General features: G+C 65.3%; 55 protein-coding genes (2 of these 55 only partly in view). 27 read left to right on the top strand and 28 right to left on the bottom strand.

The window, feature by feature from the left end; translation table 11 throughout:
- On the bottom strand, nucleotides 1-1541 hold the 5' portion of the coding sequence (locus tag BES08_RS18505) for a TonB-dependent receptor (RefSeq protein WP_051586790.1). 826 nt of this gene lie to the left of the window's left edge; 1541 of the gene's 2367 nt are visible here — the first part of the coding sequence; it begins with the start codon at nucleotides 1539-1541; its stop codon lies off the left edge, out of view.
- 69 nt (nucleotides 1542-1610) lie between these two features.
- Nucleotides 1611-2726, bottom strand: a complete 1116-nt coding sequence (locus BES08_RS18500; RefSeq protein WP_036525232.1) for an alkane 1-monooxygenase — start codon at nucleotides 2724-2726, stop codon at nucleotides 1611-1613.
- 282 nt (nucleotides 2727-3008) lie between these two features.
- Here BES08_RS18500 and BES08_RS18495 point away from each other — a divergent pair, with 282 nt between their 5' ends.
- Nucleotides 3009-3764, top strand: a complete 756-nt coding sequence (locus tag BES08_RS18495; protein ID WP_036525234.1) for an SDR family NAD(P)-dependent oxidoreductase — start codon at nucleotides 3009-3011, stop codon at nucleotides 3762-3764.
- Between the two features lie 74 nt (nucleotides 3765-3838).
- Here the strand turns inward: BES08_RS18495 and BES08_RS18490 are convergent, their stop codons facing one another.
- The 12 genes from BES08_RS18490 to BES08_RS18435 all read right to left on the bottom strand — a co-directional run bounded on the left by BES08_RS18490 (nucleotide 3839) and on the right by BES08_RS18435 (nucleotide 15011).
- Nucleotides 3839-4807 (bottom strand): DUF7064 domain-containing protein, encoded by a 969-nt coding sequence (locus BES08_RS18490; RefSeq protein ID WP_051586791.1) that lies wholly within the window; start codon nucleotides 4805-4807, stop codon nucleotides 3839-3841.
- Between the two features lie 15 nt (nucleotides 4808-4822).
- Nucleotides 4823-5335 (bottom strand): hypothetical protein, encoded by a 513-nt coding sequence (locus tag BES08_RS18485; protein ID WP_069709349.1) that lies wholly within the window; start codon nucleotides 5333-5335, stop codon nucleotides 4823-4825.
- A complete protein-coding gene (locus tag BES08_RS18480; protein WP_051586793.1) occupies nucleotides 5332-6513 on the bottom strand; it encodes a phosphotransferase family protein in 1182 nt (393 codons plus the stop codon). Before BES08_RS18480 ends, BES08_RS18485 begins: the two co-directional genes overlap by 4 nt.
- Before the next feature lie 16 nt (nucleotides 6514-6529).
- Nucleotides 6530-7321, bottom strand: a complete 792-nt coding sequence (locus BES08_RS18475; RefSeq protein ID WP_036525237.1) for an enoyl-CoA hydratase/isomerase family protein — start codon at nucleotides 7319-7321, stop codon at nucleotides 6530-6532.
- Complete coding sequence (locus tag BES08_RS18470) at nucleotides 7318-8034, bottom strand: NAD(P)H-dependent oxidoreductase (protein WP_036525239.1); 717 nt, start codon at nucleotides 8032-8034, stop codon at nucleotides 7318-7320. Before BES08_RS18470 ends, BES08_RS18475 begins: the two co-directional genes overlap by 4 nt.
- Nucleotides 8031-8570: a hypothetical protein gene (locus BES08_RS18465; protein ID WP_155986217.1), complete on the bottom strand. Its 540-nt coding sequence runs from the start codon at nucleotides 8568-8570 to the stop codon at nucleotides 8031-8033. Before BES08_RS18465 ends, BES08_RS18470 begins: the two co-directional genes overlap by 4 nt.
- Complete coding sequence (locus tag BES08_RS18460) at nucleotides 8560-9744, bottom strand: phosphotransferase family protein (protein ID WP_036525242.1); 1185 nt, start codon at nucleotides 9742-9744, stop codon at nucleotides 8560-8562. The genes BES08_RS18465 and BES08_RS18460 overlap by 11 nt, the downstream gene beginning before the upstream one ends.
- The gene (locus BES08_RS18455) at nucleotides 9737-10246 is read right to left on the bottom strand and encodes a hypothetical protein (protein WP_036525243.1); all 510 of its coding nucleotides are present in this window, start codon (nucleotides 10244-10246) and stop codon (nucleotides 9737-9739) included. The genes BES08_RS18460 and BES08_RS18455 overlap by 8 nt, the downstream gene beginning before the upstream one ends.
- On the bottom strand, nucleotides 10243-11451 hold the full coding sequence (locus tag BES08_RS18450; RefSeq protein WP_051586794.1) for a phosphotransferase family protein: 1209 nt from the start codon (nucleotides 11449-11451) through the stop codon (nucleotides 10243-10245). The genes BES08_RS18455 and BES08_RS18450 overlap by 4 nt, the downstream gene beginning before the upstream one ends.
- Before the next feature lie 59 nt (nucleotides 11452-11510).
- Nucleotides 11511-12188 (bottom strand): TetR/AcrR family transcriptional regulator, encoded by a 678-nt coding sequence (locus BES08_RS18445; RefSeq protein ID WP_036525245.1) that lies wholly within the window; start codon nucleotides 12186-12188, stop codon nucleotides 11511-11513.
- A 298-nt stretch (nucleotides 12189-12486) separates the two neighbouring features.
- A complete protein-coding gene (locus tag BES08_RS18440; RefSeq protein WP_069709348.1) occupies nucleotides 12487-13926 on the bottom strand; it encodes an aldehyde dehydrogenase in 1440 nt (479 codons plus the stop codon).
- A 29-nt stretch (nucleotides 13927-13955) separates the two neighbouring features.
- A complete protein-coding gene (locus tag BES08_RS18435; protein ID WP_036525248.1) occupies nucleotides 13956-15011 on the bottom strand; it encodes a 2Fe-2S iron-sulfur cluster-binding protein in 1056 nt (351 codons plus the stop codon).
- Between the two features lie 170 nt (nucleotides 15012-15181).
- On the opposite strand from BES08_RS18435, the gene BES08_RS18430 reads away from it, so the two are divergent.
- The 7 genes from BES08_RS18430 to BES08_RS18400 all read left to right on the top strand — a co-directional run bounded on the left by BES08_RS18430 (nucleotide 15182) and on the right by BES08_RS18400 (nucleotide 23102).
- Nucleotides 15182-17782, top strand: a complete 2601-nt coding sequence (locus BES08_RS18430) for a TonB-dependent receptor (protein WP_155986218.1) — start codon at nucleotides 15182-15184, stop codon at nucleotides 17780-17782.
- A 75-nt stretch (nucleotides 17783-17857) separates the two neighbouring features.
- Nucleotides 17858-18565: a hypothetical protein gene (locus BES08_RS33690; RefSeq protein ID WP_036525251.1), complete on the top strand. Its 708-nt coding sequence runs from the start codon at nucleotides 17858-17860 to the stop codon at nucleotides 18563-18565.
- Nucleotides 18566-18567: 2 nt separating this feature from the next.
- Nucleotides 18568-19167: a cytochrome c oxidase subunit 3 gene (locus BES08_RS33685; protein WP_051586795.1), complete on the top strand. Its 600-nt coding sequence runs from the start codon at nucleotides 18568-18570 to the stop codon at nucleotides 19165-19167.
- A complete protein-coding gene (locus BES08_RS18415; RefSeq protein ID WP_036525253.1) occupies nucleotides 19164-19490 on the top strand; it encodes a cytochrome C oxidase subunit IV family protein in 327 nt (108 codons plus the stop codon). The genes BES08_RS33685 and BES08_RS18415 overlap by 4 nt, the downstream gene beginning before the upstream one ends.
- A gap of 147 nt (nucleotides 19491-19637) precedes the next feature.
- Nucleotides 19638-20426, top strand: a complete 789-nt coding sequence (locus BES08_RS18410) for an enoyl-CoA hydratase/isomerase family protein (RefSeq protein WP_036525255.1) — start codon at nucleotides 19638-19640, stop codon at nucleotides 20424-20426.
- A 4-nt stretch (nucleotides 20427-20430) separates the two neighbouring features.
- Nucleotides 20431-21990: a class I adenylate-forming enzyme family protein gene (locus BES08_RS18405; RefSeq protein ID WP_036525257.1), complete on the top strand. Its 1560-nt coding sequence runs from the start codon at nucleotides 20431-20433 to the stop codon at nucleotides 21988-21990.
- Nucleotides 21987-23102 carry an alkene reductase gene (locus tag BES08_RS18400; RefSeq protein ID WP_051586797.1) on the top strand — a complete coding sequence of 372 codons (1116 nt, stop codon included), beginning with the start codon at nucleotides 21987-21989 and terminating at the stop codon, nucleotides 23100-23102. The genes BES08_RS18405 and BES08_RS18400 overlap by 4 nt, the downstream gene beginning before the upstream one ends.
- A 20-nt stretch (nucleotides 23103-23122) precedes the next feature.
- Here the strand turns inward: BES08_RS18400 and BES08_RS18395 are convergent, their stop codons facing one another.
- Both BES08_RS18395 and BES08_RS33010 read right to left on the bottom strand, forming a co-directional pair.
- The gene (locus tag BES08_RS18395; protein WP_069709347.1) at nucleotides 23123-24394 is read right to left on the bottom strand and encodes a TetR family transcriptional regulator; all 1272 of its coding nucleotides are present in this window, start codon (nucleotides 24392-24394) and stop codon (nucleotides 23123-23125) included.
- Between the two features lie 108 nt (nucleotides 24395-24502).
- Entirely contained in the window at nucleotides 24503-24709 is a 207-nt protein-coding gene (locus BES08_RS33010; protein ID WP_156799935.1) for a hypothetical protein, read from the bottom strand.
- 59 nt (nucleotides 24710-24768) lie between these two features.
- Between BES08_RS33010 and BES08_RS18390 the strand changes: the two genes are divergently transcribed.
- The 4 genes from BES08_RS18390 (at nucleotide 24769) to BES08_RS18375 (ending at nucleotide 27927) form a co-directional block, all read left to right on the top strand.
- Nucleotides 24769-25692 (top strand): DUF7064 domain-containing protein, encoded by a 924-nt coding sequence (locus BES08_RS18390; protein WP_069709346.1) that lies wholly within the window; start codon nucleotides 24769-24771, stop codon nucleotides 25690-25692.
- A gap of 44 nt (nucleotides 25693-25736) precedes the next feature.
- Complete coding sequence (locus BES08_RS18385) at nucleotides 25737-26918, top strand: phosphotransferase family protein (protein ID WP_051586799.1); 1182 nt, start codon at nucleotides 25737-25739, stop codon at nucleotides 26916-26918.
- A complete protein-coding gene (locus BES08_RS18380; protein ID WP_036525261.1) occupies nucleotides 26915-27424 on the top strand; it encodes a hypothetical protein in 510 nt (169 codons plus the stop codon). The genes BES08_RS18385 and BES08_RS18380 overlap by 4 nt, the downstream gene beginning before the upstream one ends.
- A gap of 185 nt (nucleotides 27425-27609) precedes the next feature.
- Nucleotides 27610-27927 (top strand): putative quinol monooxygenase, encoded by a 318-nt coding sequence (locus BES08_RS18375; protein WP_036525263.1) that lies wholly within the window; start codon nucleotides 27610-27612, stop codon nucleotides 27925-27927.
- Between the two features lie 43 nt (nucleotides 27928-27970).
- On the opposite strand, the gene BES08_RS18370 is transcribed toward BES08_RS18375, so the two are convergent.
- From BES08_RS18370 to BES08_RS18330, 9 genes are read right to left on the bottom strand one after another with little or no spacing between them, the layout of a single operon-like run.
- Complete coding sequence (locus BES08_RS18370) at nucleotides 27971-28912, bottom strand: NAD(P)H-dependent flavin oxidoreductase (protein WP_036525264.1); 942 nt, start codon at nucleotides 28910-28912, stop codon at nucleotides 27971-27973.
- A gap of 4 nt (nucleotides 28913-28916) precedes the next feature.
- Nucleotides 28917-29765 carry a MaoC/PaaZ C-terminal domain-containing protein gene (locus tag BES08_RS18365; RefSeq protein ID WP_036525266.1) on the bottom strand — a complete coding sequence of 283 codons (849 nt, stop codon included), beginning with the start codon at nucleotides 29763-29765 and terminating at the stop codon, nucleotides 28917-28919.
- 2 nt (nucleotides 29766-29767) lie between these two features.
- Entirely contained in the window at nucleotides 29768-30682 is a 915-nt protein-coding gene (locus BES08_RS18360; RefSeq protein ID WP_036525268.1) for an SDR family NAD(P)-dependent oxidoreductase, read from the bottom strand.
- A 10-nt stretch (nucleotides 30683-30692) separates the two neighbouring features.
- Nucleotides 30693-31871: an acyl-CoA dehydrogenase family protein gene (locus BES08_RS18355; RefSeq protein WP_036525270.1), complete on the bottom strand. Its 1179-nt coding sequence runs from the start codon at nucleotides 31869-31871 to the stop codon at nucleotides 30693-30695.
- Nucleotides 31868-32197: a hypothetical protein gene (locus tag BES08_RS18350; protein ID WP_036525272.1), complete on the bottom strand. Its 330-nt coding sequence runs from the start codon at nucleotides 32195-32197 to the stop codon at nucleotides 31868-31870. The genes BES08_RS18355 and BES08_RS18350 overlap by 4 nt, the downstream gene beginning before the upstream one ends.
- A complete protein-coding gene (locus BES08_RS18345) occupies nucleotides 32194-33069 on the bottom strand; it encodes an HpcH/HpaI aldolase/citrate lyase family protein (RefSeq protein ID WP_036525273.1) in 876 nt (291 codons plus the stop codon). Before BES08_RS18345 ends, BES08_RS18350 begins: the two co-directional genes overlap by 4 nt.
- Entirely contained in the window at nucleotides 33066-33518 is a 453-nt protein-coding gene (locus tag BES08_RS18340) for a MaoC family dehydratase (RefSeq protein ID WP_036525275.1), read from the bottom strand. The genes BES08_RS18345 and BES08_RS18340 overlap by 4 nt, the downstream gene beginning before the upstream one ends.
- Nucleotides 33519-33541: 23 nt before the next feature.
- Entirely contained in the window at nucleotides 33542-34741 is a 1200-nt protein-coding gene (locus tag BES08_RS18335) for an acetyl-CoA acetyltransferase (protein ID WP_036525277.1), read from the bottom strand.
- Nucleotides 34741-36165, bottom strand: coding sequence for an OB-fold domain-containing protein (locus BES08_RS18330; protein WP_036525279.1), 1425 nt, complete (start codon nucleotides 36163-36165; stop codon nucleotides 34741-34743). Before BES08_RS18330 ends, BES08_RS18335 begins: the two co-directional genes overlap by 1 nt.
- Nucleotides 36166-36334: 169 nt before the next feature.
- Here BES08_RS18330 and BES08_RS18325 point away from each other — a divergent pair, with 169 nt between their 5' ends.
- The 9 genes from BES08_RS18325 to BES08_RS18285 all read left to right on the top strand — a co-directional run bounded on the left by BES08_RS18325 (nucleotide 36335) and on the right by BES08_RS18285 (nucleotide 44497).
- Complete coding sequence (locus BES08_RS18325) at nucleotides 36335-37219, top strand: SDR family oxidoreductase (RefSeq protein ID WP_420873469.1); 885 nt, start codon at nucleotides 36335-36337, stop codon at nucleotides 37217-37219.
- A gap of 3 nt (nucleotides 37220-37222) precedes the next feature.
- Nucleotides 37223-38386, top strand: a complete 1164-nt coding sequence (locus tag BES08_RS18320; RefSeq protein ID WP_036525283.1) for an acyl-CoA dehydrogenase family protein — start codon at nucleotides 37223-37225, stop codon at nucleotides 38384-38386.
- Nucleotides 38387-38460: 74 nt separating this feature from the next.
- Entirely contained in the window at nucleotides 38461-38937 is a 477-nt protein-coding gene (locus BES08_RS18315) for a MarR family winged helix-turn-helix transcriptional regulator (RefSeq protein ID WP_162177375.1), read from the top strand.
- Between the two features lie 26 nt (nucleotides 38938-38963).
- Nucleotides 38964-39722 (top strand): SDR family NAD(P)-dependent oxidoreductase, encoded by a 759-nt coding sequence (locus BES08_RS18310; protein ID WP_036525287.1) that lies wholly within the window; start codon nucleotides 38964-38966, stop codon nucleotides 39720-39722.
- Nucleotides 39723-39729: 7 nt separating this feature from the next.
- Entirely contained in the window at nucleotides 39730-40161 is a 432-nt protein-coding gene (locus tag BES08_RS18305) for a PaaI family thioesterase (RefSeq protein WP_036525289.1), read from the top strand.
- The gene (locus tag BES08_RS18300; RefSeq protein WP_036525291.1) at nucleotides 40158-40952 is read left to right on the top strand and encodes an enoyl-CoA hydratase-related protein; all 795 of its coding nucleotides are present in this window, start codon (nucleotides 40158-40160) and stop codon (nucleotides 40950-40952) included. The genes BES08_RS18305 and BES08_RS18300 overlap by 4 nt, the downstream gene beginning before the upstream one ends.
- A 35-nt stretch (nucleotides 40953-40987) precedes the next feature.
- Entirely contained in the window at nucleotides 40988-42232 is a 1245-nt protein-coding gene (locus BES08_RS18295; protein ID WP_051586802.1) for an acetyl-CoA hydrolase/transferase family protein, read from the top strand.
- Between the two features lie 19 nt (nucleotides 42233-42251).
- Entirely contained in the window at nucleotides 42252-43175 is a 924-nt protein-coding gene (gene kce / locus BES08_RS18290) for a 3,5-dioxohexanoate:acetyl-CoA acetone transferase (RefSeq protein ID WP_036525292.1), read from the top strand.
- A gap of 41 nt (nucleotides 43176-43216) precedes the next feature.
- Complete coding sequence (locus BES08_RS18285; RefSeq protein ID WP_162177376.1) at nucleotides 43217-44497, top strand: enoyl-CoA hydratase-related protein; 1281 nt, start codon at nucleotides 43217-43219, stop codon at nucleotides 44495-44497.
- Nucleotides 44498-44543: 46 nt separating this feature from the next.
- Here BES08_RS18285 and BES08_RS18280 read toward each other — a convergent pair whose 3' ends face one another.
- Together BES08_RS18280 and kce (BES08_RS18275) are read right to left on the bottom strand one after the other, a co-directional pair.
- Nucleotides 44544-45728, bottom strand: a complete 1185-nt coding sequence (locus BES08_RS18280; RefSeq protein WP_036525293.1) for a dihydrolipoamide acetyltransferase family protein — start codon at nucleotides 45726-45728, stop codon at nucleotides 44544-44546.
- Between the two features lie 160 nt (nucleotides 45729-45888).
- On the bottom strand, nucleotides 45889-46818 hold the full coding sequence (gene kce / locus BES08_RS18275; RefSeq protein WP_069709345.1) for a 3,5-dioxohexanoate:acetyl-CoA acetone transferase: 930 nt from the start codon (nucleotides 46816-46818) through the stop codon (nucleotides 45889-45891).
- Nucleotides 46819-47295: 477 nt separating this feature from the next.
- On the opposite strand from kce (BES08_RS18275), the gene BES08_RS18270 reads away from it, so the two are divergent.
- Entirely contained in the window at nucleotides 47296-49824 is a 2529-nt protein-coding gene (locus BES08_RS18270; RefSeq protein WP_081799202.1) for a TonB-dependent receptor, read from the top strand.
- Between the two features lie 81 nt (nucleotides 49825-49905).
- On the opposite strand, the gene BES08_RS18265 is transcribed toward BES08_RS18270, so the two are convergent.
- Nucleotides 49906-50661: an SDR family NAD(P)-dependent oxidoreductase gene (locus tag BES08_RS18265; RefSeq protein WP_036529617.1), complete on the bottom strand. Its 756-nt coding sequence runs from the start codon at nucleotides 50659-50661 to the stop codon at nucleotides 49906-49908.
- 117 nt (nucleotides 50662-50778) lie between these two features.
- Between BES08_RS18265 and BES08_RS18260 the strand changes: the two genes are divergently transcribed.
- From BES08_RS18260 to BES08_RS18240, 5 genes are all read left to right on the top strand, one after another.
- Nucleotides 50779-53139, top strand: a complete 2361-nt coding sequence (locus tag BES08_RS18260; RefSeq protein ID WP_231958270.1) for a membrane-bound PQQ-dependent dehydrogenase, glucose/quinate/shikimate family — start codon at nucleotides 50779-50781, stop codon at nucleotides 53137-53139.
- The gene (locus BES08_RS18255) at nucleotides 53136-53900 is read left to right on the top strand and encodes an SDR family NAD(P)-dependent oxidoreductase (protein WP_036529619.1); all 765 of its coding nucleotides are present in this window, start codon (nucleotides 53136-53138) and stop codon (nucleotides 53898-53900) included. Before BES08_RS18260 ends, BES08_RS18255 begins: the two co-directional genes overlap by 4 nt.
- Nucleotides 53901-53905: 5 nt before the next feature.
- Entirely contained in the window at nucleotides 53906-54313 is a 408-nt protein-coding gene (locus tag BES08_RS18250) for a nuclear transport factor 2 family protein (RefSeq protein WP_036529620.1), read from the top strand.
- Between the two features lie 14 nt (nucleotides 54314-54327).
- A complete protein-coding gene (locus BES08_RS18245; RefSeq protein ID WP_036529623.1) occupies nucleotides 54328-54738 on the top strand; it encodes a nuclear transport factor 2 family protein in 411 nt (136 codons plus the stop codon).
- A 96-nt stretch (nucleotides 54739-54834) separates the two neighbouring features.
- Nucleotides 54835-56389: the 5' portion of an FAD-dependent monooxygenase gene (locus BES08_RS18240; protein WP_036529625.1), read on the top strand. The gene runs 251 nt beyond the window's last position; the window shows 1555 of its 1806 coding nt (coding positions 1-1555); its start codon is at nucleotides 54835-54837; the stop codon falls past the right edge of the window.

Genomic DNA, 56389 nt, shown 5'->3' with positions numbered 1-56389 from the left:
AGCGGAAAGCCCTCGGCGGTCAGCGAATAGCACTGCCCCTCGGCGATCGGCACCACCGGCTGGCCCGGGCGGATCAGCGTCTGCAGGAATTCGAAGATCGGCGCGAAGCTCTCGTTGCCGCCCGGCCCCGGCCCGACGAGCGCGCAGCTGGCGTTGTCGCGGCGGCTGTCGGTATAGCGCAGGCCCGCCTGCACCGTCAGGTTCGGGATCACCTCGTACTCGACATTGGCGAAAAGCGCCGCCGTCTTGATGAGGGAATCGTTGACCGGAGAGACGTTGCCGCCTTCCATCGGCCCGACGTAGTGCGTCGTCGCATCGGTGGCGTAATAGGTCGCGTGATCGCGCGTCTTGTCGCGCTGGTAATTGGCGCCGACGATCCAGCGCAGCCCCGCACTCGTGCCGGTCAGGCGCAGTTCCTGCGACAGCGAGGTGACCTTGCCGTCGGTCAGGATGTCGGCGATCTGCAGCGGTGTGGCGTCGTAGTCCTGGAAGGACTCGGTCCGATAGTGATTGTAGGCCGAGATCGAGGTGAGCGTGACCGTATCGCTCAGGTCGTAATCGACGCGCAGGCTCGCCTGCACGAAGCGGTCGTCGTGCTTGAGCGGGAACAGGTCGGTGGTCCAGTCGGCCGAGCGCGAGGTCAGCGGCTGCGGCGGCAGGGCGCGGATCGGCGCCTCGTTGGGATTGCCGGGCGCGCTGATGAAAGTCTCGGTGCGCTGCGGCGCCTGCGAGTCCGACTTGTCGAGCCAGCCGTTGACGTTGAGCGCCACCTTCAGCGTATCGGTCGGCTGCCAGTCGAGCAGCAGGCGGGCCTGCGTCTCGCGCCGGTTGCCCAGTTCATCACCGGTGCTGCTGCTCTTCTGCCACGGCCCGCTGCGGATGGCGCGGGCCGAGAAGCGCGCCAGCAGGTTGGGCGTGATCGGCCCGCTGACGAAGCCCTGCGCATCGATCGTGTCGAAGCGCGAATAGCTGAGATCGGCGCCCGCCTGGAAATCCTGCGTCGGCTTGGCGGCCACGAAGTTGATCGCGCCGCCGGTGGTGTTCTGGCCGAACAGCGTGCCCTGCGGGCCCTTGAGCACCTCGACCCGCGCCACGTCGAGCGCGGCGGCCTTGGTCATGGCGCTGAACGGCAGCGGCACTTCGTCGGTATAGACCGCCACGGTCGGCGGCGTGGCGAGCGAGAACTCGACGAAGCCGATGCCGCGCAAGGTGTAGATCGGGGTGTTGAACGGCGACGGCTGCGCGGTCAGGCCCGGCACGATCTTGGCGAGGTCGGCGGTGCTGGAAATCCCCGCCTGAAGAAGCTGCTCGCCCGAGGCCGCGGTGATAGACAGCGGCACTTCGTTGATCGACTGCGAGCGCTTCTGCGCCGTCACGATGATCTCGGCGATGCCGGAAGACGTCGGCGGCGCGGTTTCCGTGGCCTGCGGCTCGGCAGCCTGAGATCCGGCTGTTTGCGCCCAGCCCGGCATCGGCGCAAGGGCGCTGGACGCAAGAAGAAGCCGGGCGAAACGCCCGTTGCACGCGAATGCTCTGTTCATGATGTTCTCCCAATACTTTGTTCTGGTTTTATTTTTACTTGGTCTTCAAAAGCATCTTCGGGGGGAGGATTAGGCGGTGAGCGCGGGGCCGCTGCGGTCGGCGCTCGGTTCGAACCAGTCGGGCCAGCCGGCGCGGCGGTTCTGTTCGCGGGCCAGTTCGCGTTCTTCGGGGCTGGCCAGTTCGTTGTCCCAGCGGCGCAGCGCGGGCTTGATGATGAGATTGTGCCACAGGGGCGGGATCAGGGCCGAGAAGAAGCACACGAACACGCTCGGCATGCGGATCCACTGACGGTCCGGCACCAGTTCGTGATAGGCGGCGAAGCTGTTGGTGTGGTGATCGGCATGGTTGGTGATCTCGAAGCCGATCAGGCGCGAGAGCGGGCGCAAGTGGTTCCACACATGGCGCCGCGCGATCGGGCCTTCCTCCAGCCGGACGAGGCCGTAGTGCTGGAAGTAGTTGAAGCTCTCGATCCAGAAGCGCGCGACAATCATGCCCGCCAGCGCCACCGCATTGGCGCGCCACCCGCCGACCGCGAAGAGGATCGCCTGGAAGATCGCCTGCGCCAGCAGCGCCTTGTAGAGCCGGTGGCCGATCGACCAGCGCCCCTTGCCCTGTGCGGCAAGGCCGTCGCTCTCGGTCGTCAGCGCCTCGATCGTGCTGGAAAGCACGGCGCGCACGGTGAAGCCGTAAAGCGATGTGCCGCGCGGCGCGGTATCGCCGTCCTTCACGGTCGCGACATGGATATGGTGCCCCACGACATGCGCGATCTCGCGCGTGCAGTCGAGGTAGCAGACTTGCGCATAGCGGCCGACGAAACGTCGCAGCTTGCCGCGCTGGTGGTAAAGCTCGTGGCTGGACGGCACCAGCGGCACCACCGAAAGCCAGCCGAGTGAAAGAATGACACCGATGTACTGACCCGCGGTGGCATCGGGTGCGCGGACCACCCAGAAGGCGGCGGCTACGTAGAGCCCCGGAGCCAGGAATGTCGCCAGCCACACCGGCAGATCGGCGGCGAAACCGCGCTTCATCCGGCGCGCGGAAAGATCGTCCGGCAGAATGCTGTCTAATAGAGCAAGGGCCGGCAGGGACGCAATGCCCGTCCAGACCCAATATCCTCCCAACGCGAATCCGACATATGTACATAGCTGGACGAGCGCCGCTACATAGTAGCGAATACTGGACATGTTCCTCTCCTACATTTCATAGGATTTATTTTTATATTTTGTGTCTGGTATTTCTTACGCGGAGCATGCCGGGTTTCGGCACGGGGACATTTCCCCTGTGGGCCATCGGCGTCGCTGTAGTGGAATGTATTACATTACAGATGATGACCGTCAACTGATTTATCAATATTGCGTAAAATTTATACGCAGTCCAGACTGCGCCGCGCGGCGCCTTGCGGGATCGATTCCCCGGCAAGGCGCAGGGCCGATACGTCCCACAGGGACGACAAGGGAGAGAACTGCATGATACTCAAAGGAAAGACCGCCATCGTCACGGGCGGCGCGACCGGCATCGGCCGCGCCATCGTCGAGCGATTCCTGGCCGAAGGCGCGCAAGTCGCGATCGCCGACATCAAGGGCGCCGAGGACGCCGCCGCCGCGCTGGGCGCCAATGCCTTTGGCGTCGCCACCGACGTCGCCGACAAGGCCAGCACCGAATCGATGGCACGGGCGGTGACCGACCGGTTCGGCGGCATCGACATTCTCGTCAACAATGCAGGCATCTTCACCGGCCTCAATTACACCCCGATGGAAGCGATCGAGGTCGACGCCTGGCGCCGCATCATGGACGTCAACGTCATGGGCCCCTGGCTCTGCGCCCGCGCGGTGCTGCCCGCGATGCGTGCCGCCGGCGGCGGCAGGATCATCAACATCGCCTCGGTCATCGCCAACCTCGGCATCCCCTTCATGCTGCACTATGTCGCATCCAAGGGTGCGCTTGGCGCGATGACGCGCGCGATGGCGCGCGAACTCGGCGCGACGCAGAGCGGGATCCTGGTGAACTCGATCTCGCCGGGCTACACCCACTCGGACAACGCAGTCGCCAACGCCGACCAGCACGCCGCCTTCGAAGGCACCGCCGCCTCGATGCGCACGATCGCCCGGCCGCAGCAACCGGGCGACATCGCCGGCGCCGCGCTGTGGCTTTCCGGTCCGGACGGCGGCTATATCAACGGCCAGAACATCGCCGTCGACGGCGGCATCTTCATGACCCAGTGACGCAGTGCCTCCCCGCGCGTTACGCACGCACGGGGAGGCACTTCAGATATGGCTATGGCACCCTTGTGGTACCTCTAGGTGCCGTTGAGTGCATCCCGGTTCCGGGTCAGGTAAGAGCGGCTCAGCACGTCCTGCTGCACCCCGAAACCCAGCATTCCCGCGCAGTTCCAGCGCATGAAGCTCTGCGCATAGACCATCGAGGGGAACGGTGCCCAGACGCACCCGTTGATCGCCGCCGCCGTCAGTTCATGCCGCCGCCCCAGCGCATCCTCCACTTGCAGGTGGTTGGACATCGGCAGCCCGGCGTGGCGCTCCACCGCCCCTTGCGCGGAGACAAGACCGCTGACCACGCCGTCCTCCAGCACATAGCCGCTGATGAGCGGGCCGAAGCCCGACCGCGCCGCCGGATCGAGGCCGAGGAAGGCGTGAACCGTCAGCTTTTCCGCGAAAGAGCCGTGAATCCAGGTGGCATTGCCGTTGTCCCGCTCCTTGCGCGGGCCCCAGCTGCGGTCCAGCGTATCGACGCAATCGACCGCATACTCGCGCCCGCGCAGCCGCAGGCGTCCGGTGATCCGGCCGGTGATCTCGTAGTGCCCGGAGAACGCCGCCCCTCCCCAGCCCGCGCCGATGCGGCCCGCCGCCGTCGGGTCTATCGCCGGGTCGTTCATGTCGAAAGGCGCCATAAGTGCCTGAAAATCAAGTTCGAATGCGGTATCGTCGATACCCTCGTAGCGTATCCGGTAATGCGAAAGCGGATCGACCGCCTCCACCGCCAGCCCATTGGGAAAGGCATACCGGAGCAGCGAGGTCGGGCACGGCAGATGCTGCTGGTTGTCGACATAGGCCTGCGCCTCCCACGCCGGGGCGATGCGGTCCTGCACCAGCACATCGACCATCGCCACGCCCAGCTTCGGCCGTGACAGCACGTAGATGCTCCCGGAAATGCAGGCTTCAGGCACCGAAAACGGGAAGAAGTTGGTCTCGCACCAGTCGTAGGATGCATCGGCGCCGAACTGGAATTCGGCGTGTTCCCTGGCAATCATTCGCCATCCCTTCAATCAGTTGCCCGCGACCATGGCCTCCACGGTCGGCAGCGAATCCGCATCGTGGTCGAAGCCCGCATCCTGAAACCAGCTACGCGCCCGCCGCGCCTGCCGGATGGAAAAGGCCAGCACCGCCGCGTCTATGGCGCGCCGCACGGCGGGTTCGCCGTCCTGCGCCATCGCGCGCACCAGCCCCTCCAGCGCCCGGCCGACGCGATGGAAGGCAAGGCGCGGGTCGGCGGGATCGTCCACTTGCGCGCAGGCCTCGGCCAGTTCGCGCCGCGCCATGACTGCCGCAGGCCCGCCCTCGACCGGCGGCAGCGCGGCGACGACGCCCAGCAGGTCTGTCAGGCACAGCGCGTGATAGGCGCCGATCAGCGGCATGTGCCGCTCCAGCATGCGCAGCTGCGCGAGCACCACGCCGCACTGCTCGACGGCCAGCAGATTGCCGGAATCGACTGCCGGAACAACGACATGCTCCAGCGTCTGCACGACACTAGCGAGACGGATGATCGGGTCCGGTGTCATGCCATTTCTCCCGAAAGCAGTTCGCACAGGGTGTCCGACATCCCGGCCGTGCACGATGCGAGGAAAGCCAGCAGCGCGTTCTGGTGGTTGGTCCCATCGCGCGCCGCGATGATCGACGAGCAGTGGTTCATGGCGATCAGCTTGTAGCTCGTCAGGACGCGATACCAGTGGAGCGTCGCCGGATTCACCGTGCGCCCGGTCAGCGCCTCGTAGCGCGAAATCAGGTGCTCGGTGGTGAACATCGAGCCGACATGGAACACGCCGTCGGCATCGCGGTGGCCGAACAGCGGCTCGAAACTATAGGCGAGATCCTCATGGAAATCGCCGATATGCGTGAGTTCCCAGTCCAGCAGCGCAGTGATTTCCTGCCGCTCCTCGTCGAACAGGAAGTTGCCGACGCGGTAGTCACCGTGGAGCAGGACCGGCTGCTCGCAGACGGGCAGATGGTCGTAGAGCCAGGTCTCGGCCAGCGTCAGCAGCGGGAGGGAATCGGTTTCCTCCAGCGCCCGCACGCGGGTCCAGTAATTGACCTGCCAGAGCGCCGCGTCGGTGGTTTCGGGCCGAGGAACGGCGAAATCGTCGAGCCCCGCCGCGCGATAATCCACCGCGTGAATGGCGGCGAGATAGCCGATGAACTGCGAGGTCAGCGCAGCCCCGAGGCTTTCCCCGAACCGCGCCTTCAGCCCCGATGGCCCCGCGCCGCTGTCGCTGGGCTTGGTCACGCCGCCGACGAAGCCGGTGACCATCAGCGGCTGGCCCATCGTCTCGCCGTCGCCGTCCTCGGTCAGGACGGGCGGCACAGGCACCACGCCCGCGACCGCGCGCAGGACTTGCGCCTCGCGGCGGCGGCAGGTCTCGATGATGCCCTCGCGCGGGTCCATGCGCAGCACGCAGCGGGCGAAGGCGGGGTCGATCTCGCCCTCGACATCGAAGACGAACTGCTCCTTGGAGGCCCCTCCCCCCATGCGGCGCACGCCCCGTGCCTGCGCGGCGATACCTTCGCGGGCGAACAGGACCGAGAGCCCTTTCGCGATATCGGGCGCGGTTCGGGGAATATAAGGCCCCAACTTGCGACGTTCCTGCTTCGCCAGCAGGATTTCGAGGAGCCGGGGCTCGATCGCATCGCGGTCGATCGCGGCCACCGGTTCTTGCGCTAAGCGCTGTGCCTGGGTCTTCATGACTCCCTCCCTTTTTCTATTTTCCGGTGAACACGGGCTGCCGTTTCTGAGCGAAGGCGGTGATGCCTTCGCGCGCGTCGGCAGTGGCGGCGGCTCGAGCCATGGCCTGTGCTTCGGCCTCCATCTGCGCCTCCGCCGGGACTTCGCCCGAGAGGCGCAGCAGGCGGCGGATTTCGCCGATGGCGCGGGTCGGTCCGGCGGCGATCCGGTGGGCGAGTTCTTGCGCCCGCGCCGCCAGCGCCTCGTCGCCTTCCAGCACTTCGTCGACCAGCCCGGCCTCAGCGGCGGCGGCCGCATCCCAGGTCTCGTTGAGGATCAGGAACCGGCGCGTATGGCTGCGCCCCATGCGGTGCACGAGCGAGAGCGAAGCACCGCCGTCGCAGGCCAGCCCGATCCCGGAATAGGCCGAGACAAACCGCGCCCGGTCGCTCGCCAGCACGAAGTCCGCCCCCGCCGCCAGCGCCACCATGCCGCCCGCGCAGACGCCGTGGACCGCCACCACGATCGGCGCGTCGAGCCGCTGCAGCCGCAGAATTCCGGTATGGAAATCGCCGGTCCACTGCTTCATCAGGCGCGGCAGTTCGTCCAGCCTTGGCAGGAAACCCGCGATGTCGCCACCATAGCCGAAGGCCCTGCCTTCCGCGCGGATCAGCACGGCGCGAACGTTGCAGCGTTCCGACAGGTCGACCGCCACGTCATAAAGGTCGCGGCAGAACGTGCCGTTGATGGGATTGCCGGTCTCGGCCTTGGTGAACGTCAGCGCGGCGATGCCGCCCTGCACGTCGAGGCGCATCGTCTCGTAGCTCATGCCTCGACACTCGCGAGCGGCGCCAGCCTGTCGTCGAAGGCGTTCAGGTCCGGCACGGCGAGCACCGGACGGCGATCAATCTGTGCCACGACGCCGCGCAGATCGTCCAGCAGGGCCGCCCGCGCCGGCTCGCCGATATAAGGCACGTTGTAACCGACGAAGGGCTCCAGCACGCTGGTGCCGACATAGCCGAGCGTGCCCTGGAAGAAATGCCGCATCATGCCCGTGACCAGTTCGCCGTGCACGCCTTGCGCGCCGAACATGTTCTCGCGCCCGCCCAGGCTCATGGCCGCGAAACTGCGCTTTCCGGCCAGTCCGCCGCGTCCGTAGAGGCGCTTTCCGCCATAGCAGACGCCCGACAGCATCACCCGGTCGAACCAGCCCTTCAGGATCGCGGGTGCGCCGAACCAGTAGATCGGGAAGGTGAACACCAGCAGGTCGGCGGCCAGAACCGGCTCGATCTCCTCCAGGATATCGGGCGCCAGCGTGCCGCTTTCGTAGCCGTGGCGCTGCTCCAGCGCATAGACCAAGCGCTCATCGTCGCGGCGGCTGCCGAAGTCGGCGGGCGAGGCGACCGGGTTGAAGCGCTTGGCGTAGAGGTCGGAAATCGTGACTTCGTGACCGTCCGCCTCAAGCTGCGAAGCGATGACGGTCTTCATGGCGGTGACGAAGGAATCGCCCTCAGAATGGGCGTGAACGAGATGGGCTTTCATCGCGGCGTCTCTCCGGCGCTGTAGAGGATGGTTTCGGGCAGGGGCAGGCTCGCCGGGTCGCGGTCGAAGCCGGTGTCGGCCACCCAGGCGCGTTCGAGCAGCGTCTGTCTGCGGGTGTGTTCCAGCACCACCGGCCCGATCGCGCGCAAGGTGGCAGCGTCTTCTCCGACCTGCTGCACGGCGGTCTCGATCGCACCGCGCAAGGCCCTGACCGCCTGCTCCAGAGCGGTGCGGTCAGGCACCACCGGCGGGGCGATCGCGCGGACGTCCTCGATGGCCTGCGCGAGTTCGCCGCGCGCGGGGTGCGCATCGGGCAGGCATGCGGCCACTTCGCTGCCGAAGGCACTGAAGGCATGCGCGTCGTGCACGTGGAATGCGTATTCCTGGGGGATCTGCTTGCGCACCAGCGCCAGCGATCGGACGATCAGCGCCAGTTGCTCACGCGCGAAATCGGCGTCGGGCGGCAGGACCGGCGCGACGATATCCTCCAGCGCCTTCTGCACGGCAGCGAGGCGCAAGGGTGTGTCAGGAACCATTCTCGGCCCTTTCCAGATGCTGCAGAAGCGTATCGACGCAGACATGGCCGAAGCCCGCCAGCCATGTCAGCAGGATGTCCTGATGGCTCTTGCCGCCGATCACACAGCGGATGCCGGTTGCGAGGACGATTATCGCCGATTTCCAGGTGTTCATGACGCTGTAGTACGCGATCTTGCGCGGATCGACCGGGAAGCCGGTGGTGCGTGCGTAGCGGTCGAGGAACTCGGCCTGCTCGATCAGGCCGCAGACGATGAAGCGCCCTTGCGCATCGCGATAGCCGTAACCTTCCTGCAGCGTCCAGGCGAGGTCTTCGTGGTAATCGCCGAGGTGGGCCAGTTCCCAGTCGAGAACCGCCGTCACTTGCGCGGTGTCGGGATCGAACAGGAAGTTGCCTGCGCGAAAGTCATGGTGGACCACCACCACCCGCTCGATCGGCGGCGCATTGGCACGCAGCCACTGCGCGGTATAGCGGATGATGGGCATCGGCTCGTACGAGTCTTCCTCCCAGATCCGCTCCCACCAGTTGATGACCTGATGGACCCCGGCGGTACTGCCTGCTTCCGGCCGATCGAAGGCGTCGAGATCGGCCGACTGCCAGTCGAATTGATGTATCCGCGCCAGCAGGTCGACGAACTGTCCACCCAGCGCATCCTGCAGTTCGGGAGAGAACCCGGTGCCCAGCCCGGTGACGTTGCCGCCCGAGCCCGGCGCCTTGGTCACGCCCTCAACAAACCGGGAGATCATCGCCGGACGGTCGAACCATTGCCCTTCGGCATCCACCCAGGGCGCATCGGGCACCGGCACCGTACCGGCCATCGCCCGCATCATCTGGAATTCGCGCAGGCGGTGCGTCTCGACGACGGATTCGGGCGGTTCGCGCCGAAGGACATGGCGCGCCTCGGTTCCGTCCGGTTGTGCCAGCGTGAAACTGAACTGCTCCTTCGATGCTCCACCGCCCAGCGGCGCGACTTGGGAGACCCGGGCGCCCGGCATGGCGTGCGCGAAGAAGCGCTCCAGCCTTGTTGCGATCTCGCTGACCGGACTAGGCACGTAAGCTGGGCCGGAACGCGCCTGCAGCTTTCGGGTAAGCGCTTCGTCGATCGTGCGTTCCGTCGGATAGCGAAGGCGCAGCGCCTCTATCCACTCGCGCGTGGGATGCTGCTTGCTATCCATCGCCGCGCCCGATCAGTGTCTCGATGGAGGGCAGGTCGGCGGTGTTCACGTCGAAGCCGCAGGCCGCGAACCAAGACCGGTCCCGGGCGGCCTGACGGTTTGCGTGCAGCAGGACTTCACGGTGGAGCGCGCGGCGAAAGTCCGCGTCGCCGTCCCGATCGACAGCGCGAACCAGCCCTTCCAGCGCTTCGGACAAGGCACGATAAGCGACTTCGCCGCGCACCGGAGGCGTTCCGGCGAGGGCCGCCAGTCCTGCCGCTGCGGCAAGGGTTTCAGGCCCTCCCGCCGCATCGATCCTGCCGGAGACCTCGATCAGATCCTGCACGCACAGGCGGGCGTAATCTTCCAGCTTGTCCCACTGCGCCTCCAGCATGCCGATATGCGCGAGCATGAGCCCGGCCTGCTCCTGCGCCAGCGGATTGCCGGGGTCGATCGCGGGCATGATGACCGTCGCCAGCGCCCGGCGCATGCTGGACAGGCGGACTTCGAAACCGGGGTTCATGCCGCCTTCTCCTCAAGCATCAGACGCGTGATCTCGTCGAGCAAAGGGTGCGTGACCATCGACAGCCAGGTCAGCAGGATGTCCTGGTGGTTATGCCGGTTGGCCGCCGCCGTCAGGCCGCTGCTCGCCATCGCCACCACGCTCCACGACAGCAGGATGCGGTAGAAGCGCAGAGTGTCGCGATCGACGATGCGTCCCGTCTCGCGCTCGTAGCCGCCGATGAAATCCTCGACGGTCATGAGGTTGGAGCACAAGTAGCGCCCCTGTTCGTCGCGCGCGCCGAAGATTTCGACCAGCGACCATGCCAGATCCTCGTGATAGTCGCCGACATGGGCGAGTTCCCAGTCAAGGATCGCGGTGATTTCGCCGCTGTCGCCGTCGAACAGATAATTACCGGTACGGAAGTCCCCATGGACGAGAACCAGCTCCCGTGCAGCGGGCAGATTGCTGCGCAGCCAGGATTCGACGACCGCAAAGCCCGGGATCGGCGCATAGGCACCCTCCCGCCAAACCCGCGCCCACAAGTTGACACGCTGGCGCGCGGCCTGGAACGGGTCCGCATCGGGAATGGCGAAGTGCTGCAATGCTGCCACCCGGAAGTCGAAGCGATGGATGGCCGCCATCAGCCGGAGGAACTGCGGTCCGAGCCGCTCGCGCCATTGCGGCGTGAAGCCGGTGCCAAGGCCCGATACGCCTGCGCCCGCCTGCGGCGGCTTGGTGCTGCCACGCTCGAACGAGGTTATCATCCCGGAAGCGCCGAGCCATGTCCCCTCATGATCCAGAAAGCGGGGACGGGGCACCGGAACCACGCCCTGCATGGCTTCCAGGATCTCGAACTCGCGCCGTCGGCTCGTTTCCAGCACGCCGTCAGTCGGGTCCATCCTGACCACGAGCTGTTCGCTGCCCTCAAGGCAAGGCGCGTCCAGCGTGAAAAGGAACTGCTCCTTGGACGCGCCCCCCGCCAGCCTGCGCAGGCCGCTTACCTTCGCAGCCGGATGGAGGTTCTGCGCGAACAGGCGCGTGAGCCGCTCGGTGATGTCGTCGATCGCGACAGGATGATAATCGGATGACGCCAGCTTCGCCGCCCGACCATCCAGCATATGCGCGAGCGTGGGGTCCTGGTCGGCCGGGTCGGCGGCGCGGTTCCGCGCACGATCCGGGCACAGTTGTACGACGCGGGAATCCCCGCCGAACCTTTCGGTCATACATTCTCCCATGTATCTCTATCTGTTATTATCCGGTGCCAGGCACCGGCAGATCACGGTCAAGACTTGAGGAAAGAGAAGTCCCTGATATTCGGCCGGACTTGCCGGACTATCGCAGCTATCGTCCTGCGATCTTCGTCGGACACGATGCCATAGACGATCAATGCGGCATCGTGCGTCATGCGGGCCACGAATTCGGCATCGTCCAAATCTTCCTGGACCCACAGGTCGATCACGCCGGAACTGTGCGTCAGCAATGCCAGTGCGACATCGTCACGCGAAAACGATCCATCGCTCGGATGGTCGGACAAGTAACCGCGCTCGACCAGTCCCGCGAGACTGCGACGCCAGAAGTCCAGCGCGCGGTCGAGGTAGACCGGCCGCGCACCCATGTCGCGCTCGCCCAGCTGGAACTTGTAGAGCGGGCGATAGAGACCCGGCCGCTCCACGAAGAGTTCCGCAGCGAACGTCATGGTGTGTATGGCGTAGAGGACCGGGTCCTTCTCCGAAACATCCGCCTCGCGGCCGCTGATGATCGCATCCAGGCACCGGTTCAGAAGGCTGTAGAGTACCGTCCCTTTCGATCCGAACAGGTTGTAGAACGTCGTCGGGCTGATCCCGACATGCTTGGCCAGCTGGTGCATCGTGAAGTCGGTGCTGGATGTCGAAAGGATCAGCGCCTCGACGCTGTCGAGGATAAGGTCCTTGCGCTGGTCTTTCGGCAGCTTTCTCAACATTTCGGAATCCCGGCAGCACCTTCGGAATGCAGGCAATGTGTGAAGGTTAGCGCCAGAACACGACTTCGCAATCGTAACTCCTGCCACGGCCAATCAAACAGTAATTCGCTTTTCGACAGCGGAGCGAACATTTGCGAACGCTTCCGCTTCCTCAATCACCAAGTTCGGGTCCTTTTCGACCCTGTGCCTCGAAGTGTAATACGTTACAAAAACTCGGTCAATATGTTTATTATTATCTGCTTTCGAAATGCCGGAGATTTCTCGCAGGGGTTCCGAAAAAATCTCCGGCCCGCAGGCTTCACGCCATGACGTATATGGACTTGGTGTTCTGATAGGCCGCGATCGCCTCAGGCCCGAACTCCCGGCCGAGGCCGCTGGCCTTGATGCCGCCGAACGGCGCGCCGAGCGACGGCATATAGCCGTTCACGCCCACTGTTCCGCTGGCTACCTTGCGAGCGATCTGCGTGGCATGATCGCCATCCGCGCTCCAGACCGAACCGCCGAGGCCGAACGCGCTGTCATTGGCGATGCGAATGGCTTCTTCCTCGCCGTCGTAGGGGATCACCGAAAGCACCGGGCCGAAGATTTCCTCCTGCGCGATGCGGGCTCCATTGTCGACGTCGGCGAAGATGGTCGGCTCCACGAACCAGCCCTGATTGGTCGACTGCGGACGACCGCCACCCGCGACGAGGCGCGCTTCCTGCTTGCCGATGCCGATGTAGCTTTCCACCCGGTCGCGGTGTGCGGCCGATGCCATCGGCCCCACCTGCGTCGCAGGATCGAGCGCATCACCCACCACCAGTCCGTTCGCGAACTCGGCCAGCGCCCCGACCACTTCGTCATAGCGGCGACGCGGCGCCAGCACGCGGGTACCGTTGTAGCATGCCTGGCCGTTGTTGAGCATGCTGGCCATCGGCACGCCCTGCAGGAACGCGCCGACATCGACGTCGTCCAGCAGGATCGCGGCGGACTTGCCGCCCAGTTCCAGCGTGACCGGGCGCAGCAGTTCGCCGCAGGTGCGCGCGATCGCCCGCCCTGCCCCGGTCGAGCCGGTGAAGGCGACCTTGCCGATGCCGGGGTGCGAGACGAGGTAGGCGCCGACATCACGGTCGGCCGCGACCCAGTTGAGCACGCCTGCAGGCACACCCGCTTCCAGCGCTGCTTCGGCGAGCAGGTAGCTGTCGAGGATCGTGCCGGGTGAAGGCTTGATGACGACGGTGCAGCCCGCCGCCATGGCCGGAGCGATCTTGTTGAGCGCCAGCGTCACCGGGAAGTTCCAGGGCACGATCGCGGCGACCACGCCGATGGCGGAACGCTCCACCAGCGTCTCCTTGCCCATCTGCGAGGGCCGCACGTCGGGCGCGCCGAGCCCTTCGGCAAGCTGCGCGTAATACTGCACGACGCCTGCGCCGAACTGCCCTTCCAGCAGCGTGCTGAGACCGATCGGCATGCCGTTCTGCGCACTGACGGTGCGGGCGATCTCATCTCCCCGCGCCGCGACGGCGGCAACGAAGCGCTGCATGACCGCCGCCCGTTCGGCGGGGCTGGCGTCCGCCCAACCCGAAGTCTCGAAAGCCTTGCGTGCTGCAGCCACCGCCGCATCAACGTCGGCCTCGACCGCTTCGGGCGCGCTGCCGTATTCCTCTCCGGTTGAGGCGTTCACCAGCGTGAAGCGGCGGTCACTGGCGGGGGAAACCCACTGGTTGCCGATGAAGAAGGCGTCCTTGGATATCGTCATCGTGGTCATCCTCTTGTGGTATGGGGGTGTCAGGCGCGCGCACCGGCGGCCGAGCTGGCATCGGTGAACTTGTCGTAGTGGATGGCCTCCAGCGCGACGCCCTGCCCCGTCAGTTCGGCGACGGCGGCATCGATCATCGGCGGCGGGCCGCACATATAGGCCTGCAGATCCTGCGATCCGCCAAGTTCGGCGATGGCGTCGGCGATCTCCCGCGTGACCAGACCGTGACGAACGCCGTCGACCTGCTCTTCGGACAGGGCCGGCCGAAACAGGAACTTGCCCTCCCAGCGCGCCGCGATCGCGGCAATGTCTTCAAGGCAGTAGAGATCGCGCTCTCCGCGCCCGCCGAACAACAGCACGACGTCGCGCGCCACGTTGCGGGCAGCCGCATCTTCCAGCAGGCTCATCAGCGGCGACAGACCGCTGCCGCCGCCGACCAGCAGGATGGGCCCCTCACCCGGCCGCAGCCAGAACCCGCCGTGCGCGCCCTCGATGGCGAATTCGGTGTCCGCCAGTTCGCCTGCAAACAGCGCCTCGGTGAAAGCGCCGCCCGGCACGCGGCGGACGAATGCGGACACCGTCCGGCTACCTTCCGGCGCAGGGGCATGGCAGAACGAATAGGACCTGTGCCCCGGCCCCGAAGGCCACCGCACGTTCATGTACTGCCCGGCCTTGAAGCGCAGCGGCGCATCGACCTGCCAGGTCACCTTGCGGATGTCGTGCGTCAGATCCTGCACCGAAACAATTCGGCCGCCGACCGTCACCGGCGCCTCCTCCGCATCCGGCAGATCGACCTCGATGCGCAGATCCGATTCGGGGATCGCCTGGCAAGCCAGGATATAGCCGGCTTGCAGTTCCTCGCGGCTCAGCGTGTAGCCGAAGGGCGTTATCGCATCGACCTTCCCCGACAGCAGCCGCGACCGGCAACTGCCGCAAGTGCCGACCGTGCAGTCGTGCGGATAGGCCAGCCCGTTTTCGAGCGCCTGTTCCAGCACCGTCTTGTTCCGACCGACCGAGAAGGTCGCCCCCGAAGGGACAAGCTCCACCTGCGGCTCGGGCTTCTTGCCGAATAGCTTCTTGAACATGGTCCTATCCCAAATCGGCCGATTCTCGGTGGTCCGGCTTACGATCCAACTATCAGCGGATGCTGCAAAGCACAAACTCGTAAATCTGTTGACATTCGATTCGAGCTACATAATTTACGTATCAAGGTCACGCAAAAAACGTAAAAGTGATCTGGGAATGGGAGAACAGCATGAAAGCGATTCGCTGCGTGAGCATCTGCGCGCTCGCCGTCGGACTCACCTCGCCTGCCTTCGCACAGGAAAGCCAGGATACTGCCAGCCAGGGCGGCCTGCACGAGATCATCGTCACCGCCACCAAACGCTCCGAGAAGCTGCAGGATGTGCCGGTCGCGGTTTCGGCGATCTCGTCTGAAACGCTGCAGTCCAAGGGTGTGTTCGAGACCTCCGACCTCAATGCCTCGATGCCGAACCTGCAGGTGTCCTCGCCCTATGGTTCGCAGCAGCCGAACTTCTCCCTGCGCGGCGTCGGCGTCGGCACCGAATTCAACGCGAACGCCGCCTCGCCCGTCGGCGTCTATGTCGACGAGGTCTATCAGGCGTTCCGGTCCAGCCATGGCCAGCAACTCTACGATCTCGAGCAGATCGAGGTCGTGCGCGGCCCGCAGGGCACGCTTTACGGCCGCAACACCACCGGCGGCGCGATCAATTTCATAACCCGCAAGCCCAAGCTCTCCGGCACCAACGGCTATGCCACCATCGGCTACGGCAACTACAACCGGATCAACGGCGAGGCCGCGATCGAAGTCACGCCGGTGGAGGACAAGGTCGGCATCCGCATCGCCGGAACTTACGTCGATTCCGACCCCTACTTGCGCAACCGCCTGGCGCCCGGCCTGAACACTTCGGCAGCGGGCGGCGCATCGGGGCTGAACCAGGTGAATGACCGCTCGCCGGGCGGCACCAAGAGCTACGGCATCCGCGGCACGCTGCGGGTGAAGCCGACCGATACGCTCGATATCACGCTCAAGGGTTACTACGCCAAGGCCGTCGGCGGCACCGAGCCGCCGCTGCCGACCGGGCAGTCGAAGACCAGCGACGTCATCGATTATACCTCGCCCAATTTCCTGCTCGGCGGCCTGTTCGGATCGCTCGCCCCGGCGGGCCTGCTGCCGGCTTCGTACAGCCAGTCGGGCGAAGGACTCGGCCTCAAGGAAATCCAGGCCGACACCATCGGCAAGGCGCTGACCCGCTCGGAAGGCGTCGTCCTCACCGTCAAGGCGGAACTGGGCGATTCTCTCGATCTGGTTTCGGTCAGCGGTTACGATTCCGGGCGTTACCTGCAGTCGATCACCGACTGCGACGGCACGCCGCTGCGCATGTGCGCGATCGGCTATCAGTCCAACTTCAACGCCTTCAACCAGGATCTGCGCTTCGTGCTCGACCGGCAGGCGTTCAAGCTGATCCTGGGCGGCGGATATGGCCGCGACTCGATCACGGCGGACAACCGGCCGGACTTCTTCAACTTCCTGAGCGACGTGCGCGCGGCGGTCGGCCTGCCAGACACGTATTTCAACCCAGGCGGCGCCTTCAACGGCACGGCGCTTTCGGCTGGCTCCCTGCCCACCGGCATCCGCGCGACGAACCATTCCAAGCAGAAGCGCACCAGTTGGGCCCTCTACGGCGAGGGCAGCTACGAGATCACGCCGACCCTGAAGCTGACGGCGGGCCTGCGTTACACGATCGACAAGACACGCTTCATGGACGGCATCACGACCTATTACGACGATGCCGGCAATGCGCGGATGATCACCGTGTCGGACTTCAACGATCCGGCGCTGGGCAACACCTACTTCATCGAGCCGGTGCGCGACGAAGCCGGCAACATCGTCATCCCGTCCTACCGCGACCTCGGCGTGCCGATGCCCGGCGGGCTTGAGCGCAGCGGCAAATCCAAGAAGTTCACCGGCCGGGCGATCCTCGACTGGAAGCCGATCGACGACGTGATGCTTTATGCCAGCTTCAGCCGCGGCTACCGGGCGGGTACCTTCAACGGCCTCGCCTACGGCAGCGCCAATCAGGTCTACTTCGTGCGGCCCGAGCAGGTGAATGCCTACGAGATCGGCTTCAAGTCGCGCTTCCTCAACAACCGGGTGCAGGTCAACGGCGCGTTCTTCTACTACGATTACAAGGGGCAGCAGGGTCAGGTGGTGGATAATACCGCCACCGCCAACCTCATTGCGCTCGACGGCACCCTCAAGGGCTTCGAGGCGGACATCCAGTTCGCCGCCACCGACCGCCTGACGCTGACCGCGTCCGTCGGCATCCTCGACAGCAAGTACAAGGGCTACGATCAGGCCGCCTGCGCCGCCAAGGATTTGTCCGGGCAATTTCCCGCGCAGGACGGCTCGTGCGTCCAGACCTCGGGCGGCAATGTCAGCGTCGGGGGCAATCCCTTCCCTTATGCCGCCAAGTCCTCGCTCAACTTCGGGTTCGACTGGGACGCGGTGGAGCTGGGCGGCGGCACCATCAAGCTGCACGGCGATGCCTCTTACACCGGCCGGTATTACTTCGACTCGTTCAAGGACTATAGCCGCGGCCCGCTCCCGAGCGTCGCCAGCGGCAAGTTCGGCGAGGGCAACGGCGACTACTGGCTGCTGAACGGGCGCATCTCCTACGATACGCCGCGCTACACGATCTCGGTCTGGGGCAAGAACCTGACCAACAAGGTCTATTACCCTTACGGCATCTCGCTCGAAAACCTGTTCGGCAACGGCTACCGCGTGCGCGGCCTGCCACGCACGTACGGCATCGAGGCGACGATGCGCTTCTGACGGTGACCGGGGCGGGGCCGATGGTCCTGCCCCTTTTTCATGACCTTACGACAACAAGAAAACTGGGAGAGTGCCGTGGAGACCCCCTACAAGTACGTCCGGATATGCGCATGGGGAGGCCCGATCCTCCTGATCGTCACCATCATCTTCTGGGGCATTCTGGGGCGCAACATTCCGCCCTACTCCGCCGGGCTTTCCGCCGCCGAGTTCAAGGCGCAGTTCGCCCCGGTGGCGGACCAGATCCGCGTCGGCATGACCGTGACGATCGCCTGCTCCGTCCTCTACTTCGTGTGGGGACTGGCGATCACCAAGGTCATGGAGAAAGTCGAGCGGCACAACAACGTGCTCTCCACCCTGCAGTTGTGGGGCGCCGGGTTCACGACCCTGATCTTCGTCATTCCCTGCGGCATCTGGCTGACCGCCACCTTCCGCGCCGACACGCTGGAGCCCGGCACGCTGCAGATCCTGTTCGATCTGGGCTGGATGATCTTCGACCTCGCCTATTCACTCACCACCCTGCAGATGGTGGCGCTGGGCGTGTGCTTCCTTTCGGACCGGCGCCAGGTGCCGCTGTTCCCGGCCTGGGTCAGCTGGTTCAGCATCTGGGTGGGCGTGATGTTCGTGATCGAGGCGCTCAATCCGTTCTTCAAAACCGGCCCGTTCTCGCGCAGCGGCACCGTCAATTACTGGCTCGAGTTCTCAATCTTCTTCCTCTTCATGGCGATCATATCGGTCTATCTGTTCAAGGCGATCGACCGTCTGGTCCGAGAAGAAGCGCCCTGACCGTGCATGGCCAGCCAGGCGCGGGCAACCTGCGCGAACGCGACCGGACGCTGCCCGGCGATCCGGGCGTGTTCTTCTTCATCACGGCAGACATGGCGATGTTCGCGGTGTTCTTCCTGCTGTTCATGGTTGGGCAGTTCCAGGACCCGGAAGGCTATCGCGCCTCACGCGCGGCGCTCGACCCGGTGCTGGGGCTGACGAACACGCTGATCCTCGTCTTCAGCGGCTGGTGGATGGTCCGCGCCGTCGAGGCCGGGCGCGAGGGCGACTGGCGGCACGCCCGCACGCGGGTGCTGGCGGCGATGCTGTTCGGCTCCGCTTTCGCCCTGACCAAGGGCTACGAATACTACGCCAAGGTCTCTGCCGGCATCACGCTGACCTCCAGCGAGTTCTTCGGCTATTACTTCGCCTTCACCGGCATCCACTTCCTGCACTTCGTGCTCGGGATCGGCGTGCTCGCGGTCACCGCAGGCAAGCTCACCAAGCCCGAGGGCACGAAAACGCTGGTCTGGCTGGAGAGCGCCGCCGCCTACTGGCACATGGTCGACCTGCTGTGGATGGTGCTGTTTCCCATGCTCTACCTTGCGGGAGGCACGTCATGAGCGCCCGCTTCGGCAGTACCGCCACCCTGCTCGCTCTCGCCGCGCTGTCTGTGGGCAGCTTCCTGCTCGTCGAAACGGAAGCTGCTTCCCTTGTTGTTGGCCTGGCCGCCGTCGCGATCGCGCTGGTCAAGGCGTCGTTGATCCTGAACCGCTTCATGCATCTGGAATGGCGCCACCGGCCTTTCGCGCTGCTGCTGGCCGCCTGGCTCGGGATCGTCGGCGCCATCCTCGGCGGAGGACTATGCGCTTTGCCCTGGAAGGCTCCGACTCACATTCCTGTCGCCGTGAATGACAGGGCACTTCCCTTCGAGATGATAAAGTGATTAACTGGTTTGGAGGCGGTTCTTGGAATCGCTCGGCCGTATCGCCATCCGCGCCGTCCTCCGGCGCAGTACAGTGGTAGCGGACGCAGACAATGGCGCCGGCAACAAGCCGGCGCTGATATGAGAATGACGGAGAGTTTGTCCTCGATGACTGATCAAACCATGCGCATAGAGCGCGACGGTGCCCTCGCCCGTCTCGTCTTTTCCCAGGCAGAGCGTGGAAACCCCATCAACGCCGAATTCTGCGGGGCATTCCTCGATGCCGCAAACACGATCTCGGAAGACCCGTCGATCCGGGCCGTGCTGATCGTCGCCGAGGGCAAGAACTTCAGCTTCGGCGGCGATATCGCCACGTTCACCGGTGAGCTCGACCGCCTGCCGATGATGATAAAGCGATGGACCGCCGCGCTGCACGTCGGCATCGCCCGCTTCGCACGCATGGACGCGCCGGTCGTCGTCGCCGTGCAGGGCATGTCGGCGGGGGGCATGAACGGGCTTGTCGCGGGGGCGGATTACGTCGTCGGCTCGGCCACTTCGCGCTATCTCGCCGCTTATGCGGGGATCGCCTTCTGCGCGGATGCCGGAACCTCGATCATGCTGTCGCGCCGTATGGGCATCGCCCGCGCCAAGCGCTTCCTGCTGATGAACGAGCTGCTCGATGCCGATGCAGCATTCAGCGCCGGGCTGGTGGACGAAGTCGCGGCGCCTGAGGATTACCTCGCCCGCGCCGAAGCCGTCGCGCGCCAATTGGCCGAGGGTCCGACCCGCGCCTTCGGGGAAATCCGCCGCCTGTTCCTGAGCGTGGAGGACCAGCCTCTCGAAACACAGCTCGAACTGGAGGCGCTGGCCCTCGCCCGCTGCGCCGGGACCGCCGACGCCCGCGAAGGCATCACCGCCTTCGCCGAAAAACGCAAACCCGTCTTCAAGGGGGAGTGACGCCATGTGGCTATATCCCGAAGTCCGCACGATGGGCGAATTCATCGAGTATCACGCCCGCCACACGCCCGATCGCCGCGCGCTGGTCTATGGGCAGCGCAACATCTCGTTCGCCGAATACGACCGGGCCGCGAACCGTATCGCCAATGCCCTCGTCGCCCGCAGGATCGGTCCGGGCGACCGGATCGGTTTCCTCGGCCTCAATTCGCCCGACTTCTATTTCTCGCTGATCGCGAGCGCCAAGACGCGCGGCGCTTTCACCGTGTTCAACTGGCGCCTTGCCGCAGGCGAACTGGCGCAGTTGATTGCGGACAGCCGCGCTAGCGTGGTGCTGGTCGAGCGCTCGATGGAAACCCTGTGGAACGAGGCCATAGCCATCGCCGGGCATGCTCCGGCGGCGATATGGTTCGACGAGGCCGACAGCATCGAAGCCCAGTGCGCCCACTACCCCGACACCCGCCCCGACCTGTTCATCAGCGAGGAGGACATCGCCGTCCAGCTCTACACCTCCGGAACGACGGGAGTACCCAAAGGCGTGATGCTCAGCCACGGCGGCTTCAACCGCATGCGCCTGTGCGAGCATCTCGAACCCGCCTATGAGTGGGTGGACGGCGACATCTTCATCAATCCTCTGCCGAATTTCCACCTGCTTTCGATCGGCATCGCTTTCCAGTGCCTTTACAACGGCGTCGCCATTTCGGTGGTGCGGCAGTTCGATCCCGGGCTCGTCTGCGAAGCCATCCAGCGCGACCGTCCCACGTTGGTGACGCTGACACCGACGATGCTGCAGATGCTGCTCGATCATCCGCGCGCCGCCGACACCGATTTCACCTCGATCCGGCTGACGCTCTATGCCGGATCGCCGATCTCGCTCGGCCTCATCAAGCGCGCGATCGTGCGGATGCCGGGCAAGTTCATGCAGTTCTACGGCGCCACAGAGGCGGGCGGTGCCTTCTCCATCCTGCGCCCGGACGAGCATGACCTCGACAACGAGGCCAAGCTGCAGAGCTGCGGACGGCCGCTGCCGCTGATCGAGTTCCGCATCGTCGATGCGCAGGGCAACGAGCTGGGCATCGACGAGCCCGGCGAGCTGCTGATCCGTACACCGTCGATCACCACCGGCTACTGGAACCAGCCCGAGGCGACCGCCAAGGTGCTCAGGCACGGCTGGTATCACACTGGCGACGTCGCGCGCCGGGATGCGGAAGGCCTCTACTACATCGTAGATCGCCTCAAGGACATGATCGTGTCGGGCGGCGAGAACATCTACTGCGCCGAAGTGGAGAACGTGCTCTCCACCCATCCGGAAATCGCGACCGTCGCGGTGATCGGCGTGCCCGATGCGCGCTGGGGGGAAGCGGTCATGGCATGCATCATCCGTCATCCCGGCGGCACCGTCACCGAACCCGAAGTCATCGCCCATGCCCGCACGGCCCTTGCCGGGTATAAGGTGCCCAAGCGCGTCGTCTTCATGGAAAGCTTCCCGCTGATCCCCAGCGGCAAGATCTCGAAGAAGGATCTGCGCGCGCCCTATTGGGAAGCGCACGGAAGGAGCGTGGCATGACCGGCATGCACCCGCACCTCTTTGCGCCGGTCCTGATCGGGACGCTAGACCTGCCCAACCGTGTCATCATGGCCCCGCTGACCCGCGCCCGCTCGGGCCCGGACCAGGTGCCCACCGCGCTGATGGCGCAGTACTACGCCCAGCGCGCCGACTGCGGGCTGATCGTGTCGGAGGCCACCGCCGTCGATCCGCTCGGCATGGGCTGGTATGGCGCGCCGGGCCTCTACAACCCGGAGATGGTCGCGGGATGGCGTGTGGTCACCGACGCCGTCCATGCCGCCGGTGGGCGGATGTTCGCCCAGTTGTGGCATATGGGCCGTCTCGTCCTGCCTGACTATCTCGGCGGAGACTTGCCGATCGGTCCTTCGGCAATCGCCGGAGAAGGCGAAACGATGGCTCCGCCGCCGCCCGACTACACCGGCGGCTTCCTGCCGATGAAGCCCTACGTCGTCCCGCGCGAAATGGACCAGGCCGATATCGACCGCGTCGTCGCGAGTTACGGAGCGGCGGCGCGCAATGCGGTTGCCGCAGGGTTCGACGGCGTCGAGATTCACGGCGCCAACGGCTACATCATCGACCAGTTCCTCCAGTCGAAGACCAACTTGCGCAGCGACGGCTATGGCGGCGAAGTCTCCAACCGGGCGCGCCTGCTGCGGGAGATCATCGAGGTCGTGGCGGCACAGGTCAATCCGGGCCGCATCGGCCTGCGGATCAGCCCCACCAGCGAACGCAAGGGCATGGGTGATGAAGACCCCGGCGCCCTCGCCGAAACGATCGGGCAGATCGCCGGTGAGTTCGGCATCGCCTATGTCCATCTGATCGAGCCGATCGCGGCGGGATTCATGGAAAAGCCCCGGCATCCGGTCATGGACCGGCTGCGCGCGTCCTATGCCGGAGCGGTGATCCAGAACGGCAGCTTCGACGCGGCGACCGCTGATGCGTTCATCGCCGCAGGGCAGGCCGATGCGGTATCGTTCGGACGCCCCTACATCGCCAATCCCGATCTGGTGGAGCGCATGCGCGAAGACCGGCCATTGGCCGCAGCGAACTTCGACTACGCCTATGTCGGCGGAGGATGCGGCTATACCGACTATCCCCGGTATGCCGGGTAATGATCGCGACCCTGCCGGAATTATCCGGCGGGTCGGATCAGCCGTGTAACCGCCTCGATCAGCGCCTTGCGTGTCGAGGCGCGGTCATACCCGAAGGCCGTGTTGAGCACCGCGCGGCCTTTCATCCACATCGCGAAGGCCGACGCCTGCTGCCGCCGCAGCGAGACGAGGCCGGCCCAGATTCCGCGCCCGGCCTGATAGCTGGCGGTGCCGTCCAGTATCCGCAAGTGCTCGACGAGGGGAAGCAGTTCCGGCTCCCGCCCTGACAGCAGCGCGACTTCGCCAATCGTTCTCGCGAAGGATACGTAGAACCCATTGTCACCGCTGCCGTCGGCCGGCGAGATCGCGTTCGCCATGCCTTCGGCCCAGTCCTCCAGCGTAAGCGGCTTGTCCTTCGCGCTGTACGGATTCAGCGGATCGGCCACCTTGTGGATCATGGCGCGCCACATCGCCTGATTGCGAAAGTTCGACATGCCTCCAAAATGATAGGCGATGATCGAGGGAGACACGCCAAGGTTGCCGGCGATCCGCCGCTGGTTCACCTTTTCGATCCCGTGTTCGAACAGGTCACGCGCCGCCTCTGTCAGCAGCCGTTCGCGCAGGTCGTCCGGATTGGGCGGCGCGCGCATAGCGAAACTTTCGAGCCTGGGCTCCAGCAAAGCGCTTATGCTGTGCTCTTCATCCCACGATAGATCGAACATTGCCGCCAGGAGTGCACGCAAGGTCTCGCGCTGCAGGATGGGATATTCGGCGAAGGAATCGAGACCTTGCGCCCAGACTTCCTCCATGCACAGGTAAGTGACCAGCGCTTCGGCAAAGCTACGGTCCCGCCCCTGCCCCTCCAGAATATCGCCCCACGCCCGGACTCGCATGTCGTGCCAGGCTTCGACGTGACGCAGGTTGCCGGCCACCGCTTGCGGATGGAACAGCACTTCCGACCAGAAGCGGGCATTGTCGCTCCCATGCCGTAGCCGGATATAGTTCGCGGTCCACTCGACAAAGTTCAGGTAGCCGAGCGGTCTGCCGGCGATATTTGCGATCAGGCTTTCGTGAAACGCGCTATCTTCGAGAAGTGCCTGCTGCAGCGCCGCGCGAAGGAGGCCTGACTTGTCGCCGAAATGATGGACGATCGCGGCGGTCGTGACTCCGGCGTTCGCGGCTATGGCGCGCATCGGCATGTTGCGGATGCCTTGCCGCGCGATCCCCTCGACAGCTTTCCCGACAAGCAGAGATTTCAACGGATAGCCGTCCTGTCCGGACGGTGCCGCTTCCTGGAGAGCCTGTACCGACATGACGGCACCTTACAGGCCCACAGGTTGAGCGCAATGACCTTGCGTGACACCGAACATAACGAATGAACAGCCATTACCCATCACATGATTTATATATATTATTATATATCAATATTTTAATTCGACGTCGAAGTTAGTTTTGGCGCGATGACAAAACAGGATGGCAAATACCTCTTGTTCGCTTTGATTAATCAGGTTACCAATTTTCAAACAGCCGAATGAGTCGGCGAACGAATGGAGAGGAAGGACGCGGGCGCCGGGGCACAACCGCCGATCGAGCGCGCTGATGCGAACTTTCCAAGCATCTTCAGGCATGGCCGTCCCGCAGATTGCGACCGGCAAGACATCCTCACGACTGCAGGAGACAGCGTCCGATGAACGTCATCACCTCGATCCCGAAATTTGCCGACAGGCACGCCTACAAGCACGATCTTGCCCCGGACGGCCGCGAGGCTCTCGCGCACATGCTTATCATTCCCGAGCACGGAATAGCCGGCTTCATCTATCCCAGCCTGCGCGGCGGCGGCACGGCGAAAGTGCGCACCACGCTTTTCGGCCCAGGCCTTGGCGAAGAAATCCACGAGGAGATCGAAGGCGAGGCCCCCGACCTCGATTTCGACGACTGGCGCTTCGGACCGCTGGAAATGGCCATCGTCGAACCTCACCACAAAGTCGAACTGCGCTGGAAGGGAGAGCGCATCCAGTTCGACGGCACGTACGAGGGAGCCTATCCCGTCTACGCCTTCAGCTCGCACCCGGACGGCCTGCCGCCTTACTACGGTGACGACCGCACCGAGCAGCACGGCAGGGTCACCGGCCAGTTGACCGTCGACGGTAAGACCTTCGAGGTCAACGGCTGGCTCGTGCGCGATCATTCATGGGGGCCGCGCGTCTGGGGGCTCAACCAGCATTACAAGTGGTTCCACGCAGTCACTGCCGAAGCGTCGATCCATTACTTCGAAATGCAGTCGTTCGGCCGGCGCCACCTGCAAGGCTATCTCGTCAAGGACGGCAGGATGACCCACCTCGTCGATGCCGAGTACGACTACACGTTCGACGAGAACATGATGCAGCAGACTTTCGATTCCACCGTATTCGACGACGAGGGCCGCACGGCGCGCGTGGAATGCAAGGCATTCGCCAACATCCGGCTCGACTTCGATCCGATAACCTATCTTTGCGAGGCACCCGTCACCGTGACCATCGATGGAGTCCCCGGCGCCGGGTGGTGCGAGTTCTGTTGGAACAAGGACTACTACAACTTCGCCCGGCAACATGTGGCAAAGTACGGCCAGTAGACAGCCGAGCCGACCATGACTGCCCTGACGATGAGGTTATCCCGATGGCTACGGTCCATTCGACCAGTACATCCGCCTTCGCATCCACGCCGGATCGGTCCGATCTGGAGCCCGGCATCCGGGCCGTGCTCGATCGGCGGGCACTGCGCAAGGCGGCCAGCGACGTCTATCGCGTCGCGTCGATCGCAGAAGTTGAGGAACGCCTGTCCCGGTTCCTGGCAAGCGTCGCTCCGGGCCTGATCGCCAGCGGCGTGCGCCGGCTCGGCGGCGGCGCGTCCAAGGAACAGTTCTACTTTGAAATCGGCGGCGGCGCTGCTCCAGCGCAGGCCTACGTGCTACGCATGGAGCCGATCCAGTCGATCTCGGAATCGGATCGGGGCCGCGAGGCCGACCTGCTCAACGCGGTGCGGGGCATAATTCCCGCGCCAGAACCGGCATGGCTCGACGCGGAAGGGACATTCTTCGGCCAGCCCGCAGCCATCATGCATTTCGTCGCCGGTGTGACCAAACCGAGCGACAACGGCAATACGGTGACCGGTCTGGGCACTTATCTGGGGCCGGATCTTCGCGGCAGAATCGCACCGCAATTCATCCGCAATCTCGCCGCCATCCACGCGCTGGACCTTGCCGATCCGAATCTTGCCAGCTTCCAGCGACCGGACGCCGATCCCTGGCAGGCGGCGCGCTGGCAGGTGAACTGGTGGGCTCGCCTGCACCACGAAGACGTGATCCAGGCCCATCCGGTGCTCACACTCGCGGAAGAGTGGATGTATGCCAACCTGCCCGCCGCGACCGATCTGGTGATGGTCCACGGCGACTATCGCACCGGAAACTACCTGTTCGACGAGGACAGCGGCGAGATCACCGCCATGCTCGATTGGGAACTGGCCCATATCGGCGACCCGCACGAGGATCTCGCGTGGACGCTCCAGCGGATATTCGGTTCGTCCGAGAACGGCGTGCACCTTGCCAGCGCGATGCTGACGCGCGAGGACTTCATTGCCGCATATATCGCGCAGACAGGACGATCGGTGAATCCGCGTTCGCTGCATTTCTACGAGATACTCTCCGCCTACAAATGCGTGGTGATGACGCTGGCGACCGGCATGAAGACCGCGCGCGACCGCCACAATCATCAGGACGTCCTGCTCACCTGGCTGGCACCCGCGGGATACATCTTCGTGTCCGAACTCTGCCGCCTTCTGGATGAGGCAACCGCACCATGAATCCATCGATCGAAGATCGCCTCGGCAGCATGATCCGGGCCATGGAAGAAGTCGTTCTCCCCGAACTGCGGGGACGCAAGGGGCTCGCGGAGGAGCAGGCATCGCTGGTACTGAGGCATCTCCACCAGTTGCGCGCGCAGGCAGGCCTGAACACGCGCTACGAAGACGCCGAGTTCCGCGCACTCGCAACGTTGGCCGCAGAACTGGTCGCAGCAGCGAACGGCGGCCCGGTGACGACATCCGCAGCGCATGAATTGCGGTCGGCGGCCATGCCCGCAACCGACGATGACGCCCTGCAGGCAGCGACCGTACGGACGAGCGCCGCCATAGCCGCGCTGATCGCCGCTGCGCACGTCGATGGAGATACCCGGTTCCGCACTGCCGTCTACCGGCAGGTGCTAGGCCACGGGGCCGCGACCGCCCTGCGCGACCGGAGCTGGTTCGCGATTACCAGGTTCGAAGGCCCGGACACGGAACTGCCGTCGATGACGGCTGCGCTCACGTAGTTTCGGCTTTTCGGGCCGCGAACACCGGGCTCACAAGTTACGACGGAGGGGACTGTCAAGGATGAATTCCCGCCCCGTTCGCTCTCGATCTCGAAGGCGCTTTCAGGGTGAGCCAGCTCATCCGTCTGAAACCGCGCACTTACGGGATAGAGGCGAAGATGCAATTCCAGGCACGGAGAGATCGCATGCACCCTGTATTCGTCACCCTCGAACTCCATTTCGCACCGGGCACGATGGAGACGTTCCTGACGCAACTGCCCGGCATTCTCGAAGAGACGCGCAGGACCGACGGCTTCGTCGCCATCAGTGCCCATCGCCATCATGAGGACGCCGACAGACTCATCCTTTCCGAGCAATGGCACAGTGCGCTGGCCTATCAGACCTACCTGCAGTCCCGCATCGTCTCAGGGCTGTTCACGGACTTGTCCAAGCTGCTCGTTGCGGAACCGCGCATCGACATCTGGCAGCCCGCTCATCTCACCGTAACGGCACCAGTCGACTGACAAAGAAGGCGCGGGAGGCAAACTCTCCCGCGCCCTTTTCATGTCAGCCTGCGTCTGCCAGCCAGCGGCGCGCCTCGGCGTATTCGTCCACCAGCGTACCGATCCATTCCCCCGCAGGCCCCGCGACCTTGACCGCGCCGATGCCCTGCCCGGCGCTCCAGATTTCCTTCCACGCCTTGGCGTTGTCGCCGCCGCCGTCGATGTTGATCGCCTTGCCCGCCGCGCGCACGAGGTTGTCCGGATCCAGCCCGTTCTCGACGATCGAGGGGCGCAGGAACGTCGCCTTCACGCCGGTGAACGAGTCGCTGACGAGGATGTCGTCGGCCGCGCAGTCGACGATCATCTGCTTGAAACCGGCCTGCGTGTTGGCCTCTTCCGACGCAAGGAAAGCCGAGCCGACATAAGCGAGGTCGGCCCCCATCGCCTCGGCCGCCAGCACCGAGCGGCCGTTGGCGATGCAGCCCGAGAGGATCAGCAGCCCGTCCCACCACTCGCGGATTTCCTGCACCAGCGCGAAAGGCGAGATATTGCCGGTGTGCCCACCTGCACCGGCACCGACAGCTATGATCCCGTCCACGCCCATCTGTGCTGCCTTCTGCGCGTGGCGGTTGCGCACGACGTCCTGGAACACCAGCGCGCCGTTGTCCTGAAGCCGCCGCACGAGGTCGGGGTTGGCCGCCAGCGCCAGCACCACGATCGGCACCTTGTGGCGCAGCACCACCTCCAGATCCGGCTCCAGCCGCGAATTCGAGGCATGGGCGACGAGGTTGATCGCATAAGGCGCGTCGCCCACTTCGGCCTTGATCCGGCCGATGTCGGCATCGAGCGCCTCGGTCGTGCGCGGGTTCAATGCGGGCATCGAGCCGATGATCCCGGCCTTGCACTGCGCGATCACGAGGTCCGCGGTGGAGGCGATGAACATCGGCCCCGCCATCACCGGAATGCGCAGTCTGCCCTTGAGGGCGGCGATCTCTTCCCTGTTCATCGTTCTATCGCTTCCATGTTATCGCGCCGTCATCCAGCACCTTGCGATCCCCCACCAACGCGCGGAACCGCGCCGAGGCATCGCCGTCCTTCCATATCTCGAATGTGACTTCGTCCCCGGGCATGACAACGCCCGAGAACTTGCAGGCCAGCGCCCCCACCGCCCCCGGATCGCGCCCCAACGCGCGCGAGACCGCCACGCCGGCGACGGCATAGCTCGCCAGCCCATGCAGGATCGGGCGCGGGAAACCGGCCTTCGCCGCGAAGCCCGGATCGAGATGCAGCGGGTTCCAGTCCCCCGACAGGCGATAGATCAGCGCCGCGCGCGGCGAGATTCCGTAGTGCCCGACCGCATCGGGAGCGCCGACCGGCTCGAACTTCGCCTCGCGCGGGGCTTCGGGGCCGCCGAAACCGCCGTCGCCACGCAGCAGCAGGGTCTGGCGCAGGCGGCAATGGACGGCGTCGGTATCGGCATTGCTGATCTCGCGCTCCAGCACCAGCACCGCGCCGCGCCCCTCACCCCGGTCGGTCAGCGAGACCACGCTCGCCGTCCCTGTCACCGTGGCGCGGGGGGGCAGCGGCTCGAAGAACTCGGCTGCCTGCGCGGAATGCACCAGCTTGCCGAAATCGACCCCGAGCGCCGGCTCGCGAATCCACATGCCGGGCGAACACAGCGTCACACCATAAGTCGGCAGAACCCGCAGCGATCGTTCATCGAGAAACGCGAGGTCGCCCGCGTCGCACGGATCGTGCCCCAGCCCGACGCCCAGCGCATAAAGGATCGCGTCACGCTCGGCATAGGACTGCGTGCGCACGCCGAAGCCGTAGTCCCGGATCGCGTCGGGCCGGATCATGGTCACACCGGGTCCCAGGTGAACACGTCGCCCGAACGGTGAAGCGGGTAGAAGTCATTGGCGAACTGCGGGAACACGCGCTCGGTGATCGTCTCGGGCGTCCAGCCCTCGGCGGTGTGGGCGGTGCGGATCGGGCGCGACTGCGAGAACAGGTAGATCTCGTTGTTGCGCACGCCGAAGACCTGTCCCGTCACGTCCTTGCCGCCATCGCTGCACAGCGCTGCACAGAACGGCCCGATCTTGTCGGCGTCCAGCTTCTTGAGGCCCTCGACGCGCTTCTGCTGCTCGGGTGTGTCGGTCGGAATCGAGCTGACCATGCGCGTCCACGCCCAGGGCGCGACGGCGTTGGAGCGCACGCCGAAGCGCTGCATGTCGATCGCGATGCACTTGGACATGCCGACGATGCCCAGCTTGGCCGCCGCATAGTTCGCCTGCCCGAAGTTGCCGACGAGCCCGGTCGAGGAGGTCATGTGCACGAAAGCGCCCGAGCCCTGATCCTTGAAGAACGGCGCGGCGGCGCGGCTGGTGTGGAAACTGCCCATGAGGTGCACGTCGATCACCGCGCGGAAGTCCTCCGGCTCCATCTTGTGGAAGATCACGTCGCGCAAGTTGCCCGCGTTGTTCACCACCGCGTCGATCCGGCCGAAGCTGTCGATCGCGGCCTGGACCATCGCCTGCGCCCCGTCCCATTCGGCGACGCTGTCGTGGTTGGCGACCGCCTGCCCGCCCAGCGCACGGATTTCCTCGACCACCTGCTCGGCGGGCGAAGCGCTCTCCTCGCCCTCGCCGGTCAGCGCCACGCCAAGGTCGTTGACGACAACCGCAGCACCCGCCTTCGCCATGGCCAGCGCGATGCCGCGACCGACGCCGCGACCGGCGCCGGTGACGAGCACGGCCTTGCCTTCCATCATTCCCATTGTCGTATCCTCAGTAGCTCTTGGGAAGGTCGAGGACCTTCTCGGCGATGAAGCTCATGATGAGCTGCTCGGTGATCGGCGCGAGGCGCGTCAGCGCGGCCTCGCGGTACAGTCGCTCGACATGGTATTCCTTGGCATAGCCAAAGCCGCCATGCGTCGCGACCGATTGCCACGCCGCGTCATGACAGGCGCGGGCGGCAAGGAACTTGGCGGAATTGGCCTCGGCTCCGCAGGGCAGGCCGCTGTCGTAGAGGCGCGCGGCCTTCTCGACCATCAGCCAGGCGCTTTGCAGATACATCCACTTTTCCGCGAGCGGGTGCTGGATACCCTGGTTCTGGCCGATCGGCCGGTCGAAAACCACGCGCTCCTTGGCATAGTTCACGCCCCGGCGCAGTGCGTCGGAACCGATGCCGGTGGCGGCGGCGGCGATCAGGATGCGCTCGGGGTTTAGCGAGTGGAGGATATAGCCGAAGCCCTTGCCTTCCTCGCCGATGCGGTCCTCGTCGGGGATGAACAGATCCTCGATGAAGATCGCGTTCGAATCCACCGCCTTGCGGCCCATCTTGGGGATCAGGTGGACATCGATCTTGCTGCGGTCGAGGTCGGTGTAGAAGATGGTGATGCCGTCCGTCGGCTTGGTCACGTCCTCGAACTTGGTGGTGCGGGTCAGCAGCATGATCTTGTTCGCGACCTGCGCGGTCGAGGTCCAGACCTTCTGGCCGTTGACCCGGTAGCCGCCGGGCACCTTCTCGGCGAATGTCTTGATCCGCGTGGTATTGAGGCCGGCGTCTGGCTCGGTGAAGCCGAAGCACACCTGGTCCTCGCCCGAGACAAGGCGCGGCACCCAGCGGGCCTTCTGCTCCTCGGTGCCCTTGACCACGATCGGGTGCGGCCCGAACAGGTTGATATGGATCGTCGAGGACGCGGCGAACCCGCCGCCGCAAGAGGCGACCTCGCGGATCATCGTCATCGCCTCGGTCACGCCGAGGCCGGAGCCGCCGTATTCCTCGGGCATGGTGATGCCCAGCCAGCCGCTTTCGGCCATGGCGCGGTGGAATTCGCGCGGGAACTTGCCGTCGTCGTCGCGGGCAAGCCAGTATTCGTCGTCGAACGGCTTGCAGACCGCGCGCACGCCTTCGCGGATGGCTTCGAGATCTTCCTCGGTCGGAAGGGGACGGAGTGCACTCATGACGAAATCCTCGTTGAATGGGACTGGATGCGGCGCAGCAGGTCGGGCCCGCGCCACAGAAGCCAGGCGGCGTTGACCATGTTGCCGGTGCAGCAGGTGACGATGAACAGCACGACCACAAGCGTCAGGTTGCGCTCGTAGGCGTAGATGATGAGCGAGAAGAGCAGGAAGCCGGAATAGGCATCGGCCCAGACGTAGAGGCCCCAGACCACCGACCACACGTGGAGCTGGTCCGGGATGACCTCGCCGGTCGCGAAGGCATAGAGAAGGAACGCGGTCAGGCCGACCACGATCGCAAGGCTGGCGCCGCGCGCGAAACCGCTCATCCATCTTCTCCTGCTGCGGCCAGCGTCTTGTGCGCGGCCTTGAGGTGGGGAATGTCGAACATCTTTCCGTCGATGCCGATCGTACCGAGTTCGGGATTGGCGGCGAAGGCATCGACGATGCGGCGGGCATGGGCCACTTCCTCCTCAGACGGGCTGAAGCAGCGGTTGATCGTGTCGACCTGATCGGGGTGGATGGCGATGCGGCCGAGGAACCCGTCGCGCCGGGCCTTGCGGCAGTCCACTTCCAGCCCCTCGGGATCGCGGAAGTTGGCGTAGAGCGTGTCGATCGGCACGACCCCGGCCGAGGCCGAGGCGAACAGGCACTGCGCGCGGGCAACCTGATAGGGGAAGGTCCAGGAGCCGTCGGGCTCCTTGTTGTCCGTCGCGCCGATGGCGGCGCCAAGGTCTTCCGCCCCCCAGGTCAGGCCGACGAGGCGCGGGTGCGGCGGCGTGTAGGACTGCAGGTTGAACATCGCCAGCGGCGTCTCGGTGGAGACGACGGCGATCTTCACCGTGCCCACCGCCATGCCCGCCTCGGCCTCGAGCCGGTCCAGCTTGCGGGCGATTTCAGCGATGTCCTCGGCGCCATTGGCCTTGGGAACCAGCAGCCCCGCAAGGCCAGGGCGCACCACGGCGGCAAGGTCGTCGTCGATCAGCCCGCTGTCGAGCGGATTGGGCCGCACGAACAGCGCAGCGCCGACCTCGCCCGCGCGGTCGAGCCAGCCCGCGACGATGCCGCGCGCCTCGGGCTTCACCGCCGGAGCAACCGAGTCCTCGAGATCGAGGATCAGCACGTCCGCCGCTGTCTGCGAGGCTTTTGCGAACTTTTTCTCGCTGTCGCCCGGCACGAAGAGAAGCGAGCGCAGCCTCACGCCGGCTTCCTCAGCATCAGTGCATTGCGCTTGGTGCGGCAGACGATCTGGTCGTTCTGGTTGAGGCCGATGTGCTCGAACAGGACGATGCCCTGCGTCGGGCGAGACTTGCTGGCGCGCACCTCCAGCACATGCGTTTCCGAGCGGATGGTATCGCCGGAGAAGACCGGGTTCGGAAACACCGTATCGGTCATGCCGAGGTTGGCGACCGTGGTGCCCAGCGTCGTATCCTGCACCGACAGGCCGATCACCAGCCCCAGCGTGAAGATCGAGTTCATGAGCGGCCTGCCGAATTCGGTCTGCGCCGCATAGTCGTGATCGACATGAAGCTGGGCCGGATTGAAGGTCAGCGACGAGAACAGCATGTTCTCGTATTCCAGCACGGTCTTGCGGATCTCGTGCCGGATCACCTGCCCGACCTCGAACTCCTCGAACCAGAGGCCTGCCATCGTATCGTCTCCCTATTATCTTGTCAGTTCAGGCGGCCGAGGATCGCCACGGCGGCAACGCTGTTGAACGGTGCGCCGCCCAGATTGTGCGTCAGGCCGAAATCGACCTTGCCGCGCTGGCGATCGCCCGCCCGGCCCTGAAGCTGGTTGTAGACCTCGTAGGCCATGCGCAGGCCCGAGGCGCCGACCGGGTGGCCGAAGCACTTGAGCCCCCCGTCGAGCTGGCACGGAATCGCGCCGTCGCGGTCGTACCGGCCATCGAGGATGTCGGCAGGCGCGCGGCCCTCATCCGACAGGCCGAGGTCTTCCATGATGACCAGTTCGGTGATCGAGAAGCAGTCGTGCACCTCGGTCATGTCGATGCTCTGCTTCGGGTCTTGGATGCCCGCCTCGGCATAGGCCTTGCGCGACGCGACGCGGGTATTGGGCACATGCGCGCCGTCCCATTCGCCGTACTGCATCTCCCAGCCGTTGCTGGCGCTGAGCTGGATCGCCTTGATCGTGACGGGGTTGACCTTGCCCAGCCCGCGCGCGATGTCGGGCGTGGTAACGATGGCGCAGGCTGCACCATCCGACACGCCGCAGCAGTCGAACAGGCCGAGCGGATCGGCGATCATCGGCGCGTTCAGGATCTTGTCCATCTCCACCGCCTTGCGCATGTGCGCCTTGGGGCTGTGGACGCCGTTCTGGTGGCTCTTCCACGAGACATGCGCCATCGCCCGCTTGAGGTCGCCCGCGTCGATCCCGTGCCGCGCTGCATAAGCGCCCGCCAGCTGCGCGAACGTGCCCGGCGCGGAGCCGTAAGGCATCCACAAGTCGTTCTGCACGCCCTTGGTCTTGAGCGGCAACCCGCCGTAGCCGGTGTCCTTGAGCTTCTCCACGCCGATGGCCAGCGCGATGTCCACCGCGCCCGAAGCCACGGCATAAGCCGCGCCGCGCAGCGCCTCGGTCCCGGTGGCGCACATGTTCTCCACCCGCGTGACCGGCACCCGCTGCAGGCGCAGCGCATGGGCGGCGGGCAGCGCGGAATTGCCGACGTTGATGTCGTCGAGCGCATTGCCGACCCACGCCGCCTCGATCTGCTCGCGCGCGATACCGGCATCCGCCAGCGCCTCGCCGAACGCCTCGACCATCAGCCCGTCAGCGCCAAGCTCCCAGCGTTCGCCGAAACGGCTGCAACCCATGCCGACGATGGCGACCTTGTCCCTGAATCCGCTCGCCATCAGGCGTCTCCCAACGTCGGGCGCGCGCGCGGCGCCGCTTTCCAGAAATAGGTGCGGGTGCCCAGCTCGCGGTTCTGCGACTTGATGCGCAGCCGCATGCGGACGCGGTCCCCCACCGCAAAGCCCTGCTCGGGCCGGTCGACCATCTCCATCAGCACCCGCGCGCCGTTGTCGAACTGGACGAGACCAAAGTCGAACGGCGGATCAGGGGTGAAGTTCAGCCGGTCCGCCGTGATCGAGACGATCTTCGCCTCCAGATCGGCAAGGCGCACGTCCTCCAGAACTTCGGGCTCGGACAGAGCCGGGTTGACCGGATAGGCGCTCTTGGGGAACTGGACGTTGCCCCCACTGTCGCGCCCGCCGATGAAGCCGATGGTGTCGCGGCCGACGCGCTCCAGCACGGTGGCCTGCGATTTCTGCTGGAATTCCGCGCGCATCCCCCAGTCGAGCGACAGCGCACCCGAAAGATTGAGGAAGCGCGTGGGAGAAGTCAGGCGAAAGCCCTGCGTGAGAACCTCGGCGAACCCGGCCACGCCCTCGACTTCGCCGGTCACTTCGAAGACCAGAGCATCGACGCCGCTGCCAAACCCGACGACCAGCACGTAATCGCCCACTGCCGCCGCCGCCAACGCAAGGCCGAGGCCGTAGAGCGGCATCGCCGTGCCCAGATCGCCCGCCGCATCGGAAACCGATTGACAATGATTGGGCGCAGCGACCTTCAACTGCCGCGCCGCAGCGGCCCATGTCCCGCCGACCGGCTCGGCCACCGCGACATGCGTCAGATGGCCCGGCTCGATCCCCGCTTCCTCGCAGGCGTCGCGGATGGCGGGAACGATCAGTTCGGCCACCGCCACGTCGCGTACGAAGCGTTCCTCGTAGGCATAAGGCGTGGGGTGATCCTGCGAGGCATAGCGATCGACCAGATCGTGCGTCACGCTGGCGAAACCCGCCAGCCGCGCGCCGCCGCCCTCGCCGATGCGCACCGCGGCGGCGCCGTCGCCATAGGCGAGCTGCGCCGCGCTGCCCGCCTGCGTCAGCCGCTTTTCCGAGGCGACGACGATCTGGTCACCCGTACCCAGCAGCGCATCGAGCATGGCAGTCGTCGCTGCCCGCCGCGAATTGCCGAAGTCCACGGTGCGCACCGTGCGCGGCAGGGCCAGCGCATCGAGCGCGATCGCGCTTTGCGAACGCTCCGTGTAATAGGCCGAGGTCGAGGCGATCCGCAGACTTTCGGGCGCGGTCCGCACCAGACCCCGCGCCGCTTCTACAGCCATGGTCAGGCTGTCCTCGTCCCAGCCAGCCAGCGCGCGGAAACCGCCGCGCGGCATGCCGAGGCCACTCCAGGAATATTCGCGGGCGATCGCCTTGCGGTCGACGCGCAGCGCGGGCAAGTATGCGCCCATCGCGGTTATACCGATCTGCACCCTATCCTCCGCAAGATCATTTTTCGGCTCTGCCGCTGCTTTCGCAGCGGCCTATCGTCGCAGCCTTCTTGACAGCGACGAATCATTTTGTAAACAGGTTCACAATTAGTGGCAAGGGCGATTTGGCACCCGTCAGGGCAGCACCCGGCCAAGGGAGCAGGACTTGGACATCTTCAAACAGGACGTGCTGGCCGGAAAGGCCATTCTGGTGACCGGTGGCGGCAGCGGCCTTGGCCGGGAGATCGCCCGTAGCCTCAGCGCGCGCGGCGCCGTGGTGCATATCTGCGGCCGTCGCCAGGCGCTGCTAGACGAAACGGCGGCGCAGATTTCGGCGGCGACCGGCGGCGCGGTCCATGCTCACGCCTGCGACATCCGAGATGCCGATGCAGTGGACGCGATGATCGAGGCGATCTGGCAGACGGGTCCGCTTTCCGGCCTGTTCAACAACGCCGCCGCCAACTTCATCGCACCGACCAAGGACCTGAGCGCCCGCGGCTTCCGCGCGGTGACCTCGACGGTGATCGACGGCACGTTCTACACTACGCTGTCGTGCGGCAAGCGCTGGATTCGCGACGGGATCGCGGGCGCGGTCGTCTCCAACCTGACGACCTGGGTATGGACCGGATCGGCCTTCGTGGTGCCGTCCGCCATGGGCAAGACTGCGATCGACGCCATGACCAAGTCGCTGGCGGTGGAATGGGGCCCTTACGGCATCCGCCTCAACGCTGTGGCCCCCGGCCCCTTCCCTACCGAAGGCGCGTGGGAAAAGCTCAATCCGATCCCGGACACGCAAAGCTCGGCCACCAATTGCGAGACGGTGCCGCTGCGCCGCTTCGGCGATATGCCGGAACTGTGCAACCTGATTACCTTCCTGCTGTCGGACGGTTGCAATTACCTGACCGGGCAGACCATCGCGATCGACGGTGCGCAGCATCTGGCCGGTCCCGGCACCTTCGCCGATCTCACCAACCTGACCGGCGAGCAGTGGGATGCAGCGCGCGCCGCTATCGCGGGTTCGGTCGCCAAGGAAAAAGCCCAACGGGGGAGCAACTGAGCCATGATCGAAAGATCCCTCTTCCAGCCCGAACACGAAATGTGGCGCGACACCGTCCGCAAGTTCATCGAGAAGGAAATCGTCCCCTTCCACGACCAGTGGGAAAAGGACGGCATCGTCCCGCGCGACGTATGGCTCAAGGCCGGTGAGGCCGGGATGCTGTGCTGCACGGTTCCCGAGGAATACGGCGGCATCGGCGCGGACTATCTCTATGACGTCATCGTCTTCGAGGAACTGTGGCGCGCGGGCACGAGCGGCCCGGGCTTCCTGATCCACACCGACCTCGTCGCCTCCTACATCCTCGCCTTCGGGACCGAGGAGCAGAAGCGCCAGTGGCTGCCCAAGATGGTCAGCGGCGAGGCGATCGGCTCGCTCGGCATGACCGAGCCGCACGCGGGCAGCGATCTCAAGGCGATCCGCACCCGCGCCGAACGCGACGGCGACGACTTCGTGATCAACGGGCAGAAGGTGTTCATCTCGAACGGCCAGCTGTGCGACGTGATCGTGCTCGCCACCAAGACCGACAGCGCCGCCGGGGCCAAGGGCACCTCGCTGTTCCTCGTCGATGCCAGCCTGCCCGGTTTCAACCGGGGCCAGAACCTCGACAAGCTGGGCATGAAGGCGCAGGACACCTCGGAACTGTTCTTCGACAACCTGCGCGTGCCCGCCAGCGCAATGCTGGGCGAGGAAGGCCAGGGCTTCGCGCTGATGATGACGAAGCTGTCGCAGGAACGGCTCGCCCAGGCGATCCGCTCGGCGACCGTGACCGAAACCGTCATCGAATGGACGGTGGACTACACCGCCGAGCGCAAGGCCTTCGGCCAGACCATCGGCGATTTCCAGAACACCCAGTTCGTGCTGGCCGACCTCAAGGCGCGTGCGGTGATGGCGCGGGTCTTCACAGACAAGTGCATCGACCTGTTCATGAAGGGCGAGCTTGATCCGGTCGATGCCGCGATGGCCAAGATGACCACCTCGGAGCTGCACTGCGAAACGGTCGACAAGTGCCTGCAATTGTTCGGCGGCTGGGGCTACATGTGGGAGTACCCGATCTGCCGCGCCTATGCCGACGCGCGCATCGTCAAGATCGCCGGCGGCTCCATCGAGATCATGAAGACCATCATCGCGCGTGAGATGTTCAAGGGCAAGCTTGCGCGCAAAGGGTAATGGAAACACGCTTACCTCTTGATGCGCGCGCAATTGCGGATAGTGCGGAAGGTTCAACTTCCGGAGTTTCCAGCGTGCCCAAGAATTTGGATTCCAACCTGCGTTTCGGGTTCCTGATCCACGACGTGTCGCGCATGCGCCGCATCGTCGTGGACCGGGCGCTCAAGCCGCTCGGCATCACGCGATCGCAGTGGTGGGTGCTGGCTTTCCTGTCGCGCCGCGACGGGATGACCCAGACCGCGCTGGCCGCCGACCTCGATCTCACCAAGGTGGCGATCGGTGGGCTGGTCGATCGCATGGAAGGCGGCGGCTTCGTGGAACGCCGGGCGGATGAACGCGATGCCCGCGCCCGCCGCATATACCTGACCAAGGCCGGCCAGAAGCTGGTCGCCACGATCAGGGAAGCGGTCGATGCGGTGGAAGCCGACATCATGAGCGTGGTGGAGGACGAAGAACTCGAGGGCGCCAGCGGCGTGCTCCTCAAGGTCAAGACGAGACTGATCGAACTCATCGGCAGCGATGCCGAAGGGGCCGGCGACATAGAAATGTAGCCGGTCATGAACAAACGGAGGTTGTTGTGAAAGGTTTGGAAGGCAAGGTCGCCATCGTCACCGGCGGCGGACAGGGCATCGGGCGCGCGCTCGTTCTCAGGCTCGCGGCGGAGGGGTGCAAGGTCGCCATCTTCGATCTCAGCCCCGAGGCGGGCGAAAAGACCGCAAAGCTCGCCGGAGACGCCGTGGTGCAGACCTGGCAGGTCGATGTGAGCGACTTCGAGGCCGTTCAGGCTGCCGTAGGTGCCGTTGAGGACACCCTTGGTCCCGTCTGGGCGCTGGTCAACAACGCCGGATGGGACAAGCCGATGCCCTTCCTCACGACCACCCCGGAGTTCTGGGACAAGGTCATCTCGATCAACCTCAAGGGCAATCTCAACACCCATTTCGCGGTCGCGGGCCGGATGGCGCAGCGCGGCGGCGGGCGGATCATCAACATCGCCTCGGACGCGGCGCGCGTCGGCACCAGCAACGAGGCGGTCTATTCGGCCTGCAAGGGCGGCCTCATCAGCTTCACCAAGTCGATCGCCCGCGAACTGGCGCGCAAGAACGTGCTCGCCAACTGCGTCTGCCCCGGCCCCACCAATACGCCGATGATGGCCTCGGTGCTGGGCGAAGGCGCCGACGCGGAGAAGTGGAAGGACGCGATGGTGCGCGGTATCCCCTTGAAGCGCATGGGAGAACCCGAGGACTACGCCGGCATCGTGGCGATGCTCGCGTCGGACGACGGCGCCTATATCACCGGGCAGGCCATTTCCGTCTCCGGCGGCATGAACATGGTCTGATCCGGCCATGTCGGATCAGGACACCACCCCGCCGCCGATCCCGGGAAACTGGGAAACCGGCATCGTTACCCGCACGGGAGCGTGGACGGTCGGCCAGATCTGGGTCGACTGGGCAGCGAAGCGCTACTGCCTGAAAGTCTCGGAAGATCACTGCAACGGCGTCGGCGGCATGCACGGCGGCGCCATGGCGACTTTCCTTGATGGGCAGGCCTTCGTCTACCAGGACCGCGAGGCCGCCGATCCCCATACGCCGACAATATCCTTGCAGGTCAATTACCTGGCTCCGCCCGTCGCAGGCGACTGGCTGGTTGCGGACGTCGTGCTGGTGAAGACCACGCGCACGATGATCTTCACCCAGGCGATCGCCACCGTCGGAGAGCGGGTGATGGCCAGCTCCCACGCGATCTACAAGAACAACGCAGGAAAGGACTCGCTATGAGCGAAGCACCCCAGTTCAAGCACGTGATCTACGAAGTGAAGGGCCGCGCGGCCTGGATCACGATCAACCGCCCCAAGCTCTACAACGCCTTCAATGCCCAGACGATCGAGGAACTGATCGCCTCGTTCAAGCTGGCCGCCGACGATCGCGGCGTCAGCTCGGTCGTGCTCACCGGCGCGGGCGACAAGGCCTTCTGCACCGGCGGCGACCAGTCGGCCCACGAAGGCCAGTACGACGGGCGCGGCATCGTCGGCCTGCCGATCGACGAACTGCAGTCGATCATCCGCGACATTCCCAAGCCCGTGATTGCCCGTATCAACGGCTTCGCGATCGGCGGCGGCAATGTCTTCGCGACGCTGTGCGACCTTTCGATCATGTCGGAATCGGCGAAGCTCGGTCAGGTCGGCCCCAAGGTCGGCTCGGTCGATGCAGGCTGGGGCACGGCGCTCCTCGCCCGCCACGTCGGCGACAAGAAGGCGCGCGAGATCTGGTTCCTCAACCTCCAGTATACGGCGGCAGAAGCGCTCGAGATGGGGCTCGTCAACAAGATCGTCCCGCACGACCAGCTTGATGCGGCGGTGACCGAGTGGACCGACATCCTCGCCCAGCGCTCGCCCACCGCGCTGGCGCTCGCCAAGCGCAGCTTCAATGCCGACAGCGACAACATCCGCGGCATCTCGATGCTGGCGCTCAATGCGGTGAAGCTGTTCTACGACACCGACGAGTCCAAGGAAGGCGTCCGCGCCTTCACCGAGAAGCGCGCGCCCGACTTCCACAAGTACGTGAAGTGACGGAATAGCAGATAGCAAATCAGCAGGTCCGGCCCGTGGCACCACGACGCATCACCGAAGACGATCTGGCCGCAGTCCTGCCGCCCGGTGGGCTGACGCTGGTTTCGTCGTGCAGCGCGGAATCGGATCTGCTGGCCGATATGGTCGCCGGGGGGGGAGATACCCTGGCGGCCATGCGGTTCTCCGGCATCTTCGTGCCCGGCCTCAACCGCCGGACATGGTCGGGAAGCAGCCGGAGCCGGGTGCTGACGTTCTTCCAGACGCCGCAGCTCAGGGCAGAACCCGAGCGGGTCGATTTCAGGCCGCTGTGCTACGGGCAGATATCCGCGCTCTATGCGGCCGAGCCGCCAAGCGCAGCGCTGTTCATGTGCAGCCCGCCCGATGAAAACGGAATGTGCTCGTTCGGGCCGGAAACAGCATTCATTCCCGATTTCTGGCGATGCGCCGGAACGCGGATCGCGCATATCAACCCCGCCATGCCGCGCACGGCAGGCGATCCGGGTATTCCCTTCGGCGAACTGACCGCTTTCATCGAGCAGGATCAGGTATTGAAAGGCACGCCCGCCGATCTTCCGGACCCTGTTTCGCGCGCGATCGCGGAACATGCGGCCCGATTCATAGAAGACGGCGCCACGCTGCAGACCGGCCTCGGCAAAGTGCCCGACGCCGTCCTCGATGCATTGCATGACCGCCGCGACCTGCGCCTTCATACCGGCCTCGTCGGCGACGGCGGGCTGCGGCTGGTGCGGTCGGGGGCCATGGCCCCGGGTTCGAGCGCCCTCGTCGGCGTCGCGATCGGATCGCCCGAACTCTACGCAGGGTTGGATGATCCCCATTTCCAGTTCCGACCGGCCTCGGTAACGCATGATCTGCGCATCGCGGGAGCCGCCGAACACTTCGTCACGGTGAATTCCGCGCTGGAAGTCGACCTGTTCGGACAAGTCTATTCCGAGGTCGGCCCCAAGGGCGCCATGTCGGGACCGGGAGGCGCCAGCGACTTTGCCGCCGCCGCCCGCCTGTCGCCGCGCGGGCTGCGCCTGATCTGCCTTCCCGCCGACGCGGCGAAAGGCACGCTGTCGCGCATCATCGACCCTGCCTCTGCACGCGGCCCGGCATCGCTGAGCCGGCTCGATACCGATGTGGTCGTCACCGAACATGGTGCCGCCGACCTGCGGGGCAAGAGCCATGATGACCGCGCCGAAGCCCTTATACGTATAGCCGCCCCCCAATTCCGCGATGTCCTGGCAGAAAGCTGGCGTGCGGTTTCGGATCGGCTCTGAGAACACAAGAGAGGATTATATGGCCAAGACCATCATCAGCTGCGCCGTGACGGGCTCGATCCACACCCCGTCGATGTCGCCGCATCTGCCGGTGACGGCCGACGAGATCGCGCAGAGTGCGCTTGAGGCGGCAGAGGCCGGCGCGGCGATCGTCCACCTGCACGCGCGCGATCCGCAGACCGGCAAGCCGGTGCACGAACCCGAAGACTTCGCGCCGTTCCTCAAGGTCATCAAACAGGCGAGCGACGTGGTAGTGAATATCACCACCGGCGCCTCGCCCTATATGCCGGTAGAATATCGCGTGAAGCCTGCGGAAACATGGAAGCCGGAAGTCGCCAGCCTCAACATGGGCAGCATGAATTTCGGCCTGTTCCCGATGCTGAAGAAGGATCGGGAATGGAAGCACGCCTGGGAGCCCGAAATGCTGGAGGCCAGCCACGACCTCGTCTTCCGCAACAGCTTCAAGGATATCCGCTATGCCCTTGAAACACTGAACAAGACCGGCACCCGCTACGAGTTCGAGTGCTACGATACCGCGCACCTCTACAACCTGCACTACTTCTGGAAGGAGGGCCTGGTCGAAGGTCCGCTGTTCATCCAGACCTGCTTCGGCCTGCTCGGCGGCATCGGCGCCCACCCGGAGGACGTGATGCACATGAAGCGCACCGCCGACCGCCTGTTCGGCGATCAGTACCGCTGGTCGGTGCTGGCGGCAGGCGCGAACCAGATGCCGGTGGCGGCGATGGCTGCCAGCATGGGGGGCCACGTGCGCGTGGGGCTGGAGGACTCGCTGTGGATCGGCAAGGGCCAGCTTGCGACCAGCAACGCGCAGCAGGTGACGAAAGTGCGCCAGATCATCGAGGGCCTCGGCGGCGAGATCGCCACGCCTGCCGAAGCCCGCGAAATCCTCAGCCTCAAGGGCGGGGACAAGGTCGCCTTCTGACCCTGCTTCTCGCAATGCCGCAAGCCGGCGCAGGAGAATTCATGACATTGCCCCTCCCCGATCTCACCCAGTTCCGTGTCGAGCGACAGGACAACGGCCTGATCCATCTCGTCTTCGACTGCCCCGACAGATCGATGAACGTCTTTTCCAACAAGGCGATCCATGAACTGGGCGCCTTCGCCGAATGGCTGCACCGCGCCGATGACGTTCGCGGCGTGGTCGTCCGTTCCGGCAAGGCCAACGGCTTCTGCGCGGGCGCGGACCTGACGGAACTGGGCGTCGCCTACGAGATGATCGTCGCCGCCCCCAAGGCCGACCGTTTCGATATCGCCTTCGACCACTTCTTCCCGCTCAGCCATGCAATCCGCCGTCTGGAAACCGCAGGAAAGCCGATTGCCGCCGCCGTGGCGGGTGTCGCACTCGGCGGCGGATGCGAGTTGGCGCTCGGCGCCCACTACCGTGTCCTGACCCGTTCCCGCCGTGTTATGCTGGGCCTGCCTGAATATGCCGTGGGGCTACTTCCCGGCGCCGGCGGAACCCAGCGCATGCCCCGCCTCGTCGGCGTCGAGGCCGGGCTGGAAGTCCTGCTTCTCGGCCGTACCTACCAGGGCGAAGATGCCGTGGCTGCCGGCCTTGCCGACGAGGTCGTGGATGAAGGCGACGAGATCGCTGCCGCCGAACGCTGGCTGCTGTCCGAGGCGGCCCACTGCGTGCAGCCCTGGGACCGCACTGACAGTGCTCCTTTGTCGCATGTCGAAATTTCCGGCGCTATCGAGCGCCATCGCGAACGCGAACTGGCAAGGATGCTCGGCCACGAACCAGCCCCTCTCGCCATTCTCGACTGCGTCGAGTTCGGCATCATCCAGCCGATCGATGGCGCCATCCGCGCGGAAATGTCAGTATTCGCCACGTTGATCCAGCGCCCCGAACCCCGCAATATGATCCGCACGATGTTCCTCGGCAAGCAGGCCTATGACAAGGCGGCAAAGGACGGCTCCCTGCCGGACAGCATCGAAGCCGCGCGGGAGGCGATCTCCACGAAGGTATCGCAGGCGTCTTCGCAATGCCCCGAATTGGCCAGCGCCCTGTTCGGAGCCCCTACCGCCGGATCTGCACCGGTCCAGCGGAGGGTCGGCACGGACTTCTGGCTTCGCGGTCGTCCGGCGGCGATGGCAGCCCTTAAGGAACTGTCGCGGGACTGCAGCGGCATAGTCGCCGACATGGACGACATCACCCGACTGCAACTCGATCACGCACTTGCTCGCACGCTTGTTGTGCCTGCCTATATCGGCGGCCTCGCTGGCATGACGGAACTGATCTAGAATATCCTCTTGCGGGAGAGTTCAGAACTCTCCCGCAAGAATTGTCTCAGGCAATGAGTAGCATAGGCGCCTCGATCGCCTCACGGAACGCGGCCATGAATTGCGCGGCCAAGGCGCCGTCGATCGCGCGATGGTCGAAGCTGCCAGTCGCGGCCATGATCGTGGCCAGCGCGATATCGCCGTCGATTTTCCACGGCTGTTCCACCCCTGCACCGATACCCAGGATCATGGCTTGCGGCGGATTGATGACCGGCACCATCTCATCAATGCCGAACATCCCCAGATTCGAGATGGTCGCGGTCCCGCCCTCGTAGTCGCCGGGCGTCAGGCGGCCTTCCCTCGCCTTCGCAGCCAGCGACCGGCTCGCTTCGGAAGCAGCGCCAAGGGAAAGAGCGGCCACATCCCGAATGACCGGCGTGACGAGGCCGCCTTCGATGGCCACCGCCATGGCAATATCAACGCGTTCGAAGCGATGAATCCGGTCCCCGGCGAACTGCACATTGGCTTCTGGAACCTGCTCCAATGCCCAGCTTATCGCCTTGATACAAAAGTCATTTACCGAAACCCGGGCACCGCGATGCGAGACGGCACCGTTCAATTCCCGGCGCAGTTCGAGCAATCCATCAAGACGGCAACGGGCGGTGAGATAGAAGTGCGGGACGGTCTGCTTGCTCTCGGTCAGGCGCCGGGCGATGGTCCTGCGCATGGTGGACAGGCTCTCGCTGCGCATCGGTATTCCCTGAGGCGCGGGCAGCGGCCGATCTTCCGCCGGGATCAGGGCAACCGATGCCGCCGTCGCAAGTCCCAGATCCGCCGCCATTATCCTGCCGCGCGGCCCCGAGCCCGCGATCGTGTCCAGCCCGATGCCGCGTGCCGTGGCAAGGCGCCGGGCGAGCGATGTCGAACTGACATCCGGGGCTGAAACGGGCAATGTCTGAACCGGCTCGGCGTAGGTTTCGGCAGCAGCGAGAGGGACAGGATCGGTGTCCTCACCGGCACTCAACAGTGCCACAACGGCACCTACTGGTACATCAACGCTACCTGCAGGCACCACCAGACGCGCTATGCGGCCATCTTCGGCGGCTTCCATTTCCATGGTCGCCTTGTCGGTTTCGATCTCGGCGATCAGGTCGCCCGCCTTGACGGTATCGCCGGCGCCGACCAGCCAGCGGGCGAGCGTGCCCTTCTCCATCGTCGGGGACAGCGCCGGCATTTTGAGTTCAATGGCCATTTCAGTTTCTCCGGAAACAGTTGCGTCGCTGCATTGACGGTGGCGTCGGCATCGAAGCGCAACTGGCCCGATGCCCGCCAATCTTCCGCCCAGGGCCGCGCGCGTCTCGGTGATCGCAGCGGCCTTCATTGTCATCCCGATTGCTGCGAAAAGGAGCGCTTCAGAACCCCACCTTGTCCCCGCCCTTGAGGCTGAGGATTTCGCGGGCTTCGGCAGGCGTGGCGATCTCGCCGCCGAGGCCCTCGATGATCTGGCGCACTTTCGTCACCTGCTGCGCGTTGCTGGTCGCAAGCTGGCCCTTGCCGATCCACAGCGAGTCCTCCAGCCCCACGCGCACGTGGCCCCCCATGCTGGCAGCCATCGCCGCCACCGGCATCTGGTTCGCGCCTGCCGCCAGCACCGACCAGCGGTACTGATCGCCGAACAGGCGGTCGGCGGTGCGCTTCATGTGCATCACGTCCTCCGGGTGGGCGCCGATGCCGCCGAGCAGGCCGAAGCAGGTCTGGATGAACAGCGGACCTTCGACCAGGCCCTCCTTCCAGAAGTAGTGCAGGTTGTAGAGGTGCGCGGTATCGTAGCACTCGAACTCGTAGCGGGTGCCGGTCTTGTTCAGTGTTTCAAGGGCATAGCGGATATCCTTGAAGCTGTTGCGGAAGACGAGGTCGTGGCTGGCCTCCAGCATTTCGGGCTCCCAGGCGTGCTTCCATTCCCGATCCTTCTTCAGCATCGGGAACAGGCCGAAATTCATGCTGCCCATGTTGAGGCTGGCGACTTCCGGCTTCCATGTTTCCGCAGGCTTCACGCGATATTCTACCGGCATATAGGGCGAGGCGCCGGTGGTGATATTCACCACCACGTCGCTCGCCTGTTTGATGACCTTGAGGAACGGCGCGAAGTCTTCGGGTTCGTGCACCGGCTTGCCGGTCTGCGGATCGCGCGCGTGCAGGTGGACGATCGCCGCGCCGGCCTCTGCCGCCTCAAGCGCACTCTGCGCGATCTCGTCGGCCGTCACCGGCAGATGCGGCGACATCGACGGGGTGTGGATCGAGCCCGTCACGGCGCAGCTGATGATGGTCTTGGACTTCGGCATCTCGCCCTCCGTTTTTCGCTGCCGGTCTCTGCCGAGGCATGCGTTGTGAATGTCGATGTGATTTAAACTGTCCAAACGGTCAATATGATTCTTGCCGCGGAGCACGGCCGGACACAGAGATCGCAGGCAAAGTCGTCAAAATCGGCGAATCCAGCTCACGCCTTTACTCCCCATCACGAATTATCTGACCATATGACTAATAGCCAGCCCAGCAAAAACGGCACGGGAATGCCGGAAGGCAGGCACCAACCGCATCGGTCATGCTCACCATAACTCCGATATTTATCTATGAATTACAGTATATAAATCGATCATCACGCCCAACTTCAAAGCCTTTGGCAACCTGTAGATCAGCAGCAGATCACAAGTTCGAATAATGGCTTGACGCGCCAAATGCGCTCATTAGAATTCCAATTGGTCAGGTTAAGCAAATGCAACCGGCGAGCGCAAAGCGCCGCACCATGGGGAGGATAATCGATGAAAATGCATGCACGCGCTGTGCTTTTTGCAGGCGGATCGCTGCTGTCACTGGGCCTTTCGGCGACATATGCGAACGCGCAGACCGCAGAAACAGCGCCCCAAACCACATCGCCGCCCTCGTCCGCCAGCACGAACGAGATCGTCGTCACCGCCAACAAGCGCGAACAGAACCTCAGCGAAGTCGGCTCGTCCGTCAGCGCGGTCAGCGGCGAGGCGCTGAAGGTCCAGAACATCTCCAACATCGCGGACCTGGCGAAAGTGACGCCGGGCCTCACTTTCGCGCCGACGCCGAACGCCACGCCGGTCTACACGATCCGCGGCGTCGGCTTCTACGACAGTTCGCTGGCGTCCTACCCCGACGTCGCCGTCTACATGGACCAGTTCCCGCTGGCGCTGCCGGTGATGTCCGCACAGACCGGTTTCGACCTCCAGCGCGTCGAAGTGCTGAAGGGTCCGCAGGGCACCCTGTTCGGGAACAACGCCACCGGCGGCGCGATCAACTTCGTCGCCAACACGCCCACACCGACGCTGGAGGGCGGCGCCACCTTCAGCTACGGCCGCTTCAACACGATCGAAGCCAACGGCTTCATCAGCGGCCCGATCACCGATACCCTGGGCGGACGCATCGCGGTGAAGGCGGTCAACGGCGATCCCTGGCAGAAGAGCTATACCCGCGACGATCGCAACGGCCGCGCCGATACGATCGCCGGGCGCATGATCCTCGAATTCGAGCCGAGCAGCGACTTCAAGGCCTCGCTCAACCTCAACGGCTGGCGCGACCAGAGTGAGCCGCAGGCCCCGCAGCGCATCGCCTTCGTGCCGCAGAACGACGTGTCCGGCGCCCCCGCCATCGCGCCGTTCACGTATGCCGACGGCCCCGTGCCCTATCCGCAGGCGACCTACCCCAACGCACCGCACAATGCCCGCGCCGCCGACTGGTCCACCGACTATCGCCCGCGGCAGGACAACCGCATGCTGCAGGGCCTGTTCCGCATGGACTACGACTTCAGCGGCATCACCGTCACCTCGCTGACCGGCTATACCGACCTCAAGTTCGACAACACCACCGAAGGCGGCGGCACCGCGCTGCGCGACCTCGACTTGCGCAGCGACAGCGGCCACATCAAGAGCTTCACGCAGGAAGTGCGCATCGCCAACGATTCCCACAACGCGCTGCGCTGGGTGGTAGGCGCGAACTACGAGCGCACCAAGGTCAACGAAGTCACCTGGCTGACCTACACCGACACCAGCTCCACTTACGTCAACGGCATCGTCGGCAGCACGTATGAAACCCGCCAGAAGATGACGAACTACGCCGCCTTCGGAAACCTGGAGTTCGACGTCAACGACCAGATCACGCTCAAGGCCGGCATCCGCCAGACCCGTGCCAAGCGCGATGCCTATGCCTTCAACGGCGATCTGCCGCAGTTCCCGATCCTGCCGACCGACACCACTTTCGGCGGCACCCCGGGGGTCACGCTGACCGACTTCTTCAACGCGGTATACGGCTCGCTCGGCCCGCTCTACGGCGGCCCGGGCTACCAGATCCCGACGATCGCACCGGGCGGCTCGATCATCCTCGACACGCGCGGGCTGGTGCTGGGCGATCCTTCGGCGAACGATCCGGTCGATCCCGATACTTTCCTCACCGCCACCACCGTCAATACCCGAATCCGCGAGAACAGCACCTCGTGGATGGTCGGTGCGGACTTCAAGCCGGTGGACGGCCTGCTGCTCTACGCCAACGTGTCGAAGGGCTACAAGGCGGGCAGCTTCCCGCACTTGTCGGGCGCGATCTTCGATGCCTATGCGCCGGTGAAGCAGGAATCGATCATGGCCTACGAGGCGGGCTTCAAGGCCCAGCTGATGGACCGCCTGCTCACCATCAACGGCGCCGCGTTCTACTACGACTACAAGAACAAGCAGACCCGCGCGAAATTCGTCGATCCGATCTTCGGCGCGCTCGACAAGCTCCTGAACGTGCCCAAGTCCACCATCAAGGGCGCCGAACTGGAAGTCACCGCGCGCCCGATGCAGGGCCTGTCGCTCAGCGCCTCGGTGACGTACCTCGACGCCAAGGTGGACAAGTACCTCGGCGCCGTGGGCCAGACCGCGGTGAGCGGCGTGCTGGTACCGGTGAACGCCTCGTTCAAGGGCGTGGACCTGCCTTTCTCGCCCAAGTGGCAGTACTCGCTGCGCGCGGACTACACGTTCCCGGTCAGTTCGGCGCTGGACGGCTTCGTGGGCGCGGGCCTCAACGGGCAGAGCAGTTCGGTATCGGCGCTGGTCGTGCCGGGTTCGGCCACCTTCGGGGCGACTTCCGACCTCTACGACATCAAGTCCTATACGCTGGTCAACGCCAACCTCGGCATCCGTTCCTCGGACGGCAAGTGGACGGCGTCGGCCTGGGGCAAGAACATCTTCAACACCTATTACTGGAGCAACGCCACGCAGGCCTACGACACCTTCGTGCGCTACACCGGCCGTCCGGCGGAATACGGCATCACGGTCGGCATGAACTTCTGACGAAGCAACCTACCCTCCTGAAAAGGCCCGGAAACCGCGAGGTTTCCGGGCCACTTTTTTTGCCATCGTGACGGATGAAGATCAGATGCTGGTGTGCCCGCCATCGATCGCGAACGAGGCGCCGGTGGCAAACGAGGCTTCGTCCGACAGCAGCCAGCGCACCGCGCCCGCGATCTCGGAAGGCTGGCCGAAGCGGTTCATCGGATGGACAGCGGCCAGCGCCTTTTCCAGCCCGGCATCCACTTCCATCGCGCCCTTCAGCATCGGCGTGAGCGTACCGCCCGGCAGCACGGCATTGATGCGGATGCCCTTCGTCGCATAGTCGATCGCGCCGCCGCGCGTCAGGCCCATCGCCCCGGCCTTGCTGGCGCAATACTCGCTGCCGTTCGGGAAACCGACCATGGCGGACGTGGAGACGATGTTGACGATCGCCCCGCCCTTGTCGAGCATCGCGCGGATCTCGTGCTTGTTGCACAGGAACAGCCCGCGCAGGTTCACCGCATGGCAGCGGTCCCATTCGTCCAGTTCGACTTCGTGCAGCAGCTTGCCGCGCTGGGGGACTCCGGCGGCGTTGCAGGCGCCATCGAGGCGGCCGTAGGCGCCCACCGCCCCCTCGATCATCGCGATGACCGAGCTTTCATCCGCCACGTCCGCCGCGATGCCCTGCGCGGTGCCGCCCGCCTGCCCGATCGCTGCCGCGACGGCCTGCGTCTTCCCGCCATCGAGGTCCGCCACGGTGACCCGGCAGCCCGCCTCGCCCAGCGCGAGCGCCACCGCTTCGCCGATCCCGCTGCCACCGCCGGTGACGACGATCGACTTGTCCTGAAGACCTTTCATTCGTTCGTTCTCCCATCTTCGCATCCTTCCCCACTCGATGCGGGTGGGCGTGCAATGTTTTTATTGACCATAAGGTAAGTTTAGTCCAGCCTCCTCAAAACGAACGGGGAAACGAGGATGGCGCCGAAAACGGCGAGCCGGGGCATGATTGCGCTGGGCATGGCAGTGGCTATCGCAGGTCTGGCATTGCTGGCGGGTGGGCTATGGCTCGCCGCGCTGGGAGGCTCGATCTATTACCTGATGGCCGGGGCGGCTCTGCTTGGATCGGGTACGCTGATCGCCCTCGGGCGGGGCACCGGCGCTAAAGGCTATGCGCTGTTCCTCACGGTCACGATCGCATGGGCGGTGGCGGAAAGCGGGTTCGCGCCATGGCCGCTGATGGCGTGGCTGCTGGCCCCGGCGCTGCTCGGACTGCTTTTCGTCATTCCCGGTGCGCGCGCCTCGCTCGGCCAGGGCGCCAGCCTCGCGGCGGGTGTCGGGGCGCTGGCGCTGCTGCTGGTCGTCGGCGCGCACCTCGCCCGCGACAGCCACGACATTCGCACGGCCGAAGCGATCGCCGCCTCGGCGCCGATCCCCGCAGACGCAGCGGGGGACGAATGGACATCGTGGGGCGGGGACAAGGGCGGAAGCCGCTTTTCCCGGCTGGCGCAGATCACGCCCGCCAATGTCGGCAAGCTCGAAGCCGCGTGGACCTTCCATACCCGCATTCCGTCCGACCCCGCCACCGGCTACCTCTCCGCCACGCCGCTGATGGTCGGCGGGCGGATGTTCCTGTGCGGGCAGGACAATTCGGTCTTCGCGCTCGATCCCGACAGCGGCCGCGAACTCTGGCGCTTCGATCCCCGCGTATCCGCCAAGGGCTCCTCGGCCGTGCGGACCTGTCGCGGCGTGGCCTTCGCGCGGACCGAAGGCGCCGGCCGCTGCGCCGCGCGGATCGTCACCGCCACCTTCGACGGCCGCCTGATCGCGCTCGATGCCACCGACGGCAAGCGCTGCGAGGGCTTCGGCACGAACGGCGCGGTCAACCTGTTCGACGGCATGGGAATGGTGCAGCCCGGCTTCTACTATTCCAGCGCCCCGCCCGCCATCGCCCGCGACCGCATCGTCGTCGCCGGATGGGTGGCGGACAACCAGAGCAATGACGAACCCTCCGGCGTCATCCGCACTTACGATGTACACACCGGCGCGCTTGTCTGGGCCTGGGACGCGGGCAATCCGCTGAACGTCCACGGGCCCCGACCGGGCGAGCACTACTCGCGCTCTACGCCCAACACCTGGGCGCCGATGAGCGTGGACGATACCCTCGGCCTGATCTACGCCCCGACCGGCAATCCCACGCCCGACCATTACGGCGCGCTGCGAAGCGCCGCGAGCGAGAAGTACGGCTCCTCGGTCGTCGCGCTGGACATCGCCACCGGGGCCGTGCGCTGGTCGTTCCAGACCGCGCATCACGACTTGTGGGACTATGACGTTCCCGCGCAGCCCAGCCTCTTCGCAGCTGGCAACACCCCCGCCATCGCGATCCCCACCAAGCGCGGCGAGACGTTCGTGCTCGACCGGCGCACCGGCAAACCGCTGCTGCCGGTCACGGAACGTGCCGTCCCCAGCCGGGGGGCGGTGGAGAAAGTCGCCGCGACGCAGCCCTTCTCCGCCTTTCACTCCATGGCCGGCCCGGACCTTGCCGAGCGCGACATGTGGGGCCTCACCCCGTTCGACCAGCTCTGGTGCCGCGTGCGCTACCGGCAACTGCGCTACGACGGCAAGGCCACCCCGCCCGGCACCGACGAGGCGCTGATCTATCCCAGCATCGGCGGCGGCATGAACTTCGGCGGCGTGGCGATCGATCCCGTCCGGCGCATCGCCGTGGCTAACGCGCTCTATTACGGCACGATCATCCAACTGGTGCCGCGCGCCGAGACCGACCGCCTGATCGCAGGCGCGGCCGCAGGAAGCCATGCCGTCACCAACTTCGGCCTGCCATTGCCGCAGGCGGGCACCCCGTTCGGTGTTCGCCTCAAGCCCCTCGCGTCGCCGCTGGGCGTGCCGTGCAATGCCCCGCCGTTCGGCCGGATCGCCGCGATCCATCTCGACACCGGCAAGGTCGCATGGGAGCGCCCGTTCGGCACCGCGCGCGATGCCGGGCCGCTGGGTCTGGCGCTCGGCCTGCCGATCCCGATGGGCGCGCCCAACTTCGGCGGATCGCTGACCACCGCGAGCGGCCTCACCTTCATCGGCGCCGCGCGCGAGCAGACCCTGCGCGCCTTCGACACCGCGACGGGTAAGGAACTGTGGTCCGCCCGCCTGCCCGCCAGCGCGCAGACGATGCCGATGACCTACCGCAGCCCGCGCACCGGCTGCCAGTACGTCGCCACCGCCGCGGGCGGTCACAACATGCTGCAATCACCGCTTTCCGACAGCGTCGTGGCCTTCCGGCTGCCGGGCTGCTCCGCAAGCAAATCCAAGGGAGATGGGAAATGAATCGACTTCAGGACAAGGTCGCCGTGGTATCGGGCGGCGCATCGGGCATCGGCGCGGCGGTCGTGCGGCTGTTCGTCGAGGAAGGCGCCCGGGTGCTCGCCTGCGACATCCAGCCCCCGCTCGACGCCGCCTTGCGCACCCTGCTGGACGAGGCGCCCGAGAAGGTCCGCTTCACCACTTGCGACGCCTCGAAGGAGAGCGACGTCGCCGCCGCCGTGGCCTTGGCAACCGAAACCTGGGGCCGCCTCGACGCTGCCGTCGCCTGCGCGGGGGTTCCCGGACAAGGCAGCGACATCGACCTTGCGGTGGACGAATGGGACCGCATCATGGCGATCAACGCGCGCGGCGTATTTTTGCTGACCAAGCATTCCCTGCCGCCGATGATCGCGGGCGGCGGCGGTTCGATCACCAACATTTCCTCGGCCTACGGCGTCGTTGGCGCACCCGGTTTCGCGGCCTACTGCGCCTCCAAGGGGGCTGTGCGCACCTTCACCAAGTCCACCGCCGTCGAGCATGCGCACCAGCGCATCCGCGCCAACTCGATCCATCCCGGCGTGATCGAGACGCCGATGCTGCAGGGCATCTTCGACCGCAGCGACGATCCCGAAGCAACGCGCGCCGCCTTCTCCGCGCAGCAGCCCAACGGCTTCAACGGCGCGCCCGAGGACATCGCCTGGGGCTGCGTCTACCTTGCTTCGGACGAGGCGCGCTTCGTCAACGGGGTCGAGCTGCCGATCGATGGCGGCCTCTTGGCGGGATAGGAAGAATGGCTGAAAACGCACGCATAGCCGCCGATCTCATGGCGACGTTCGGCGCCGACATGGAGCCATGGTGGGCCATCGCCGACGAGGATCTCGTCCTCGAATTCCCCTTCGCCGGCTCGATCGGCATGCCGCAGCGGGTCACCGGCAAGGAAGCCTCCCGCACTTATCTGGAGAAGGTCGTCTCGGGGCTGGAGGGCCTGCGCTTCACCGGAATCACCGCAAGGGAGACCGGAAATCCGGGCGAAGTAGTGGTCGAATACGTCGGCACCTGCCCGGCACCCAATGGCACCTACGACCAGCAATACATAACCATAATGCGCTTCAAGGAGGGCAGACTGATCCTCTTCCGCGAATACTGGGACACCACCGAGGTCACCCGCGCCTTCGGCGACCTCGCCGCCGCATTCTGACAGGAGTTCTACCCATGACGACCAACAAGGACCGCGCCCTCGAAGCCTGCCGCCTCCTCTCCGAACGCGACCTCGACACGATGTTCGCCGCCTTCGCCGAGGACGGCACATGGACGATGCCCTACCTGCCCGATCGCTTCGCCTTCGCCGGCGAGCGCGACAAGACGGCGATGCGCGAACTGCTTGACGGGTTCCTCGGCGGGTTCGAGCATTTCGAATTCCATGTCGAGCAGGCGGTGGCGGACGGCGATACCGTGGCGATCCTCGGCAAGTCCTATGGCATCGGCCCGCGCTCGGCGATCTACCGCAACACCTACCACTTGTTCTTCACCTACCGCGACGGGGTGCTGCTGAAGGTGCGCGAACTGTTCGATCCTTATCAGGTGGAGGCTTACGTGGCGCAAGTCGAGGCGCAGGCCGCCTGAACTTAATATTGACTATTTGGTCAGTTGTAGCATTCTACGAAAAATGCGGCGGAGCGCCCCCGGCGCTTGAGCCAGGCAATGGAGAGGTCACGCGAAATGAAGCGAATCGAAGTCCCGGTCCTGATCGTCGGCGGCGCGGGCTGCGGGCTGGCCAGCGCGAACTTCCTCGGGCGGCTGGGCATCGAGTGCCTGGTGATAGAGCGCTATCCGGCCACCTCGCCCGCGCCAAAGGCGCATTACCTGAACCAGCGCACGATGGAGATCATGCGTGAAGAGGGGCTGGCCGATCACATCTACCGCAGCAGCACCCCGGCCGAGAACATGGCGCGCGTGGGCTGGTACACCAGCCTCGGCGGCGACGGCCCGCTCGACCGCAAGCGCATCGGCATCATCGACGCTTTCGGCGGCCACTCGCTGAAGGACGCCTACGGCGCCGACAGCCCGGTGCGCGCCGCCAACTTCGCGCAGATGTACATCGAACCGCTGCTGCTGGAGCACCTCGCCACTTACCCCACCTCGCGCATCACCTTCCATCAGGAACTCAAGAGCTTCACGCAGGACGATGACGGCGTCACCGCGCAAGTAGAGGATCGCAATTCCGGCGAAGTCTACGAAGTGCGCGCGCAGTACATGATCGCGGCGGACGGCGGGCGTCTGGTAGGACCATCGCTCGGCATCGCGATGGACGGCATCGACCGGCTGATCGACATGGTGACGGTGTGGTTCGCCGCCGACCTCTCCGAGTACATCGAGGACGAGTCGGTGATGATCCGCTGGTTCACCAACCCCGAAAAGGGCGGATCATGGGGCAGCGGCGTGATGGTGGCGCTCGGCCCCGATACGTTCGGCGCGAAAAGCAAGGAATGGCTGATGCACTTCGCCTTCCAGCCCGGAGAGGCGGGCAAGCTCGACGCCGAAACCGCGATCCCGCAGATCCGAGAACTGCTGCGCCTGCCCGATCTCGATCCCAGGATCATCCGCATGAACGACTGGCAGGTGCAGGGCGTACTGGCGCGCGAATACCGCAAGGGCCGCGTGTTCCTGGCCGGAGATGCCGCGCATCGCCATCCGCCGACTACCGGCCTTGGCCTCAACAGTGCGATCCAGGACGCGCACAATCTGGCGTGGAAGCTCGCCGCCGTGATCCGGGGCGACGCGGGCGACGCGCTGCTGGACAGCTACGAGGCGGAGCGCCGCCCGGTGGCCGCCAACAACGTGGCCTGGGCGATGATGACCTTCCAGAACCACCTGACCATCGATTCCGCGATCGGACTGATGCCGGGCGTGCCGGTGGAGTTCAACATCGGCGCCTATCACAAGCTGTTCTCCGATACGCCCGAAGGCGCGGCGCGGCGGCAGATGGTGGCCGAAGTTATCGGCACCCAGCGCGCCGAATTCCAGGCCCACGACATCGAGATCGGCTTCCGCTACGACACCGGCGCCATCGTCCCCGACGGCACCGAGCCACCGCCGCGCGGGTTGCTGGGCGATACGCATGTACCCACCATGCGCCCCGGCCACCGCATGGCCCACGTCTGGCTTAACGCGAAGAACACCGGGGAAGACAAGCGCGTCTCCACCCTCGACCTGACCCGGCTCGACCGCTTCACGGTGTTCGTGGACGGGCCTGCCGGTGACTGGACCGCCGCCG

The sequence above is a fragment of the Novosphingobium resinovorum genome (genome assembly GCF_001742225.1).
GTDB lineage: Bacteria > Pseudomonadota > Alphaproteobacteria > Sphingomonadales > Sphingomonadaceae > Novosphingobium > Novosphingobium resinovorum_A.
Note: the sequence above shows the minus strand (reverse complement) of the source record. Positions and strands in the feature narration are given on the sequence as shown.

What these genes read in the sequence shown, in the direction of transcription:
- BES08_RS18465 (WP_155986217.1), bottom strand. Translation starts at nt 8,570, where the DNA reads ATGGTTCCTGACACACCCTTGCGCCTCGCTGCCGTGCAGAAGGCGCTG.
- BES08_RS18400 (WP_051586797.1), top strand. Translation starts at nt 21,987, where the DNA reads ATGACCGGCATGCACCCGCACCTCTTTGCGCCGGTCCTGATCGGGACG.
- BES08_RS18430 (WP_155986218.1), top strand. Translation starts at nt 15,182, where the DNA reads ATGAAAGCGATTCGCTGCGTGAGCATCTGCGCGCTCGCCGTCGGACTC.
- BES08_RS18380 (WP_036525261.1), top strand. Translation starts at nt 26,915, where the DNA reads ATGAATCCATCGATCGAAGATCGCCTCGGCAGCATGATCCGGGCCATG.
- BES08_RS18435 (WP_036525248.1), bottom strand. Translation starts at nt 15,011, where the DNA reads ATGTTCAAGAAGCTATTCGGCAAGAAGCCCGAGCCGCAGGTGGAGCTT.
- BES08_RS18370 (WP_036525264.1), bottom strand. Translation starts at nt 28,912, where the DNA reads ATGAACAGGGAAGAGATCGCCGCCCTCAAGGGCAGACTGCGCATTCCG.
- BES08_RS18390 (WP_069709346.1), top strand. Translation starts at nt 24,769, where the DNA reads ATGAACGTCATCACCTCGATCCCGAAATTTGCCGACAGGCACGCCTAC.
- BES08_RS18285 (WP_162177376.1), top strand. Translation starts at nt 43,217, where the DNA reads ATGACATTGCCCCTCCCCGATCTCACCCAGTTCCGTGTCGAGCGACAG.
- BES08_RS18340 (WP_036525275.1), bottom strand. Translation starts at nt 33,518, where the DNA reads ATGGCAGGCCTCTGGTTCGAGGAGTTCGAGGTCGGGCAGGTGATCCGG.
- BES08_RS18405 (WP_036525257.1), top strand. Translation starts at nt 20,431, where the DNA reads ATGTGGCTATATCCCGAAGTCCGCACGATGGGCGAATTCATCGAGTAT.
- BES08_RS18395 (WP_069709347.1), bottom strand. Translation starts at nt 24,394, where the DNA reads ATGTCGGTACAGGCTCTCCAGGAAGCGGCACCGTCCGGACAGGACGGC.
- BES08_RS18350 (WP_036525272.1), bottom strand. Translation starts at nt 32,197, where the DNA reads ATGAGCGGTTTCGCGCGCGGCGCCAGCCTTGCGATCGTGGTCGGCCTG.
- BES08_RS18485 (WP_069709349.1), bottom strand. Translation starts at nt 5,335, where the DNA reads ATGACACCGGACCCGATCATCCGTCTCGCTAGTGTCGTGCAGACGCTG.
- kce (WP_036525292.1), top strand. Translation starts at nt 42,252, where the DNA reads ATGGCCAAGACCATCATCAGCTGCGCCGTGACGGGCTCGATCCACACC.
- BES08_RS18320 (WP_036525283.1), top strand. Translation starts at nt 37,223, where the DNA reads ATGATCGAAAGATCCCTCTTCCAGCCCGAACACGAAATGTGGCGCGAC.
- BES08_RS18305 (WP_036525289.1), top strand. Translation starts at nt 39,730, where the DNA reads ATGTCGGATCAGGACACCACCCCGCCGCCGATCCCGGGAAACTGGGAA.
- BES08_RS18265 (WP_036529617.1), bottom strand. Translation starts at nt 50,661, where the DNA reads ATGAAAGGTCTTCAGGACAAGTCGATCGTCGTCACCGGCGGTGGCAGC.
- BES08_RS18335 (WP_036525277.1), bottom strand. Translation starts at nt 34,741, where the DNA reads ATGGCGAGCGGATTCAGGGACAAGGTCGCCATCGTCGGCATGGGTTGC.
- BES08_RS18415 (WP_036525253.1), top strand. Translation starts at nt 19,164, where the DNA reads ATGAGCGCCCGCTTCGGCAGTACCGCCACCCTGCTCGCTCTCGCCGCG.
- BES08_RS33010 (WP_156799935.1), bottom strand. Translation starts at nt 24,709, where the DNA reads ATGCCTGAAGATGCTTGGAAAGTTCGCATCAGCGCGCTCGATCGGCGG.
- BES08_RS18480 (WP_051586793.1), bottom strand. Translation starts at nt 6,513, where the DNA reads ATGAAGACCCAGGCACAGCGCTTAGCGCAAGAACCGGTGGCCGCGATC.
- BES08_RS18490 (WP_051586791.1), bottom strand. Translation starts at nt 4,807, where the DNA reads ATGATTGCCAGGGAACACGCCGAATTCCAGTTCGGCGCCGATGCATCC.
- BES08_RS18255 (WP_036529619.1), top strand. Translation starts at nt 53,136, where the DNA reads ATGAATCGACTTCAGGACAAGGTCGCCGTGGTATCGGGCGGCGCATCG.
- BES08_RS18410 (WP_036525255.1), top strand. Translation starts at nt 19,638, where the DNA reads ATGACTGATCAAACCATGCGCATAGAGCGCGACGGTGCCCTCGCCCGT.
- BES08_RS18475 (WP_036525237.1), bottom strand. Translation starts at nt 7,321, where the DNA reads ATGAGCTACGAGACGATGCGCCTCGACGTGCAGGGCGGCATCGCCGCG.
- BES08_RS18280 (WP_036525293.1), bottom strand. Translation starts at nt 45,728, where the DNA reads ATGGCCATTGAACTCAAAATGCCGGCGCTGTCCCCGACGATGGAGAAG.
- BES08_RS18450 (WP_051586794.1), bottom strand. Translation starts at nt 11,451, where the DNA reads ATGACCGAAAGGTTCGGCGGGGATTCCCGCGTCGTACAACTGTGCCCG.
- BES08_RS18470 (WP_036525239.1), bottom strand. Translation starts at nt 8,034, where the DNA reads ATGAAAGCCCATCTCGTTCACGCCCATTCTGAGGGCGATTCCTTCGTC.
- BES08_RS18250 (WP_036529620.1), top strand. Translation starts at nt 53,906, where the DNA reads ATGGCTGAAAACGCACGCATAGCCGCCGATCTCATGGCGACGTTCGGC.
- BES08_RS18300 (WP_036525291.1), top strand. Translation starts at nt 40,158, where the DNA reads ATGAGCGAAGCACCCCAGTTCAAGCACGTGATCTACGAAGTGAAGGGC.
- kce (WP_069709345.1), bottom strand. Translation starts at nt 46,818, where the DNA reads ATGCCGAAGTCCAAGACCATCATCAGCTGCGCCGTGACGGGCTCGATC.
- BES08_RS18245 (WP_036529623.1), top strand. Translation starts at nt 54,328, where the DNA reads ATGACGACCAACAAGGACCGCGCCCTCGAAGCCTGCCGCCTCCTCTCC.
- BES08_RS18445 (WP_036525245.1), bottom strand. Translation starts at nt 12,188, where the DNA reads ATGTTGAGAAAGCTGCCGAAAGACCAGCGCAAGGACCTTATCCTCGAC.
- BES08_RS18260 (WP_231958270.1), top strand. Translation starts at nt 50,779, where the DNA reads ATGGCGCCGAAAACGGCGAGCCGGGGCATGATTGCGCTGGGCATGGCA.
- BES08_RS18365 (WP_036525266.1), bottom strand. Translation starts at nt 29,765, where the DNA reads ATGATCCGGCCCGACGCGATCCGGGACTACGGCTTCGGCGTGCGCACG.
- BES08_RS18375 (WP_036525263.1), top strand. Translation starts at nt 27,610, where the DNA reads ATGCACCCTGTATTCGTCACCCTCGAACTCCATTTCGCACCGGGCACG.
- BES08_RS18270 (WP_081799202.1), top strand. Translation starts at nt 47,296, where the DNA reads ATGAAAATGCATGCACGCGCTGTGCTTTTTGCAGGCGGATCGCTGCTG.
- BES08_RS18460 (WP_036525242.1), bottom strand. Translation starts at nt 9,744, where the DNA reads ATGGATAGCAAGCAGCATCCCACGCGCGAGTGGATAGAGGCGCTGCGC.
- BES08_RS18355 (WP_036525270.1), bottom strand. Translation starts at nt 31,871, where the DNA reads ATGAGTGCACTCCGTCCCCTTCCGACCGAGGAAGATCTCGAAGCCATC.
- BES08_RS18385 (WP_051586799.1), top strand. Translation starts at nt 25,737, where the DNA reads ATGGCTACGGTCCATTCGACCAGTACATCCGCCTTCGCATCCACGCCG.
- BES08_RS18455 (WP_036525243.1), bottom strand. Translation starts at nt 10,246, where the DNA reads ATGAACCCCGGTTTCGAAGTCCGCCTGTCCAGCATGCGCCGGGCGCTG.
- BES08_RS18440 (WP_069709348.1), bottom strand. Translation starts at nt 13,926, where the DNA reads ATGACGATATCCAAGGACGCCTTCTTCATCGGCAACCAGTGGGTTTCC.
- BES08_RS18500 (WP_036525232.1), bottom strand. Translation starts at nt 2,726, where the DNA reads ATGTCCAGTATTCGCTACTATGTAGCGGCGCTCGTCCAGCTATGTACA.
- BES08_RS18360 (WP_036525268.1), bottom strand. Translation starts at nt 30,682, where the DNA reads ATGGGAATGATGGAAGGCAAGGCCGTGCTCGTCACCGGCGCCGGTCGC.
- BES08_RS18495 (WP_036525234.1), top strand. Translation starts at nt 3,009, where the DNA reads ATGATACTCAAAGGAAAGACCGCCATCGTCACGGGCGGCGCGACCGGC.